General features: G+C 70.8%; 60 protein-coding genes (2 of these 60 cut by a window edge). 35 read left to right on the top strand and 25 right to left on the bottom strand.

What is annotated here, in order from left to right:
• The 5 genes from ACFY3N_RS27395 to ccsB form a co-directional block, all read left to right on the top strand.
• Positions 1-908 carry the 3' portion of a hypothetical protein gene (locus ACFY3N_RS27395; RefSeq protein WP_390819473.1) on the top strand. The gene continues 418 nt to the left of window position 1, outside the view, so the window shows 908 of its 1,326 coding nt (coding positions 419-1,326); its start codon lies beyond the left edge, outside the window; its stop codon occupies positions 906-908.
• 66 nt (positions 909-974) lie between these two features.
• Positions 975-1,604, top strand: coding sequence for a TlpA family protein disulfide reductase (locus ACFY3N_RS27390; RefSeq protein ID WP_390819406.1), 630 nt, complete (start codon positions 975-977; stop codon positions 1,602-1,604).
• Between the two features lies 1 nt (position 1,605).
• Entirely contained in the window at positions 1,606-2,379 is a 774-nt protein-coding gene (locus tag ACFY3N_RS27385) for a cytochrome c biogenesis CcdA family protein (protein ID WP_390819405.1), read from the top strand.
• A 4-nt stretch (positions 2,380-2,383) separates the two neighbouring features.
• Positions 2,384-4,117, top strand: a complete 1,734-nt coding sequence (locus ACFY3N_RS27380) for a cytochrome c biogenesis protein ResB (RefSeq protein WP_390819404.1) — start codon at positions 2,384-2,386, stop codon at positions 4,115-4,117.
• On the top strand, positions 4,114-5,241 hold the full coding sequence (gene ccsB, locus ACFY3N_RS27375; protein WP_390819403.1) for a c-type cytochrome biogenesis protein CcsB: 1,128 nt from the start codon (positions 4,114-4,116) through the stop codon (positions 5,239-5,241). Before ACFY3N_RS27380 ends, ccsB begins: the two co-directional genes overlap by 4 nt.
• A 60-nt stretch (positions 5,242-5,301) precedes the next feature.
• Here ccsB and ACFY3N_RS27370 read toward each other — a convergent pair whose 3' ends face one another.
• Positions 5,302-5,760, bottom strand: coding sequence for a nucleoside deaminase (locus ACFY3N_RS27370; RefSeq protein ID WP_390819402.1), 459 nt, complete (start codon positions 5,758-5,760; stop codon positions 5,302-5,304).
• A gap of 108 nt (positions 5,761-5,868) precedes the next feature.
• Here ACFY3N_RS27370 and ACFY3N_RS27365 point away from each other — a divergent pair, with 108 nt between their 5' ends.
• Both ACFY3N_RS27365 and ACFY3N_RS27360 read left to right on the top strand, forming a co-directional pair.
• Positions 5,869-6,633: a CDP-alcohol phosphatidyltransferase family protein gene (locus ACFY3N_RS27365; RefSeq protein ID WP_390819401.1), complete on the top strand. Its 765-nt coding sequence runs from the start codon at positions 5,869-5,871 to the stop codon at positions 6,631-6,633.
• A gap of 378 nt (positions 6,634-7,011) precedes the next feature.
• A complete protein-coding gene (locus ACFY3N_RS27360; protein ID WP_390819400.1) occupies positions 7,012-8,856 on the top strand; it encodes a LamG-like jellyroll fold domain-containing protein in 1,845 nt (614 codons plus the stop codon).
• A gap of 112 nt (positions 8,857-8,968) precedes the next feature.
• Here the strand turns inward: ACFY3N_RS27360 and ACFY3N_RS27355 are convergent, their stop codons facing one another.
• Both ACFY3N_RS27355 and ACFY3N_RS27350 read right to left on the bottom strand, forming a co-directional pair.
• Positions 8,969-9,112, bottom strand: a complete 144-nt coding sequence (locus ACFY3N_RS27355) for a hypothetical protein (protein ID WP_390819399.1) — start codon at positions 9,110-9,112, stop codon at positions 8,969-8,971.
• Between the two features lie 130 nt (positions 9,113-9,242).
• Entirely contained in the window at positions 9,243-9,581 is a 339-nt protein-coding gene (locus tag ACFY3N_RS27350) for a PLD nuclease N-terminal domain-containing protein (RefSeq protein WP_390819398.1), read from the bottom strand.
• A gap of 67 nt (positions 9,582-9,648) precedes the next feature.
• On the opposite strand from ACFY3N_RS27350, the gene ACFY3N_RS27345 reads away from it, so the two are divergent.
• Both ACFY3N_RS27345 and mqnP read left to right on the top strand, forming a co-directional pair.
• On the top strand, positions 9,649-11,106 hold the full coding sequence (locus ACFY3N_RS27345) for a menaquinone biosynthesis decarboxylase (RefSeq protein WP_390819397.1): 1,458 nt from the start codon (positions 9,649-9,651) through the stop codon (positions 11,104-11,106).
• Positions 11,103-12,008, top strand: a complete 906-nt coding sequence (gene mqnP / locus ACFY3N_RS27340) for a menaquinone biosynthesis prenyltransferase MqnP (RefSeq protein WP_390819396.1) — start codon at positions 11,103-11,105, stop codon at positions 12,006-12,008. The genes ACFY3N_RS27345 and mqnP overlap by 4 nt, the downstream gene beginning before the upstream one ends.
• A gap of 23 nt (positions 12,009-12,031) precedes the next feature.
• Here mqnP and ACFY3N_RS27335 read toward each other — a convergent pair whose 3' ends face one another.
• Complete coding sequence (locus ACFY3N_RS27335) at positions 12,032-12,232, bottom strand: type II toxin-antitoxin system VapB family antitoxin (RefSeq protein WP_390819395.1); 201 nt, start codon at positions 12,230-12,232, stop codon at positions 12,032-12,034.
• 171 nt (positions 12,233-12,403) lie between these two features.
• Here ACFY3N_RS27335 and ACFY3N_RS27330 point away from each other — a divergent pair, with 171 nt between their 5' ends.
• From ACFY3N_RS27330 to ACFY3N_RS27285, 10 genes are all read left to right on the top strand, one after another.
• Positions 12,404-13,078, top strand: coding sequence for a UbiX family flavin prenyltransferase (locus ACFY3N_RS27330; protein ID WP_390819394.1), 675 nt, complete (start codon positions 12,404-12,406; stop codon positions 13,076-13,078).
• Between the two features lie 64 nt (positions 13,079-13,142).
• Positions 13,143-13,601 carry an Lrp/AsnC family transcriptional regulator gene (locus ACFY3N_RS27325; RefSeq protein ID WP_390819472.1) on the top strand — a complete coding sequence of 153 codons (459 nt, stop codon included), beginning with the start codon at positions 13,143-13,145 and terminating at the stop codon, positions 13,599-13,601.
• 57 nt (positions 13,602-13,658) lie between these two features.
• Positions 13,659-14,822, top strand: coding sequence for an aminofutalosine synthase MqnE (mqnE, locus tag ACFY3N_RS27320; protein ID WP_390819393.1), 1,164 nt, complete (start codon positions 13,659-13,661; stop codon positions 14,820-14,822).
• 291 nt (positions 14,823-15,113) lie between these two features.
• On the top strand, positions 15,114-15,752 hold the full coding sequence (locus ACFY3N_RS27315) for a UdgX family uracil-DNA binding protein (protein ID WP_390819392.1): 639 nt from the start codon (positions 15,114-15,116) through the stop codon (positions 15,750-15,752).
• A gap of 16 nt (positions 15,753-15,768) precedes the next feature.
• Positions 15,769-16,293 (top strand): GNAT family N-acetyltransferase, encoded by a 525-nt coding sequence (locus ACFY3N_RS27310; protein WP_390819391.1) that lies wholly within the window; start codon positions 15,769-15,771, stop codon positions 16,291-16,293.
• A 96-nt stretch (positions 16,294-16,389) separates the two neighbouring features.
• Positions 16,390-16,701: a DUF4229 domain-containing protein gene (locus ACFY3N_RS27305; RefSeq protein WP_390819390.1), complete on the top strand. Its 312-nt coding sequence runs from the start codon at positions 16,390-16,392 to the stop codon at positions 16,699-16,701.
• 88 nt (positions 16,702-16,789) lie between these two features.
• Positions 16,790-16,954 (top strand): putative leader peptide, encoded by a 165-nt coding sequence (locus ACFY3N_RS27300; RefSeq protein ID WP_390819389.1) that lies wholly within the window; start codon positions 16,790-16,792, stop codon positions 16,952-16,954.
• A 95-nt stretch (positions 16,955-17,049) separates the two neighbouring features.
• On the top strand, positions 17,050-18,366 hold the full coding sequence (locus ACFY3N_RS27295) for a dicarboxylate/amino acid:cation symporter (protein WP_390819388.1): 1,317 nt from the start codon (positions 17,050-17,052) through the stop codon (positions 18,364-18,366).
• Positions 18,367-18,639: 273 nt separating this feature from the next.
• On the top strand, positions 18,640-20,718 hold the full coding sequence (locus ACFY3N_RS27290; RefSeq protein WP_390819387.1) for a LamG domain-containing protein: 2,079 nt from the start codon (positions 18,640-18,642) through the stop codon (positions 20,716-20,718).
• A gap of 529 nt (positions 20,719-21,247) precedes the next feature.
• Complete coding sequence (locus tag ACFY3N_RS27285) at positions 21,248-21,904, top strand: TetR/AcrR family transcriptional regulator (RefSeq protein ID WP_390819471.1); 657 nt, start codon at positions 21,248-21,250, stop codon at positions 21,902-21,904.
• 6 nt (positions 21,905-21,910) lie between these two features.
• Here ACFY3N_RS27285 and ACFY3N_RS27280 read toward each other — a convergent pair whose 3' ends face one another.
• Positions 21,911-22,807: a MaoC family dehydratase gene (locus ACFY3N_RS27280; RefSeq protein WP_390819386.1), complete on the bottom strand. Its 897-nt coding sequence runs from the start codon at positions 22,805-22,807 to the stop codon at positions 21,911-21,913.
• Between the two features lie 7 nt (positions 22,808-22,814).
• Positions 22,815-24,119 carry a 3-oxoacyl-ACP reductase gene (locus tag ACFY3N_RS27275; RefSeq protein ID WP_390819385.1) on the bottom strand — a complete coding sequence of 435 codons (1,305 nt, stop codon included), beginning with the start codon at positions 24,117-24,119 and terminating at the stop codon, positions 22,815-22,817.
• Positions 24,120-24,209: 90 nt separating this feature from the next.
• Between ACFY3N_RS27275 and ACFY3N_RS27270 the strand changes: the two genes are divergently transcribed.
• Both ACFY3N_RS27270 and ACFY3N_RS27265 read left to right on the top strand, forming a co-directional pair.
• Entirely contained in the window at positions 24,210-25,496 is a 1,287-nt protein-coding gene (locus ACFY3N_RS27270; RefSeq protein ID WP_390819384.1) for an acetyl-CoA C-acetyltransferase, read from the top strand.
• A gap of 207 nt (positions 25,497-25,703) precedes the next feature.
• Positions 25,704-27,623 (top strand): AMP-dependent synthetase/ligase, encoded by a 1,920-nt coding sequence (locus ACFY3N_RS27265; RefSeq protein ID WP_390819383.1) that lies wholly within the window; start codon positions 25,704-25,706, stop codon positions 27,621-27,623.
• Position 27,624: 1 nt separating this feature from the next.
• Here the strand turns inward: ACFY3N_RS27265 and ACFY3N_RS27260 are convergent, their stop codons facing one another.
• The 3 genes from ACFY3N_RS27260 to ACFY3N_RS27250 all read right to left on the bottom strand — a co-directional run bounded on the left by ACFY3N_RS27260 (position 27,625) and on the right by ACFY3N_RS27250 (position 29,527).
• Positions 27,625-28,278 (bottom strand): class I SAM-dependent DNA methyltransferase, encoded by a 654-nt coding sequence (locus tag ACFY3N_RS27260; protein ID WP_390819382.1) that lies wholly within the window; start codon positions 28,276-28,278, stop codon positions 27,625-27,627.
• 236 nt (positions 28,279-28,514) lie between these two features.
• Positions 28,515-28,829 carry an AzlD domain-containing protein gene (locus ACFY3N_RS27255; RefSeq protein WP_390819381.1) on the bottom strand — a complete coding sequence of 105 codons (315 nt, stop codon included), beginning with the start codon at positions 28,827-28,829 and terminating at the stop codon, positions 28,515-28,517.
• Positions 28,826-29,527, bottom strand: coding sequence for an AzlC family ABC transporter permease (locus tag ACFY3N_RS27250; RefSeq protein WP_390819380.1), 702 nt, complete (start codon positions 29,525-29,527; stop codon positions 28,826-28,828). The genes ACFY3N_RS27255 and ACFY3N_RS27250 overlap by 4 nt, the downstream gene beginning before the upstream one ends.
• Before the next feature lie 68 nt (positions 29,528-29,595).
• Here ACFY3N_RS27250 and ACFY3N_RS27245 point away from each other — a divergent pair, with 68 nt between their 5' ends.
• Complete coding sequence (locus ACFY3N_RS27245) at positions 29,596-30,162, top strand: helix-turn-helix domain-containing protein (protein ID WP_390819379.1); 567 nt, start codon at positions 29,596-29,598, stop codon at positions 30,160-30,162.
• A gap of 144 nt (positions 30,163-30,306) precedes the next feature.
• On the opposite strand, the gene ACFY3N_RS27240 is transcribed toward ACFY3N_RS27245, so the two are convergent.
• A complete protein-coding gene (locus tag ACFY3N_RS27240) occupies positions 30,307-30,510 on the bottom strand; it encodes a cold-shock protein (protein ID WP_003992177.1) in 204 nt (67 codons plus the stop codon).
• Between the two features lie 308 nt (positions 30,511-30,818).
• Here ACFY3N_RS27240 and ACFY3N_RS27235 point away from each other — a divergent pair, with 308 nt between their 5' ends.
• Positions 30,819-31,667 (top strand): menaquinone biosynthetic enzyme MqnA/MqnD family protein, encoded by an 849-nt coding sequence (locus tag ACFY3N_RS27235; protein ID WP_390819378.1) that lies wholly within the window; start codon positions 30,819-30,821, stop codon positions 31,665-31,667.
• 467 nt (positions 31,668-32,134) lie between these two features.
• Here the strand turns inward: ACFY3N_RS27235 and ACFY3N_RS27230 are convergent, their stop codons facing one another.
• Positions 32,135-36,772, bottom strand: coding sequence for an FtsK/SpoIIIE domain-containing protein (locus tag ACFY3N_RS27230; RefSeq protein ID WP_390819377.1), 4,638 nt, complete (start codon positions 36,770-36,772; stop codon positions 32,135-32,137).
• Positions 36,773-37,075: 303 nt separating this feature from the next.
• Between ACFY3N_RS27230 and ACFY3N_RS27225 the strand changes: the two genes are divergently transcribed.
• On the top strand, positions 37,076-37,375 hold the full coding sequence (locus ACFY3N_RS27225; protein WP_006133193.1) for a WXG100 family type VII secretion target: 300 nt from the start codon (positions 37,076-37,078) through the stop codon (positions 37,373-37,375).
• 50 nt (positions 37,376-37,425) lie between these two features.
• On the opposite strand, the gene ACFY3N_RS27220 is transcribed toward ACFY3N_RS27225, so the two are convergent.
• The 9 genes from ACFY3N_RS27220 to ACFY3N_RS27180 form a co-directional block, all read right to left on the bottom strand.
• Positions 37,426-37,608 carry a hypothetical protein gene (locus ACFY3N_RS27220; protein ID WP_390819376.1) on the bottom strand — a complete coding sequence of 61 codons (183 nt, stop codon included), beginning with the start codon at positions 37,606-37,608 and terminating at the stop codon, positions 37,426-37,428.
• Positions 37,609-37,695: 87 nt separating this feature from the next.
• Positions 37,696-38,313, bottom strand: coding sequence for a hypothetical protein (locus ACFY3N_RS27215; protein ID WP_390819375.1), 618 nt, complete (start codon positions 38,311-38,313; stop codon positions 37,696-37,698).
• Positions 38,310-38,930: a hypothetical protein gene (locus tag ACFY3N_RS27210; protein ID WP_390819374.1), complete on the bottom strand. Its 621-nt coding sequence runs from the start codon at positions 38,928-38,930 to the stop codon at positions 38,310-38,312. Before ACFY3N_RS27210 ends, ACFY3N_RS27215 begins: the two co-directional genes overlap by 4 nt.
• Positions 38,931-38,955: 25 nt before the next feature.
• Entirely contained in the window at positions 38,956-39,375 is a 420-nt protein-coding gene (locus tag ACFY3N_RS27205; RefSeq protein ID WP_390819373.1) for a hypothetical protein, read from the bottom strand.
• A gap of 12 nt (positions 39,376-39,387) precedes the next feature.
• On the bottom strand, positions 39,388-40,647 hold the full coding sequence (locus tag ACFY3N_RS27200) for a hypothetical protein (RefSeq protein WP_390819372.1): 1,260 nt from the start codon (positions 40,645-40,647) through the stop codon (positions 39,388-39,390).
• A 128-nt stretch (positions 40,648-40,775) separates the two neighbouring features.
• A complete protein-coding gene (locus tag ACFY3N_RS27195; RefSeq protein ID WP_390819371.1) occupies positions 40,776-41,063 on the bottom strand; it encodes a hypothetical protein in 288 nt (95 codons plus the stop codon).
• Positions 41,064-41,096: 33 nt separating this feature from the next.
• Entirely contained in the window at positions 41,097-42,131 is a 1,035-nt protein-coding gene (locus tag ACFY3N_RS27190; protein ID WP_390819370.1) for a hypothetical protein, read from the bottom strand.
• A complete protein-coding gene (locus ACFY3N_RS27185) occupies positions 42,119-42,769 on the bottom strand; it encodes a hypothetical protein (protein ID WP_390819369.1) in 651 nt (216 codons plus the stop codon). Before ACFY3N_RS27185 ends, ACFY3N_RS27190 begins: the two co-directional genes overlap by 13 nt.
• A gap of 321 nt (positions 42,770-43,090) precedes the next feature.
• Positions 43,091-43,762, bottom strand: a complete 672-nt coding sequence (locus ACFY3N_RS27180) for a hypothetical protein (RefSeq protein WP_390819368.1) — start codon at positions 43,760-43,762, stop codon at positions 43,091-43,093.
• A gap of 162 nt (positions 43,763-43,924) precedes the next feature.
• On the opposite strand from ACFY3N_RS27180, the gene ACFY3N_RS27175 reads away from it, so the two are divergent.
• Positions 43,925-44,440: a hypothetical protein gene (locus tag ACFY3N_RS27175; protein WP_390819367.1), complete on the top strand. Its 516-nt coding sequence runs from the start codon at positions 43,925-43,927 to the stop codon at positions 44,438-44,440.
• A gap of 38 nt (positions 44,441-44,478) precedes the next feature.
• Here the strand turns inward: ACFY3N_RS27175 and ACFY3N_RS27170 are convergent, their stop codons facing one another.
• The 3 genes from ACFY3N_RS27170 to ACFY3N_RS27160 all read right to left on the bottom strand — a co-directional run bounded on the left by ACFY3N_RS27170 (position 44,479) and on the right by ACFY3N_RS27160 (position 46,039).
• Positions 44,479-44,787, bottom strand: coding sequence for a helix-turn-helix domain-containing protein (locus ACFY3N_RS27170; protein ID WP_390819366.1), 309 nt, complete (start codon positions 44,785-44,787; stop codon positions 44,479-44,481).
• Positions 44,784-45,164: a type II toxin-antitoxin system RelE/ParE family toxin gene (locus tag ACFY3N_RS27165; protein WP_390819365.1), complete on the bottom strand. Its 381-nt coding sequence runs from the start codon at positions 45,162-45,164 to the stop codon at positions 44,784-44,786. The genes ACFY3N_RS27170 and ACFY3N_RS27165 overlap by 4 nt, the downstream gene beginning before the upstream one ends.
• 146 nt (positions 45,165-45,310) lie before the next feature.
• Positions 45,311-46,039, bottom strand: coding sequence for a hypothetical protein (locus ACFY3N_RS27160; RefSeq protein ID WP_390819364.1), 729 nt, complete (start codon positions 46,037-46,039; stop codon positions 45,311-45,313).
• A gap of 561 nt (positions 46,040-46,600) precedes the next feature.
• On the opposite strand from ACFY3N_RS27160, the gene ACFY3N_RS27155 reads away from it, so the two are divergent.
• From ACFY3N_RS27155 to ACFY3N_RS27110, 10 genes are all read left to right on the top strand, one after another.
• Complete coding sequence (locus tag ACFY3N_RS27155) at positions 46,601-47,329, top strand: hypothetical protein (protein ID WP_390819363.1); 729 nt, start codon at positions 46,601-46,603, stop codon at positions 47,327-47,329.
• 17 nt (positions 47,330-47,346) lie between these two features.
• Positions 47,347-48,201: a hypothetical protein gene (locus ACFY3N_RS27150; protein ID WP_390819362.1), complete on the top strand. Its 855-nt coding sequence runs from the start codon at positions 47,347-47,349 to the stop codon at positions 48,199-48,201.
• Positions 48,198-49,505 (top strand): CpaF family protein, encoded by a 1,308-nt coding sequence (locus ACFY3N_RS27145; RefSeq protein WP_390819361.1) that lies wholly within the window; start codon positions 48,198-48,200, stop codon positions 49,503-49,505. The genes ACFY3N_RS27150 and ACFY3N_RS27145 overlap by 4 nt, the downstream gene beginning before the upstream one ends.
• A 62-nt stretch (positions 49,506-49,567) precedes the next feature.
• Positions 49,568-50,530, top strand: coding sequence for a type II secretion system F family protein (locus tag ACFY3N_RS27140; protein ID WP_390819470.1), 963 nt, complete (start codon positions 49,568-49,570; stop codon positions 50,528-50,530).
• A 14-nt stretch (positions 50,531-50,544) separates the two neighbouring features.
• The gene (locus tag ACFY3N_RS27135) at positions 50,545-51,456 is read left to right on the top strand and encodes a type II secretion system F family protein (RefSeq protein WP_390819469.1); all 912 of its coding nucleotides are present in this window, start codon (positions 50,545-50,547) and stop codon (positions 51,454-51,456) included.
• A 64-nt stretch (positions 51,457-51,520) separates the two neighbouring features.
• Positions 51,521-51,772, top strand: a complete 252-nt coding sequence (locus ACFY3N_RS27130; protein WP_390819360.1) for a hypothetical protein — start codon at positions 51,521-51,523, stop codon at positions 51,770-51,772.
• Between the two features lie 23 nt (positions 51,773-51,795).
• Positions 51,796-52,245 carry a TadE family protein gene (locus ACFY3N_RS27125; protein WP_390819359.1) on the top strand — a complete coding sequence of 150 codons (450 nt, stop codon included), beginning with the start codon at positions 51,796-51,798 and terminating at the stop codon, positions 52,243-52,245.
• On the top strand, positions 52,246-52,725 hold the full coding sequence (locus ACFY3N_RS27120) for a TadE/TadG family type IV pilus assembly protein (protein ID WP_390819358.1): 480 nt from the start codon (positions 52,246-52,248) through the stop codon (positions 52,723-52,725).
• A gap of 50 nt (positions 52,726-52,775) precedes the next feature.
• Positions 52,776-53,213, top strand: coding sequence for a pilus assembly protein TadG-related protein (locus ACFY3N_RS27115; protein WP_390819357.1), 438 nt, complete (start codon positions 52,776-52,778; stop codon positions 53,211-53,213).
• Positions 53,214-53,599: 386 nt separating this feature from the next.
• Entirely contained in the window at positions 53,600-53,827 is a 228-nt protein-coding gene (locus tag ACFY3N_RS27110; protein WP_390819356.1) for a hypothetical protein, read from the top strand.
• A 43-nt stretch (positions 53,828-53,870) separates the two neighbouring features.
• Here the strand turns inward: ACFY3N_RS27110 and ACFY3N_RS27105 are convergent, their stop codons facing one another.
• Positions 53,871-54,197, bottom strand: coding sequence for a hypothetical protein (locus ACFY3N_RS27105; RefSeq protein ID WP_390819355.1), 327 nt, complete (start codon positions 54,195-54,197; stop codon positions 53,871-53,873).
• Positions 54,198-54,223: 26 nt separating this feature from the next.
• A protein-coding gene (locus tag ACFY3N_RS27100) for a hypothetical protein (protein ID WP_390819354.1) crosses the window boundary here: on the bottom strand, positions 54,224-54,382 show its final stretch. 447 nt of this gene lie beyond the right edge of the window; 159 of the gene's 606 nt are visible here — the last part of the coding sequence; the start codon falls outside the window, past its right edge; it ends in the stop codon at positions 54,224-54,226.

Genomic DNA, 54,382 nt, shown 5'->3' with positions numbered 1-54,382 from the left:
CGCGCGGCGCCTCCGACATCGGCTACCTCACCGACGGGCACATCAAGGACACGCTGAAGTGCCTCCGCCGTGCCTGGCTCGAGGGGCACGAGATCGGCACCCACTTCAACGGCCACTTCTGCGGCGGCTCCGGCAGCGTCGGCGGCTGGACGGCGCGGCAGTGGCGCAGCGAGATCGAGCAGGCCACGTCCTTCGTCAAGGAGTGGCGGACCAACTCCGGCTGGACCGACCTGGAGCCGCTCCCCTTCGACTATGACAAGGAACTCGTCGGCGGCCGTACGCCGTGTCTGCTCGGCCAGGAGAACCTGCTGCCCACCGCCCGCGAGCTCGGCTGGCGCTACGACGCCTCCTCGCCCGGCGGCCGCCAGGTCTGGCCGGCGAAGAAGCGGGGCATATGGGACCTCCCGCTCCAGCAGATACCGTTTCCCGGCCGTTCCTTCGAGGTCCTGTCGATGGACTACAACATGCTCGTCAACCAGTCGGTCAACTCGACCAACGCGCCCGCCCACCACCACCCGGGCTGGCGGCGGCAGGCGGCCCGGGCCTACATATCCGGCTTCGAGCGGGCGTACGAGACGAACCGGGCGCCCTTCTTCGTCGGCAACCACTTCGAGCAGTGGAACGGCGGCATCTACATGGACGCCGTGGAGGAGGCGCTCCGGCACATCGCGCGGGAGAAGGAGAAGGGCGGCGACGTGAGGCTCGTCTCCTTCCGGCAGCTCACCGACTGGCTGGACGTGCAGAAGCCGGAGGTGCTGGAGCGGCTCCGCACCCTGGACGTCGGCCAGGAGCCGGCCGGCGGCTGGAAGGCGTTCACCGAGGACGCTGGCACCGCCGGAGCGGGCACCACCGGAACAGGCACCACCGGAGCGGGGACCGCCGGAACAGGCACCGCCAACGCCGCCTGATATGCGGGTTTCCGCCCGCACGGGGGGTGCGCAAGATCCCCAGAACGGGCATGCGAAACTTTTCACATGAGTGCCGCCAGCCGCGCCCCCCAGCGCTCGAACCGCGCCCTCCGCGCCCGCCGCCGCGCCACCCTGGCCGCCGGCGTGGCCGCGGCCGCACTGCTCGTCTCCGCGTGCGGATCGGGCGGGACGTCCGGCGGGGGCGGCAACACCAACTTCGTCACCGGAACCGACGGCATCTCCACGGTCGCCGCCGGCAAGCGCGTCGCCGCGCCCGAACTGTCCGGGAAGACGCTGGAGGGCGAGCAGCTCGACGTCGCCGACTACCGGGGCAAGGTCGTCGTCCTCAACATCTGGGGCTCCTGGTGCAACCCGTGCCGCGCGGAGGCCAAGTACTTCGCCAAGGTGGCCGAGGACTACGCCGACCAGGACGTGCAGTTCGTCGGCATCAACACGCGGGACGGCAGCATCACCTCCGCGCTCGCCTTCGAGAAGGACTTCGGCATCCCCTACCCGAGCCTGTACGACCCCACGGGCAAGCTGATGCTCCGCTTCGAGAAGGGCACCCTCAACCCGCAGGCGGTCCCCTCGACCCTGGTCCTGGACCGGGAGGGGAAGCTCGCGGCCCGCTCGCTGACGGCGCTCGACGAGACACGCCTGCTGAAGATGCTCAAGCCGGTCGTCGCGGAGAAGTGACGTGACGGCCCTGCACACGCTCGCCGCGGAGACGGGCTACAACGGCACGGTGCTCAACGGCGCCCTGCTGGTCGCCCTGCCCATCGCCGTGCTCGGCGGGCTGGTCTCCTTCTTCTCGCCCTGCGTACTGCCGCTGGTCCCCGGCTACCTCTCCTACGTCACCGGCGTCTCCGGAACCGACCTGGCCGAGGCCCGGCGCGGACGCATGGTCGCCGGCGCCTCCCTGTTCGTCCTCGGCTTCACCGTGGTGTTCGTCTCCGGCGGCGCCTTCTTCGGCTACTTCGGGCAGACCCTCCAGGAACAGTCGGGCGTCCTGTCCAAGGTGCTCGGCGTCCTCATGATCCTCATGGGCGTCTTCTTCATGGGCCTGATGCCCTGGCTCACCCAGCGCGAGTTCCGCTTCCACAGGCGGCCGGCCACCGGGCTGGTCGGCGCCCCCGTCCTCGGCGCCCTGTTCGGCATCGGCTGGACCCCCTGCATCGGCCCCACCCTCGCCTCCGTGCTCACCCTCTCCGCGCAGCAGGAGAGCGCCGGACGCGGCGCCGTACTGACCGTCGCGTACTGTCTGGGACTGGGCGTGCCCTTCGTGCTCGCCGCCGTGGCCTTCCGCAAGGCGCTGGGCGCCTTCGGCTGGGTCAAGCGGCACTACGTCTGGGTCCTGCGCATCGGCGGCACGATGATGATCGCGACCGGTGTGCTGCTGCTGACCGGCGCGTGGGACAGCCTGGTGGCGGAGATGCAGACCTGGTCCAACGGCTTCACTGTGGGGATCTGACCCGATGAGCAAGACGACAACCGACGACACCCCCACGGCCGCCGACGACCGGGACCTCGGCGCCGCCGGCTCCCAGCTGTCCACCGCCCCCGCCGAGGAGCCGCCCCACCTGCCCTCCCTGGGCGTCATCGGCTGGGCCCGCTGGTTCTGGCGGCAGCTCACCTCCATGCGGGTCGCGCTGCTGCTGCTCCTGCTGCTGTCGCTCGGCGCGATCCCCGGCTCGCTCATCCCGCAGACCGGGATCGACGAGACGGCGGTCGCCGACTTCCGCGAGCGCCACGACGTCCTCGCGCCGGTCTACGACAAGCTGGGGCTCTTCGACGTCTACAGCTCGGTGTGGTTCTCGGCGATCTACATCCTGCTGTTCGTCTCCCTCATCGGCTGCATCGTCCCCCGCACCTGGCAGTTCGTGGGCCAGCTGCGCGGCCGCCCGCCGGGCGCCCCGCGCCGGCTGACCCGGCTGCCCGCCCACACCACGTGGCGCACCGGGGCCGAGCCCGAGCAGGTCCGCGAGGCCGCGCTCGCCCTGCTGAAGAAGCGCCGCTTCCGCGCCCACCTCGTCGGTGACGCCGTCGCCGCCGAGAAGGGCTACCTGCGCGAGGTCGGCAACCTGCTCTTCCACATCGCGCTGATCGTGATGCTGATCGCCTTCGCCTGGGGCCAGCTGTTCAAGTCCGAGGGCAACAAGCTGATCGTCGAGGGCGACGGCTTCTCCAACACGCTCACCCAGTACGACGACTTCAAGTCCGGCAGCCTCTTCACCAACGACGACCTGGTGCCGTTCAGCTTCGACGTCAAGGAGTTCACCGGCACCTACGAGCGCACCGGCCCCAACAAGGGAACCCCGCGCACGTACCAGTCCGAGGTCACCTACGCCGAGGGAGCCGACGGGGCGGAGAAGACGGCCGTCATCAAGGTGAACGAGCCGCTGGAGATCGGCGACGCCAAGGTCTACCTCGTCAGCCACGGCTACGCCCCCGTCGTCACCGTCCGCGACGGCAAGGGGAAGATCGTCTTCCAGGACGCCGTGCCGCTGCTGCCGCTCGACGCCAACGTCACCTCCTCCGGCGTGGTCAAGGTCCTCGACGGCTACCGGAACACCGACGGCGAGAAGGAGCAGCTCGGCTTCAACGCCTTCTTCGTGCCCACCTTCGGCGGCTCCGCCGCCGGCACGATGCTCTCCCAGTTCCCCGCGCTGGACTATCCGGTGCTCGCGCTCTCCGCCTACCACGGCGACCTGAAGGCCGACTCCGGCATCCCGCAGAGCGTGTACCAGATGGACAAGACCAAGATGAAGGAGTTCAAGGACTCCGACGGCGAGCTGTTCAAGAAGCTGCTCACGCCCGGCGAGACCATGACGCTCCCGGACGGCGCCGGCTCGGTCACCTTCGAGAAGGACGTCAGGGAGTGGGCCGGCTTCCAGGTCGTCCAGGAGCCGGGCGGCGGCTGGGCGCTCGGCGGTGCCCTCGTCGCGATCGCCGGTCTCGCCGGCTCCCTGTTCATCCAGCGCCGCCGCGTGTGGGTGCGCGCGGTGCGCGGCGACGACGGCGTGACCGTCGTCGAGATGGCCGGCCTCGGCCGCAGCGAGTCCGCGAAGGTGCCCGAGGAGCTCGGCGACCTCGCCGGGATCCTCTACGACCGGGCGCCGGGCGCGCCCGCCCCCTCCCCGGACCCGTCCGGTCCCCCCGACACCGACACCGATCCCGAAGCCGCACCTGCCGAAGGGGCTGAGAAATGACTCTCGCCGCCGCAACAGATCTGGCCGCCGCGACCAACGAGAACCTCGCGGAGATCAGCAACGTGCTGGTCTACTCCGCGATGGCGGTCTACACCCTCGCCTTCTTCGCGTACATCGCGGAGTGGACCTTCGGCAGCCGCAGCAAGGTCGCCCGGACCGCCGCCGCCCTCACCCCGAAGGCGGAGGCGAAGAAGGCGCCGGCCGTCACCGTCCACCAGGCCGGCGGCACCGCCGTACTGGAGCGGCCGAAGGTCGTCGTACGCGCCGCCACCGGCTCCCGCGACGTGCCCGACGGGCCCGGAGCACACGGCGGGGACGAGAAGGGCGACCTCTACGGGCGGATCGCCATCTCCCTCACCGTGCTCGCGTTCTGCCTCTCCTTCGGCGGTGTGCTCACCCGCGCGCTGTCCGTGGAGCGGGCGCCGTGGGGCAACATGTACGAGTTCAACATCACCTTCTCCACCACCGCGGTCGGCGTGTACCTCCTGCTGCTGGCGCTGAGGAAGAACGTGCGCTGGCTCGGCCTGTTCCTGACCACCACGGTCCTCTTCGACCTCGGCGTGGCCGTCACCTGGCTCTACACCGAGAGCGACCAGCTGGTACCCGCCCTCCACTCGTACTGGCTGTACATCCACGTCTCCACGGCGATCCTGTGCGGCGCGGTCTTCTACGTCGGCGCGGTCGGCGTGCTCCTCTACCTGTTCAAGGACGCGTACGAGAACAAGCTCGCGAGCGGCGGCAGGCCCGGCAGCTTCGCCACCTCCGTCCTGGAGCGGCTGCCCGCCGCCGCGACCCTCGACAAGTTCTCCTACCGGGTCAACGCGGCCGTCTTCCCGCTGTGGACGTTCACGATCATCGCGGGCGCCATCTGGGCCGGCGACGCCTGGGGCCGCTACTGGGGCTGGGACGCCAAGGAGGTCTGGTCCTTCATCACCTGGGTCGCCTACGCCGGCTACCTGCACGCCCGCGCCACCGCCGGCTGGAAGGGCCGCAAGGCCGCCTACCTGGCCCTGTTCGCCTTCGGCTGCTGGCTGTTCAACTACTACGGCGTCAACATCTTCATCTCCAGCAAGCACTCCTACGCCGACGTCGGCCAGGGCGCGCTGCGCTCCATGGGCTTCTGAACCCGTCCGCCACGAAGGCCGGCTCCCGCGACGCGCGTCACGGGGACCGGCCTTCGCCGTTCACCCGCCGATGTCCTCGTTCCACAGCCGCGGACGGCGGGCGACGAACTCCCGCATCATCGCGGCGCACTCCGGATCGTCCAGCAGCACGATCTCCACGCCGTGCGCGGCCAGCCAGTCGTGCCCGCCGTGGAAGGTGACCGCCTCGCCGATCACCACCCGGGAGATGCCGAACTGCCGGACGAGACCCGAGCAGTACCAGCACGGGGACAGGGTCGTCACCATCGTCGTACCGCGGTACGACCGCTGCCGTCCCGCCGCGCGGAAGGCGGCGGTCTCCGCGTGCGCCGACGGGTCGTCGTCCTGGACGCGGCGGTTGCGGCCGCGGCCGAGCAGGGTCCCGTCGGCGCCGTACAGCGCGGCGCCGACGGGGATGCCGCCCTCCTCCAGCCCCGCGCGGGCCTCCGCGAGGGCGGTGGCGAGCCAGGCGCGGGCGGTCGCCGGATCGATCGGTTCCATGCGGTCAGTGTGCCCCGGCGGCGGCCCGCGCCGGGCGCGCCGCACCGTCTCTGTACGCTGACCCGATCACCGCCGCGTGGACGGCTGTTGGGGCCTGGGAGGAACGACATGGGTGCTCCGGTACTGGAGGAGCTGCGGGAGGTCTGCCAGCCGCGGGCCAAGATGGAGAGCCGCAACGGCGAGCACTGGGCCGGCCGGCTCTACATGCGGAGGATCTCCCTGCGCACCACCCGCCACCTGGTGCGCACCCCGGTCACCCCGGACCAGCTCACCTGGACCATGGTGGTGTGCGGAGTGGCCTCCGGCGCCGCGCTGATGATCCCGGGCCCGACCGGCGCGGTCCTCGCGGTGATCCTCATGCAGCTGTTCCTGCTCTTCGACTGCGTGGACGGCGAGGTCGCCCGCTGGAAGGGCCAGAACAGCGCGGCCGGCATCTACGTCGACCGTCTCGGCGCGTACCTCGCCGACGCGGCGCTGATGGCGGGCGCCGGCTACCGCGCCGCCGGGTCGGGCGTCGGCGGCTGGCTGTCGGTCGGCATCGCCACCGCCCTCGGCGTCGTCCTGCTCAAGGCCTCCACCGACCTGGTGGACGTGGCCCGCGCCCGCCGCGGCCTGACCGTCGCCGACGACGAGTCGACCCGTCCCCGCTCCCAGGGCGTCGCCACGGTCCGCCGCGTCGCCGCCGCGTTCAAAATCCACCGGGTCACCAACGGCATCGAGGCCTCCCTGGTCCTGCTCGTCGCGGCGGTCGCCGACACGGTCACCGGAGGCGTCGAACCGACCCGCTGGGCCCTGGGCGCGCTCGCCGTCATCACCTGGGTGATGGTCCCGGCCCACCTGCTGTCGATCCTGTCCTCGTCCCGCCTGCGCTGACCGGGCGGCCCGCCGGCGCGCCGCCCGGTCGTCCGGACATCCCCTCCCGCACCTCCCGTACCTCCCGCACCTCCCGCGGCTCCGGAGGAATCCGCGACGAGGCCGTGCCGAGGGCGTCCGCAGCCGCGCCACGGGCCGCAGCGACCCCGCCCCCTCCGCCGCCGGCTCACCCGTGCCGTCACCGCCCCGAAGGCCGGGGGTCTTCGCACGGCGTGACTCCCCGTCCGCCCGACTCCGCGCAGCGGCACAGCACGGCGTGCGGGAGGGGAGTGACGGTCGAAGTACCGTACGCCGTACGGTACTTCGGCGAACACGGGTGCGAATGGCTCTATGCTTGGCCTGCCCGCACGGGCCGAGATCGCACGCCGGGAGGCATTTGTGTCAGCGCTGGAGCCGGACGACCCGCACTCCGTCGGGGTGTACCGGTTGCTGAGCCGGCTGGGCGCGGGCGGGATGGGCCAGGTCTTCCTCGGCCGCTCCCCGGGCGGGCGGCTCGTCGCGGTCAAGGTGGTGCACGCCGAGCTGGTGCGCCGGCCCGAGTTCCGCGACCGCTTCCGGCGCGAGGTCGAGGCGGCCCGGGCGGTCAGCGGCGCCTTCACCGCCCCGGTCGTCGACGCCGACCCGGACGCGCCCCTGCCGTGGCTGGTCACCAGCTACATCGCCGGGCCGTCGCTGGAGCAGGCGGTCGCCGAGCGGGGGCCGTTCGAGGCGGGGGCGGTCCTCGCGCTGGCGGCCGGGCTGGCCGAGGCACTGGTGTCGATCCACGCCGCGAACCTCGTCCACCGCGACCTCAAGCCCTCCAACGTGCTGCTCGCCGAGGACGGGCCCCGCGTGATCGACTTCGGGATCGTCCGCAGCGTCGAGGCCGACTCGATCACCGGCACCGGCCTCGTGGCCGGCTCGCCCGGATTCATGTCCCCCGAGCAGGTCAACGGCGGCACGATCACCCCGGCCAGCGACGTCTTCTGCCTGGGCACGGTACTGGCCTTCGCGGCGACCGGCGCCAACCCCTTCGGCGACGGACCGACCCCCGCGCTGCTCTACCGGGTGGTGCACAACACCCCCGACACCAGTGCCGTCACCGACCCGGCCCTGCACGCCCTCATCGACGACTGCCTCGCCAAGGACCCGGCCCGCCGCCCCACCCCGCGCGAGATCCTCACCCGGGTCGGCGCACTGACCGGCGAGGGCACGACGGACCCGCGGCATGCCGGCCCCCGGCCGGCGGGCGACGGCCCCGAGTCCCCGACCCGGGGCGGGACGCCCCTCCCCGCCGCCCGTCCCACGGACCCGCGGGCCCTCACGGACGTCCTTCCGCGGGAGGGCGGGCCCGGCCCCCTCCCGCAGCAGGCGACCGTGGTGGCGCCGGGCTTCAACGACCAGCCCACCCGGGTGGGCGCCGCCCCGCAGCCCGCACCCGGCACGCCGGAACCCGCCGGACCGGGTGGCCGGGGGCGTGGCGGCAGCCGGCGGGCCTTCCTGTTCCTCGGCCTCGGGGCGGGCGCGGTCGCCGCGGCCGGCGTCGGGACGGGGTTCTGGTTCAACCGGTCGGCCGCCGCGGACCGGGACCCGGCCACGCCTCCCTCCTCGGCCTCCCCCTCGCCCTCACCCTCCGCCGCCCCCCGGCCCGTCGGGCACTGGCCCCTCGACGAGACCTCGGGCACCGTCGCGCGGGACACCGCGGGCGGCCACGACGGCACCGCGACCGGCGTCACCTGGGGGCCCGGCGGAGGCGGGGCCGTCTTCGACGGGCGGAGCGGCCAGATCATGACCGGGGGTCCGGTGCTGGAGACCGGGGAGGGCCGGAGCTTCACGGTCGCCGCCTGGGTCCGGCTCTCCGCCGCACCCGAGAACTGGGCCACCGCCGTCAGCCAGGACGCCCAGGACGCCAGCGCCTTCTACCTCCAGTACGCCGTCGGGGACAACCGCTGGGCCCTCTCCCGCCCCGGCCTGCGCGCCGTCGGCCGCAGCGAGCCCGCCGTGAACGTCTGGACCCACCTGGCGGGCGTCTGCGACGGCCGGGCGCGCACCCTGCGGCTGTACGTCAACGGCGTACAGGAGGCGGAGGCCGAGGACACCAACCCGATGTCCGGCACCGGCCCCTTCATCATCGGCCGGGCGTCGTACGGTGGTCGGGCCGTCGACTTCTTCCCCGGTGCCATCCGGGACGTACGGGTCTGGGACCGGGCCCTCACCCCCGCCCGGATCAAGGAGCTCGGCTGACCCGACCCGGCGCCCCGCCCGGGATCACCTGGCGCCCCGCCCGGGATCACCCGGCGCCCGGCCTGCGATCACCCGACGCCCGGCCTGCGATCCCCAGGCGCCCCGCCCGGGATCACCCGGGGTGCGCGCCGATCGACCGCCGGATCCGGTCGGGCAGGACACGGGCCGCCTCGTCGAGGCCGACGTCGCCGAGGGTCGGCCGGCGGCGGCTGACGCCGACGACCGGGCCGAGGACGAGGGACTCGAGCACGGACACCGGCAGGGGCGCGACCCCGCCCGGCTCGACGTGCCGGCCCAGCCACGCGGACAGGGGAGACAGCCGGACCTCCCGGGCGTCACGGAGCTGATCCGCCCGGCGCAGGGGGGAACGGGCGGGCTGCCGTCGGTCAGGCGGGCCCGCCGTCCCCCGGCTTGTCGTCCTTGTCCCTGTTCTTGTCCTTGTCCTCGTCCAGCGACTTCAGGAACTCGGGGTTGTCGTCCGGCGCGACCCACTGCCCGCGGCCGCCGCCCCGGCTCCGGGCGGAACCGACGGCGCCGCCCGCGGGGTGCCGCTTCTTGCCGGCGATGAGCCACGAGATCGAGCCGACCAGCGGGAACAGCAGGACGAGGATCGCCCACAGCGGCTTGGGCATGTGGCGGATGTCGTCGTCCTTCGTGCTGATGCAGTCGATGAACGCGTACACGCTCAGGGCCAGTGGCACGAGGAACATCAGCACCCGCAGCATGGGGCCTCTCCAGCGAAAGCGGTGGGCGGTACAGGGCCAGGGTAACCGCTCGGGGATACTTGACCCCATGGCTTACGACGATCTTCGCTCCCTGCTCAGGGCGCTGGAGCGCGAGGGCGACCTCAAGCGCATCAAGGCCGAGGTCGACCCGTATCTGGAGGTCGGTGAGATCGTCGACCGGGTGCAGAAGGCCGGCGGTCCCGCCCTGCTCTTCGAGAACGTGCGCGGCTCGAGCATGCCCCTCGCGATGAACGTGTACGGCACCGACCGCCGCCTGCTGAAGGCGCTCGGCCTGAAGTCGTACGCGGAGATCTCCGAGAAGATCGGCGGGCTGCTGAAGCCCGAGCTGCCGCACGGGTTCGTCGGGGTGCGCGAGGCGTTCGGGAAGCTCGGCGCGATGACGCACGTACCGCCGAAGAAGGTGAAGTCGGGGTACGCGCCCGTGCACGAGGTCGTGCTCACCGGCGACGACGTGGACCTCGAACAGCTCCCCGCGCTGTTCACCTGGCCCAAGGACGGCGGCTCCTTCTTCAACCTGGGCCTGACCCACACCAAGGACCCCGAGTCGGGCGTCCGCAACCTCGGCCTGTACCGGCTCCAGCGCCACGACAAGCGCACCATCGGCATGCACTGGCAGATCCACAAGGACAGCCGCAACCACTACCAGGTGGCCGCCCGCCGCGGTGAGCGGCTGCCGGTCGCCATCGCCTTCGGCTGCCCGCCCGCCGTGACGTACGCGTCCACCGCGCCGCTGCCCGGCGACATCGACGAGTACCTGTTCGCCGGGTTCGTGCAGGGCAAGCGGATCGAGATGGTCGACTGCAAGACCGTTCCGCTCCAGGTCCCGGCGCAGGCCGAGGTCGTCGTCGAGGGCTGGCTGGAGCCCGGCGAGATGCTGCCCGAGGGGCCGTTCGGCGACCACACCGGGTTCTACACCCCGCAGGAGCCCTTCCCCGCACTGAGGATCGACTGCGTGACCATGCGCAGGCGCCCGCTGCTCCAGTCGATCGTCGTCGGCCGGCCCCCGACCGAGGACGGACCGCTGGGCCGCGCGACGGAACGCTTCTTCCTCCCGCTCCTCAAGATCATCGTCCCGGACATCGTGGACTACCACCTCCCCGAGTCCGGCGGCTTCCACAACTGCGCGATCGTCTCGATCGACAAGAAGTACCCCAAGCACGCGCAGAAGGTCATGCACGCCATCTGGGGCGCCCACATGATGTCGCTGACCAAGCTGATCGTGGTCGTCGACTCCGACTGCGACGTCCACGACCTGCACGAGGTCTCCTGGCGGGCCCTCGGCAACACCGACTACGCCCGTGACCTCACCGTCGTCGAGGGCCCCGTCGACCACCTCGACCACGCCTCGTACCAGCAGTTCTGGGGCGGCAAGGCGGGCATCGACGCGACGAGGAAGTGGCCCGAGGAGGGGTACACGCGCGACGGCGGCTGGCCCGACATGGTCGAGTCCGACCCGGACACGGCCGCGCTCGTCGACCGCCGCTGGAAGGAGTACGGACTGTGACCTCGGCCTCCGCCGCGCTTCCGCAGCAGCCGGGACGCACGAAAGCCTTCCTCCGCCTGGTGATGATCGAGCACTCGGTCTTCGCCCTCCCCTTCGCCTACATCGCCGCCCTCACCGCGATGTACGAGCGGGACGGGAACATCCACTGGGTCCGGCTGCTCCTGGTCACCCTCGCCATGGTGGGCCTGCGCACCTTCGCCATGGCCGCCAACCGGATCATCGACCGCGAGATCGACGCCCGCAATCCGCGCACCGCGCACCGCGAGCTGGTCACCGGCGCGATGTCGGTCAGGCACGCCTGGACGGGCGCGCTCGTCGCCCTCGTCGTCTTCCTGGGCGCGGCGGCCCTGCTCAACCCGCTCTGCCTCGCCCTCGCGCCGGTCGCCGTGATCCCGATGGTGGTGTATCCGTACGGCAAGCGGTTCACCGACTTCCCGCAGGCCATCCTCGGGCTCGCGCAGGCCATGGGCCCGGTCGGCGGCTGGCTGGCGATCACCGGGTCGTGGTCCTGGGACGCGGTCGTCCTCGGCCTCGCGGTCGGCGTCTGGATCGGCGGCTTCGACCTGATCTACGCCTGCCAGGACGTCGACACCGACCGCGAGATCGGCGTCAAGTCGGTCCCGGCCCGCTTCGGGATCCCCGCCGCGATCCGGGGCGCCCGCGGCTGCCACGCCGTCACGACGGCCCTCTTCGTCTGGTACGCGCTGCTCACCGACGCCGGCGCCTTCTTCTGGCTCGGCCTGCTGATCGTGGCCGGGGCCTTCGTCTACGAGCACACCATCGTCCGCCCCCACGACCTGACCCGTCTGAACCGGGCGTTCTTCTCCGTCAACGGGTTCATCGGCATCGCCCTGTTCGTGTGCGCGCTGCTCGACCTGCTGGTGCGGGGCCTGACCGTGTAGGGCGTCGGCGCCCGGCCGTGGGCTCAGCCCTGGGGCTCCTGCGGCCTGGCGTCGACCTCGCGCAGGCCCTGGTCCCTGAGCTCGGTGCGCGCCTCGGTGCGGTGGCCACGGGCGATGTAGTCCCGTACGACCGCCTCGATCGCGTCCTGGGGCGAGCCGACCCCCGCCAGGACCATCACTTCCACCACGAGTTCGGCGTCGAGACTGATGTTGACCTTGGCCACGGTGTCCCCCCATCGCGTCGTATCCGCACGATAGCCGCTCGGGGCGCGGCGGTGTCCGCTCGGTGCCCGGACCGCCCGAGGCGGTGACCAATGCCGGCGGCCTTGCGCCCGCCCACGGTCTCCGAGCGGTCCTGAGCGCGGACGCCCGCCGTCCGCCGGTAGGCTCAAGATGTGAACGCAGGAGAAACGCGGCGCAAGCCTTGGATCGTGGGGGTCTCGGGGGCGTCCGGGACGCCCTACGCAGCCGCTGTGCTGCGTGCGCTGCTGGCGGCGGGGGAGAGCGTCGACCTCGTCGTCAGCCGGGCCTCCCGGCTGACCCTGCTGGACGAGACCGGCATCGCCTTCCGGGACGCCCACTGGCGTGACGACCTGCGGGAATGGCTGTCCCGGGGCGCGGACGGCAAGCCGGACACGTTCACCGTCGACCTCGACGGCGTACGGCACTGGGCCGCCGGTGACCTCGCGGCCGGGCCGTCCTCGGGGTCGTACCCGAGCAAGGGCATGCTGATCGTGCCCGCCTCCACGGCCTGTGTGGCCGGGGTGGCGCTCGGACTCTCCAAGGACCTGCTGCAGCGGGCGGCGAGCGTCACCCTGAAGGAGGGGCGCACGCTGGTCGTGTCCGTGCGCGAGACCCCGCTGAACGGCCAGACGCTGCGGCACCTGGTGACGCTGGACGACGCGGGCGCGAGCGTGGTGCCCGCCTCGCCGGCCTTCTACGCGGGCGCGACGCACATCCAGGACCTGGTGGACTTCGTCGCCGGACGCGTGCTCGACGCGGCGGGCGTCGAGCACCGGCTCTACCGCCGCTGGAAGGGCGAACTCGGCGGCGGATCCCGCACGGACTGAGCACTCCCGCGACACCCGGCACGTGCAGAACTCCCAGACCTCTTCAGTGGAAGGCTTCGATTCGATGGACGCGGTGGACAGGCAGCTCATCCAGGCCCTGAGGGAGAACGGCCGGGCCTCCTACGCGGAGCTGGGACGCCTCGTCGGCCTGTCGGGACCCAGCGTCACCGACCGCATCAACCGGCTGGAGGCGGCCGGCGTCATCACCGGCTACCGCGCCACCGTGGACGCCGCCTCGCTGGGCCTCGGCGTCACCGCCCTGATCGGCATCTCGCTCTCCGACGCCGCCGACCACGAGGACGTGGCACAGCGGCTGCGGGACCTGAGGGAGATCGAGGACTGCTGGTTCATCGCCGGCGACGACTCCTTCATGCTCAAGGTCCGGGCGACCGACGTGGACGGTCTGGAGAAGACCATCCGCCGGCTGTCCGGCACCAAGGGCGTCTCCCGGACCCGTACGACCATCGTGCTCTCCACCAAGTGGGAGAACCGCGTCGGTGAGCTGCCCGAAGAAGCGGAGTGATCGGGGCGTACGGTTGTCGGGGTCTGCCTGGAGAGGTCGAGGGAAAGAGGGAGCGGCATGGACGTCGGGCTCAAGCGCGAGCTGGAGGAGAAGGTCAGGGCGGGTGTGCGCCTGACCCGTGAGGACGGCATCGCGCTGTACGAGTCGGACGACCTGGCCTGGCTGGGCGGGCTGGCGCACGAGGTGCGGACGCGGCTGAACGGCGACGTCGTGCACTTCAACGTCAACCGCCACCTCAACATGACCAACGTGTGCACCGCCTCCTGCGCCTACTGCTCCTTCCAGCGCAAGCCGGGGGAGAAGGACGCGTACACGATGCGCATCGAGGAGGCGGTGAAGCTCGCCAGGGCGATGGAGTCGGAGAACCTGACCGAGCTGCACATCGTCAACGGGCTGCACCCCAATCTGCCGTGGCGCTACTACCCGCGCTCGCTCAGGGAGCTGAAGGCCGCGCTGCCGGACGTCTCGCTGAAGGCCTTCACGGCCACCGAGATCCACCACTTCGAGACCATCTCCGGGATGTCCGCCTCCGAGATCCTCGACGAGCTGATCGACGCCGGTCTGGAGTCGCTGACCGGCGGTGGCGCCGAGATCTTCGACTGGGAGGTGCGGCAGCACATCGTCGACCACCGGACCCACTGGGAGGACTGGTCGAGGATCCACCGGCTGGCGCACGAGAAGGGGCTCAGGACCCCGTGCACCATGCTGTACGGCCACATCGAGGAGCCCCGCCACCGCGTGGACCACGTGCTGCGGCTGCGCGAGCTGCAGGACGAGACCGGCGGCTTCCAGGTCTTCATCCCCCTGCGCTACCAGCACGACTTCGTGGACATGAAGGACGGCAAGGTGCGCAACCGGCTCCAGGCGCGGACGCGGATGGCGACCGGTGCGGAGGCGCTGAAGACGTTCGCGGTGTCCCGGCTGCTGTTCGACAACGTGCCGCACGTCAAGGTGTTCTGGGTGATGCACGGCGTGCAGACGGCGCAGCTGGCGCTGCAGCACGGGGCGGACGACATGGACGGGTCGGTGGTCGAGTACAAGATCACGCACGACGCGGACAACTACGGCACGCCGAACAAACTGACCCGGGAGGACCTGCTGGACCTCATCCGCGACGCCGGGTTCCGGCCGGTCGAGCGGAACACCCGGTACGAGGTCATCCGGGAGTACGACGGCCCCGACCCGGCGCGCCGGGAGTCCCCCCAGCCGATGCGCGTGTGAGGCGCGAAGGGGCTGCGCCCCTTCGACCCCGCCAGGGGGCTCCCGCCCCCTGGCCCCCGGCCTCCGCCCATCCACCACCCGCCTCGGCACCTCGAAAAGTCCCCCCGGGGGCGCGGGGCCGTATCGATCCGCGGCTCCGCCGCGTGGGCGCGACCAGCCCCGCCGTTCGGTGCGGGGGAGGCGCCGGGTGCCTGGTCCCACCCATGAGGGGCGCGGGGAACTGCGCGACCAGCCCCCACTCAGCCGCACCGGACAACGAGTCCGAACCCCCACGCCGGGTACCCGGCCCCCATGGCCTCCGAAGACGCCTACACGGCGGAGCCCTTCGTACCCGCGCGGGGCGGTCTCCCCGCCCTGCGGAAGGCGGCCGCGGACTGCCGGGGCTGCCCCCTGCACAGGGACGCCACGCAAACAGTGTTCGGCACCGGAAACCCCCACGCCCGCCTCATGCTCGTCGGCGAGCAGCCCGGTGACCAGGAGGACCGCCAGGGCAGGCCCTTCGTCGGCCCCGCGGGCGGACTGCTCGACCGGGCGCTCGAAGACGCCGGCATCGACCCGGCGGACGCGTACGTCACCAACGCCGTCAAACACTTCAAGTTCACCCGGACCGGATCCGGTGGGCGCCGCGTCCACAAGTCCCCCACCCGGCGCGAGACGACCGCCTGCGGGCCCTGGCTCGCCGCCGAACTCGCCGTGGTCGAGCCGGAACTGATCGTCCTGCTCGGCGCGACCGCCGGGAAGGCGCTGCTCGGCTCGTCGTTCCGGGTCACCCAGGTGCGCGGCACGGTGCTGGAGGAGGAGATCCACGGACGCCCCGAGCGGCTGGTGCCCACGGTCCACCCCTCGGCGGTGCTGCGGGCGGACGACAGGGAGACGGCGTACCGCGGGCTGGTGTCCGACCTGGAAGTGGCTGCACAAGCCCTGGGGTAAGGGCTAGCATCACCACATGCCCCTTACTTTCACGTTCGATCCCGTGGTCACCCCCGAACTCCGCGACGGCGTCCTCGACCTGTGGACCGACGTCACCAACGCCGGCGGGGCGGTCGGGTTCGTACCGCCCGTGACGCGGGAGGACATCCGTCCCCACCTGGTGCGGCAGCTCGTCTCGATGACGGAGGAGCGCTCCCGCCTGCTCGTCGGGCACGACGAGGAGGGCCGGGTGGCCGCCACGGCGTTCCTCACCTTCAACACCCACCGGCTGATGACCCACTGGATCTGGCTCTACACGGTGATGGTCCACCCCCGCCACCAGGGCAAGGGCTACGGCCGGGACCTGCTCGCCGCCGCCGAGCGGGCCGCCCGCACCCTCGACGGCATCGAGGCGATACGGCTCACCTGCCGCGGCGGCCTCGGCCTGGAACGCTTCTACGCCTCCTGCGGCTACAAGGAGGTCGGCCGGGTCCCGGACGCCATCCGCGTGGCCCCCGGCGACGACCGCGACGACGTCGTCATGCTGCTGCCGCTGATCTGAGGACCGCACCCCGCTGAAAGATCCACGTCCGGTCGTGCTTCACTGGACATCGTCCCTTTGGGGCGTTCTGACCGTACACAGGGAAGAGTGGATGAGATGCTCCGCTACACACTGATGCGCCTCGGGATCTTCGCGGGCTGCCTCGTGGTCGTCTGGGGCCTCGTCCACTCCGGCCTCGCCCCGCGCGGCCTCGGTGACTCCAACGGTCTGTGGATCATCCTGCTCGCCCTGCTGATCTCGGCCCCGATCAGCCTCGTCGTGCTCCGCAAGGAGCGGGACCGGGCCTCCGAGCGGATCGTGCAGCGGGTGCACCGGGTCAAGGCCGACCTGGAGGCCAACCGCAACCAGGAGGACGCGGCCGACGAGACCACCCGCACGCAGGGGCAGGCGCAGGGCCAGACCTCGTAACGTCCGTCACACCCGCGCACCGCACTCGGGCGCCCCGGTTTCCGAACTGACCCGGAAACCGGGGCGCTTTGCGTTGTGCGGACGCCTCATGTCTCCCGCCTCTCAAAGCAAGGCTTTGGGGGTCTCAAAGTTCAGGTGTTACGGTTTCCGGGTGAAGTCAGCAGCCGTGTTCCCCACGCCCCGGAGTGTTCCGCTCGTGGCGCGCCTGCACGTGGACCTCTGCCGGGTCACCTCCGCGAACTGTCCCCACTGACGTTCCGCGCCACCCGAGTCCCACGTCGTCCCACGTCACCTTCCTCACGCGTGCCCACTTCCTCACGCGTCCCCACAGACGGATCACAACGGAGCATGTCCGTGTCCACGAACACGCAGTCAAAGCTGCCCGTACGCGCGCCCTTCTGGGCCCAGATACTCGCCGGCCTCGTCCTGGGCGTCCTGCTCGGCTGGCTCGCCCGCAGCCAGGACCTCTCCTGGCTCGTCACCACCCTGGAGAAGGTCGGCGGCACCTTCATCGGCCTGCTGAAGCTGGCCGTCGCCCCGCTCGTCTTCTTCGCGATCCTGGTCTCCATCACCAACCTGCGGAAGGTCAACAACGCGGCCCGGCTGGCCTCGCGCACCCTCCTCTGGTTCATGGTCACCTCGCTGATCGCGGTGGCGATCGGCCTGGTCATCGGCCTGGTCACCAACCCGGGCGCGGGCACCGGCCTCACCCCGGCGGACGGCGGTGAGCCGGAGAAGACCGGGTCCTGGATCGACTTCCTGACCGGCATCGTGCCGACCGACGTCATCACGCCGTTCACCGAACTGAACGTGCTCCAGATCGTCTTCATGGCCGCCGTCGCCGGTATCGCCGCCCTCCAGCTCGGCGAGAGGGCCCAGCCGATCCTCACCCTGAGCGAGTCCGTCCTCGAACTCCTCCAGAAGGCCCTGTGGTGGGTCATCCGCCTCGCCCCGCTCGGCACCGTCGGCCTCATCGGCAACGCCATCGCCACCTACGGCTGGGACCTGATCGGCAAGTACGCCACCTTCACCGCCGACATCTACGTCGGCTGCGCGATCGTCCTCTTCGGCGTCTACCCGGCGCTGCTCGCGACCGTCGCCAAGGTCAACCCGCTGCAGTTCTTCAAGGGCGCCTGGCCCGCGATCCAGCTGGCGTTCGTCTCCCGCTCCTCGGTCGGCACCATGCCGCTGACCCAGAAGGTCACCGAGCGCCTCGGCGTGCCGAAGGAGTACGCCTCGTTCGCCGTCCCGTTCGGCGCGACGACGAAGATGGACGGCTGCGCCGCGATCTACCCGGCCATCGCCGCGATCTTCGTCGCCCAGATCTTCGACGTCCCGCTCGGCGTCGGCGACTACCTGCTGATCGCGTTCGTCTCGGTGGTGGGCTCCGCCGCCACGGCCGGCCTCACCGGCGCGACGGTCATGCTCACCCTCACCCTCTCCACCCTGGGCCTGCCCATGGAGGGCGTGGGTCTGCTGCTCGCCATCGACCCGATCCTGGACATGATCCGCACGGCGACGAACGTCGCAGGTCAGGCCCTGGTCCCGGTCATCGTCTCCGCCCGTGAGGGACTGCTGGACCGGAAGGCGTACGACTCGGTCCACGCCTCGCCGGTCGACGAGACCCCGGCCGACGAGCCCCGGCGGGTCCCCGCGGCGGCCTGACCGTCCCCGTCCCCGGGATCGCGAACAGGCCGGACCCGGGGACCTCACCCACCCGTCTCTTCTCGTGCCTCGGCGGTCTCTTCTCCGTACGGCACCGTTCCCGGCGACCCGTCAGAAAACTTGATCGCCGATGTCGGTGGCCGCTGTTAGCCTCCTGTCGCTCGACTGTTCGAAGATCGGGCGTGATCCGGGGAGGGGCATTCGTTCATGTCGGAGAGATGGGGCAAGAGAGGTTTACTGCTGGGCAGTTGCCTTGCGGCAGTAGTGGCGGGGGTGGTCACGCCCGGCACCGCGTACGCGGCGGAGCAGGCGAATCTGCCGCCCGCCGTCCAGGACTTGCAGACCGAGTTCAAGGACTGCGCGTCGGGCGACGAGCCGGCCTATGTGGGGCGCCCTCCGGTTCTCACGGCCCGGCTGACCGATCCGGCCGAGGACGACCGCATCGGATACTCGGATCAGATCACCGCCGAGTTCGAGATCTGGTGGTCGGACCCGGACGGCACGGAACAGCGCCGCTCCTTCACCACCCAGCCGACCTACGTGGACCGGGTCCACCGCATCACCGTGCCGTCCGACATCCCGTCCGACACGGTCATCTCCTGGCACGTCCGGGCCAACGACGGTACGGCGAACTCCCCCTGGAGTTCGGAGGCGCCCGGTGCCGCGTGCCGGTTCGTCCACGACGACGAGAGCCCGGCCGCTCCCGTCGTGAGCTCACCGGAGTACCCGGAGGAGACGTGGTGGGCCGGCGGGGTCGGCGTCTACGGCAGCTTCACCATGGACTCGCCCTCGGCGGACGTCGTCGAGTACCGGTACACCTTCCTCGGCGGTCCGCAGCGCACCGTCCGCCCCGCCGAGCTCGGCGGCCCGGCCACCGTCCGCTTCGTCCCGCTGAGCAACGCCCCGCAGCGTCTCAGCGTACAGGCCCTCGACCGCTCCGGCCGGATGAGCGGGCGCACCGACTACACGTTCCACCCGAAGGCGGCGAGCGCGCCCGTCTCCCGCTGGAAGCTCGCTGACGAGGCCGGCTCCGCCACGGCGGCCGCAGAGGCGGGCGAGGCGGCCCGGGCGGGACGCGGTGTGACCTTCGGCGGTCCCGTGCCCCCGGGCACCCCGCTCACCTCCACGGCCACCCTCGACGGCAGCCGTCACGGCTTCCTCACCACGGACGCCCCGGCCGTCGACAGCGGCAGGACCTTCGCCGTCGGCGCCTGGGTGCGCCCGGCGGAGGACGACCGCCGCATGACCGTGCTGAGCCAGGACACCGCGTCCGGCACGGCCTACGCCCTGGCCCTGGAGGCCCCGCGGGACGCGACCGCCTCCTGGTCCTTCACCCTCGGCGACGCGAAGGTCACCGGCGGCGCCCCGGAGGCCGGCGAATGGGCCTACCTCCTCGGCGTCCACGACACCGAGACCGGTTACGCCCAGCTCTTCGTCAACGGCCACGAGGTCGGCACCAAGGCCGAGGCCGCTCCGGTCAGGGCGGACGGCGCGTTCCAGATCGGCCGGATCCGTGGCGAGAACGGCTACCGGCAGCGCTGGCACGGTGACATCGGCGACGTCCGGGCGTACGACCGTCTCGTCGTCCCGGAGGAGGTGACCGAGCTGGCCCACCGCAAGCCGGACCTGCTCGGCCACTGGTCGTTCAGCACGGCCAGCGACGGCGCCACGCCCGAGAACAAGGGGGGTTCGCCTCTGCGGCTCGCGGCGGGCGCGTCGATCTACCGCGGTCCGGACGACTCCTGCATCCCCGACCTCGACCCCGACTGCCCGTGGAAGCCGTACCCGCTGGTCGGTGAGGGGCACTTGGCGCTGGACGGCGAAGGCGGTCACGCGGTCCTCGACACCTCCGTGGTGGACACCGGTGACAGCTTCACCCTCGGAGTCGTCGCCAGGATCGAGGAGGCCGAAGCCACCCGGCCGATGACGGTCCTCTCACAGGCAGGTGAGCACACCGACGCGTTCAAGCTGCGCTACGACCCGTCGGCGTTCGCCTGGCAGCTGGTCATGCCGGAACGCGATGAGGCGGGCGCGCCGGAGACGGTCGTCGCGCAGGTCACGCAGCCGGACGGCCGCAGCGGCCACGGCACGCAGCTGACCATCGTCTACGACGACGCGACCGACACGGTCAAGCTGTACGCCGACGGCTACACGAACACCGGCGCCACCGCCCACCTCCGCGACGGCTGGACGAGCACCGGCCCGCTCCAGGTGGGCCGCGCCCGCACGGCCGACGGCTGGGGCGAGTACCTGAAGGGCGACGTCGACGAGCTCCAGGCGTACGCGGGCGCCCTGCGCGACCGCGACGTCATCGGCCTGGGCCACGAGACCGAACCCTGCCTGTGCGGCTGACATCCGCCGGCCGGCCCCGGCCTCTCCGGGGCCGGCCGGCGGGACGAGGGGCGCTTCGCGGCAACCACCGACAGGTGACCGTTGCTGGGAGCGCCCCTTATCCCTGTCCGCCCGGTGGTGTGGAATCACCTGGACCACGTGCCTCACACGACGCACGTGGTCCACAGCGATGATCCGGCAGGGATCAGCACCACACGCGAAGGGGGAGACCGCGGCACGCACGCGGGCGCAGAGTCCGCGCGACGTCGCCGAGGCGGTCGCGTCCGGCACCGATCCGCGCGCGGCGGCCCAGGACGAGCTGGCCCGCAGGCGCCTGGAGGTGGGTGCCGGGCCGGCCGGGAAGGCCCCGCAGCCGGTGGTGGTCCGCACCGACGGCGGCACCGACGCCTCGGCGCTGTCCACGCTGTTCACCGCGCAGCTGCTGCCGCGGCTCACGGCGGGCGAACGGCCCGTCCTCGGCGACCTGGCGGGGCCGGGGAGCGACGGCGGCCGGGACCCGCGCCAGGAGACGGACCGTACGCTGTGTTCCATGGGTGCCGTGAAGACGAAGCGGATGCCGCGTGCGGTCCGTGAACAGCAGATGCTGGACGCCGCCGTACGGACCTTCGGTCAACGGGGATACACGGCAGCGTCGATGGACGAGATCGCCGAACTGGCGGGTGTGTCCAAGCCGTTGGTGTACCTGTACCTGAACTCCAAGGAAGACCTGTTCCTCGCGTGCATCCGGCGGGAGGCGACGGCCCTCACCGAGGCCGTGCGCGCCGGCGCCCGCCCCGGGCTGCCGGCCGACCGCCAGCTCTGGTCGGGGCTGACGGCGTTCTTCACGCACACCGCCCGGCATCCGGACGGCTGGGTGGTACTGCACCTCCAGGCCCGCACCCACGGCGAGGTCTTCGCCGCCGAGGTCGCCGCGATGCGCGCGGAGATCGTGGCGTTCGTGACGCAGCTGATCCTCGTCGCCGCCCGCGACGCCCACCGCGACCCCGACCTCCCCGAACGCGAGGTCTCCGGGCTCGCGGAGGCCCTGGTCGGCGCCGCCGAGTCCCTGGCGGACCGGGCCAACGCCACCCCCGGTGTCACGGCCCGGCAGTCGGCGGCGACCCTGATGAACTTCGCCTGGGCGGGCCTCGGCGACCTGATGGCCGGCCGCCGCTGGACCCCGCCGGACGACGACAGCGGTGCCTGACGGGGCTCAGACGGGGCGGACCTCCCCGGTCACGTGGACCCGGTCGCCGTCGCCGCGCAGTGCGAAGCGTCCGCCCTCCGCCGCGTACGTCACCGTCCCCGGCAGCAGCACCGGCGCCCGGAAGTCCGCGCGGACCTCCGCCGTGTCCGGGACGCCGTGGGCGGCGAGGCAGCGGGCCACGGTCCACATGCCGTGCGCGATGGCGCGGGGGAAGCCGAAGAGCCGGGCGGTGAGCGGGTGCAGGTGGATCGGGTTGCGGTCGCCGGACGCGGCACCGTAGCGCCGTCCGACGTCCCCGGCCAGCCGCCACTCGGCGACGGCGGGCAGGGGCTCGCGTTCTTCCTCCTGGTCCTTCCGTCGTCCGGAGGCGGTCCGGTGGCGGGCCAGATACGTGCTCCGCGACTCCCACACGACGTCCTCGCCGTCCCGCATCTCGGTGACCACGGCGGCCTGGGTGCCGCGCCGGTGCGGGGCCAGTCCGTCGACGTACACCGTCAGCCCGTACGCGCCCGTGGCCGGTGTCGCCCGGTGCCGGGTGATCCGTATCGACGTGTGGACCAGGCCGAGGAGCGGGAGCGGGAAGTCCGGTCCGCTCATCAGCCGCATGGCGAGCGGGAAGCCCAGCACGTGCGGATACGTCACCGGCAGCGCGGCCTCGCCGGCCGGGAAGCCGGCCGGGAAGCCGGTCGGGGAGCCGGTCGGGGAGCCGGTCGGGAAGCCGCACACCCGCTCGTACGCGGCGAGCCGGGCGGTGTCGACGCGCAGGGCGGGCAGCACCAGCCGGGTGCGGGGGTGGGCGGCGTCGGGGCGGGGACGCTTGAAGGGCGAGAGCAGGGCACCGCGGGCGAGGAGCGGAGGGAGGGCCGGGGAGTGCGGGAGGACGACGGTCGGTGCGGACGTCATGGAACGCTCACGCCCCCAGCAGGCTCTGGCCGCAGACCCGTACGACCTGCCCGTTCACCGCGCCGGAGGCCGGGTGGGCGAGCCAGGCGGTGGTCTCGGCGACGTCGACGGGCAGGCCGCCCTGGGCGAGGGAGTTCATCCGGCGGCCCGCCTCGCGGATGAACAGCGGGACGGCGGCCGTCATCCTCGTCTCGATGAAGCCGGGAGCCACGGCGTTCACCGTCACCCCGTGCTCGGCGAGGGCGCGCGGCGCGAGGGCGCGGACCAGGCCGGTGATGCCGGCCTTGCTCGCCCCGTAGTTGGTCTGGCCGGCGTTCCCGGCGATCCCCGCGATGGACGCCGTGGCGACGATCCGTCCGCCCCGCTTCAGGGTCCCGGCGGCGAGCAGCGCGTCGGTGGTGCGCAGCACGCTCGCCAGGTTCACCTCCAGCACCTGACTCCAGCGCTCGGCCGGCATGTTGACCAGTCGCCGGTCACGGGTGATGCCCGCGTTGTGGACGAGCACGTCGAGGCCGTCGGGGAGCGCCTCGGCGATGCGGGCGCCCGCGTCGGCGGCGGTGATGTCGAGGGGGAGGGCCGTCCCGCCGAGCCGTTCGGCGACGCGCCGTGCGTCCGCCTCGGCCTGCGGCACGTCGAGGACGACCACCTTCGCGCCGTCCCGGGCCAGCGTCTCGGCGACCGCCTCGCCGATGCCGCGTGCGGCGCCGGTCACCAGGGCGGTGCGGCCGGACAGGGGCCGGTCCACGTCGTGGGGGGCGGGCGGCTCGTGCGCGCCGACCGCGATCACCTGGCCGCTGACGTAGGCCGACCTGGGGGAGAGCAGGAAGCGGAGGGTGGACTCGGCGGCGGGGGCGTCGGTGAGGCGGACCAGGTTCACGGTCCTGCCCCGGCCGATCTCCTTGCCGAGGGAGCGGGTGAAGCCCTCCAGCGCCTGCTGGGCGGCGGCCTGATGGTGGTCGGCGGGGTCGAGCGGGGCGCCGAGCACCACGATCCGGCCGCTCGCGGCGACCGACCGCACGACGGGGTGCAGGGCCGCGTGCACCTCGGCGAGCCCTTCGACGTCCCGTGTCCCGCTCGCGTCCAGGACGACGGCGGCGGGCCGGCCGGTGTCGTCCGCGCCGAGCCCCGTGCGGGCGAGGACGGGGGCGAGGTCGAGGCCGGACTTCCCGGCCGTGAGGTGGAGCAGGCCGCCGTCCAGGTCCGGCCGCTCCGGTGACCAGCGCCGCAGCGGCGCCGGCTGGGGGAGCCCCAGCCGGCGCGTGAGGAAGCGGCCGGGCGCGGTGCCGGTGAAGCCGAGATAGCGGTCGGCCATGGGGGATTCCTCCGTGACTGCTCCGGGTGTGCTTACTCTGGAGTAAGGTTACCGGAGGTAAGCCTATGTCACGGTGAGGAGCAGGTCGAGATGAGCACCCTCAAGCCGGCCGTCGTCCGGCGCGTCGCGGTCATCGGCGGCAGCCGCGTCCCCTTCGCCCGCTCCGACGGCCCCTACGCCACCGCCTCCAACCAGGAGATGCTCACCGCCGCGCTGGACGGCCTCGTCGAGCGGTACGGACTGCGGGCGCCGGGCGCGGTGGGGGAACTCGTCGCCGGGGCGGTCCTCAAGCACAGCCGCGACTTCAACCTCGCCCGCGAGACCGTCCTCGGCTCGGCGCTCGACCCCCGCACCCCCGCGTACGACGTCCAGCAGGCCTGCGGCACCGGACTCCAGGCGGTCGTCGCCGCCGCCAACAAGATCGCCCTCGGCCAGACGGAGGCCGCGATCGCAGGCGGCGCCGACACCGCGAGCGACGCGCCCCTCGGCGTCAACGACGACCTGCGCAAGGTGCTGCTGGAGGCGCGGCGCGCCAAGACGCCCGTCGGTCGGCTGAAGGCCCTGGCGAGGGTGCGCCCCGGCCACCTCGTCCCCGACATCCCGCGCAACGCCGAACCGCGCACGGGTCTGTCCATGGGCGAGCACGCCGCGGTCACCGCACGCGCCTGGGGCATCACCCGCGAGGCCCAGGACGAACTGGCGGCGGCCAGCCACCAGCGGCTGGCGGCGGCGTACGAACGCGGTCTGCTGACGGACCTGGTGGTGCCCTTCCGCGGCCTGGCCCGCGACCAGAACCTGCGGCCGGGCTCCACGGTGGAGAAACTCGCCGCGCTGAAGCCGGTGTTCGGCCTCGACGGCCCCGAACCCACCATGACGGCGGGCAATTCGACCCCGCTCACGGACGGTGCCGCGCTGGTGCTGCTGGCGAGCGAGGAGTGGGCGGCGGAGCGGGGCCTGGAGCCGCTGGCCTACCTGACCGCGTACGAGACGGCCGCCGTGGACTTCGTGCACGGGGACGTCGCCGACGGCGAGGACGGCCTGCTGATGGCACCCGCGTACGCGGTCCCGCGCATGCTGGAGCGGGCCGGCCTCGGCATGGCGGACTTCGACCTGATCGAGGTCCACGAGGCGTTCGCCTCCCAGGTGCTGGCCACGCTGGCCGCCTGGGAGAAGCGCGGCCTCGCGCCCGTCGACCGCGCACGGCTGAACGTGGCGGGCTCGTCCCTGGCCACCGGCCACCCCTTCGCCGCCACCGGCGCCCGCATCGTGGCGACCCTGGCGAAGCTCCTCGCCGAACGGGACGCCCCCGCACGCGGGCTGATCTCGATCTGCGCGGCGGGCGGACAGGGCGTGACGGCGATCCTGGAGCGTACGTGAGCGACGCTCACGTAACCCGCAACATTGCACACGCCCGGCCCGGGACCACCCCCGTACCCGCACAGACCTTCCACGCCGGCGCCGTACGATCCCGGCACCGGCCGGTGGTGACCCCTTCCCCCGCCGACCACCGGTGAGCGCCTCGGCGTGCGGGGCACGTACGTCGTGGCATCACGCAGTTCACCTGCACGCCCCAGGAGCCGCCCCGTGTCCACCGCGCATTCCTCCGCTCTCGACGACGACGTCCGCGGAGCACCCGTCCTGGTCGAACCGGAGATCCGGCGGCTGGACGGCGTCGTGCGGGAGGTGTCCGTACCGCCGTTCGCCCGGCCGGTGCGGCACGGATCACTCGCCGACCTGCCGTTCGAGAACGCGTCCGCGGCGCCGGACGCGGTGGTGCTCAGCCGGAAGACGGCGGACGGCAGGTGGCGGGACGTCACGGCGGAACGATTCGCCGCCGAGGTCCTGGCCGTCGCGAAGGGACTGATCGCCGAGGGCCTGGTGCCGGGCGACCGGATCGCCGTCATGGCCCGCACCCGCTACGAGTGGACCGTCCTCGACTTCGCCGCGTGGGCCGCCGGACTGGTCACCGTCCCCGTCTACCCCACCTCCTCCGTCTTCCAGACCCGCTGGATCCTGCACGACTCCGGCGCGGTCGCCCTGGTCACGGAGACCGCGGGCCAGGCCGCCGCCCTCGGCCCTGAACTTCCGCACCTCCCCGACCTGCGGCGGGTGTGGGTCGTGGAGAAGGGCCACGTCGACGCCCTGGCGGAAGCCGGAGCGCACCTGCCGGACGCCGAGGTGGAGGTACGCCGGGGCATGCTGGGCCCCGACACCCTCGCCACCCTCGTCCACACCTCGGGCACCACCGGCCGCCCCAGGGGCTGCGCCCTCACCCACGGCAACTTCTTCGCCGAGGTGGACAACGCCATCGAGCTGCTCTACCCCGTCTTCAAGGCCCGCACCGGCGAAGAGGCCTCCGTCCTCCTCTTCCTGCCGATGTCCCACGTCTTCGGCCGGATGGTCGCCGTCGCCTGCGTACGCGCCCGGGTGCGCCTCGGCCACGCGCCGAGCCTGGCCGCCGAGGACCTGCTGCCCGACCTGGCGGGCTTCCGGCCCACCTGCCTGCTGGCCATCCCGTACATGCTGGAGAAGGTCTTCAACACCGCCCGCGCCCAGGCCGAGTCCGGCGGACGGCTCGCGGCCTTCGACCGCGCGGTGTCGGTGGCCCGCCGCTACGGCGAGGCGGTCGAGGCCCGCCAGACGGGGACGGGGGCCGGCCCGTCCCGCGCCCTGAGGACGGCCCGCGCCTTCTACGACCCGCTGGTCTACCGCAGGATCCGCAACGCCATGGGCGGCAGGGTGCGGTACGCCATCTGCGGCGGCTCCCCGCTCGGCCGCCCCCTCGCCGCGTTCTACGCCGGTGCCGGCATCGAGATCTTCGAGGGCTACGGCCTGACGGAGACCACCGGCGCCGCGACGGTGACACCCCCGCTGAAGCCCCGGCTGGGGACGGTGGGCTGGCCGCTGCCGGGGACCCGGATCCGCATAGCGGCGGACGGCGAGATCCTGGTCGGCGGCGGCCACGTGCTGCGCGGCTACTGGGACCCCGGGGCGGGCGGAGTCGCGCCCGCCGCCCGCGACGGCTGGCTGCCCACCGGCGACCTCGGCGAACTGGACGACGAGGGCTATCTGACCATCACGGGCCGCAAGAAGGAGATGATCATCACCTCCGGGGGCAAGAGCGTCGCCCCGGCCCCGCTGGAGAACTGGCTCCGCTCGCACCCGCTGATCTCCCAGGTCATGGTGGTCGGCGACAACCGCCCCTACGTCTGCGCCCTGATCACCCTCGACCCCGCCGGCCTCACCCACTGGCGCCGCATGAACGGCAGGCACCCGGTGCCCCCGGAACTCGCCGCCGACGACGAGGAGTTGCACGCGATCCTCCAGCGCGCGATCGACGAGGCCAACAAGATGCTCTCCCGCCCGGAGTCGATCCGCCGTTTCGCCGTCCTCCCGGTCGACTTCACGGAGGAGGCGGGACACCTGACCCCGTCGATGAAGCTGCGGCGCGAGGAGATCCTGCGGGACTTCGCGGAGCAGGTGGAGGGGCTGTACGGGAGGTAGGTCACTGTGTCGCGCGGGCGACCAGGAACGCCTGGGGGGTCGACTCGCCCCGGTCCGTGTCGGCCGCGCGCACCGTGCGCTGGACGAGGGTGAAACCGGCCGCCTCCAGGAGCGGGGCGACGCGTCCGGGCCGCATGCGCCGGAAGTCGAGGGTGACCGGGTGGCCCCAGGGGTGTTCGTGGCGGCGGGGCTCGTCGCCGCACTGGAACGCGAGCAGCAGATGGCCCCCGGGTGCCAGGACCCGTCGGAACTCGGCGTAGAGGGCGGGCAGTTCGTCCTGCGGGGTGTGGATGGTGGAGTACCAGGAGACCACGCCGGCGAGGGCGCCGTCGGGCAGGCCCAGGTTCCGCATCGAGCCCTGCGCGAAACGCAGGCCGGGGTGCTCGCGGCGGGCGATCGCGAGCATCCCCTCCGACAGGTCCAGGCCGAGGACGGAGAGGCCGAGGGAGGCGAGGTGCGCGGTCACCACACCGGGGCCGCACCCCAGGTCGGCCACCCGGCCGCCCTCCCCGGCCAGCTCGGCGAAGCCGGCCAGCAGCGCCCGGTCCAGCGGCCTCACCGCGAGCTGGTCGCGGAACAGGGCGGCGTAGTCCTCGGCGACGGCGTCGTAGAAGGCGCGGGTGGCGGCTACGTGATCGGCTTCGGTGGCGGTCATGGCCGGTGACCCTACTCGTCCCCACCGACAGCCCCGGGGCACGGGGCGGAGCCGGCCTCGGGGCCCGGTGACCGAGCGGACACACACCGGACGCACCGCCGTGCCCGCCCGGCCCGTGCGACGGCTCCGCGGTCCCTGTGCCTGCCCGGTCCTGGTGACGGCTACGCGACTCACGCGTCCGCCCCGGCCCGTGCGACGGCTTGGCGGCCCACGTGCCCGCCCGGCCCGTGCGACGGCTAGGCGACCCCCATGCCCCGCAGCACCGCCGTCGTGGCCGCCGCCCCGAGGACGACCACCGCGAACGGGGCGCGTCGCCACGCCAGCGCGCCGCCCACCAGCACCCCGGCCGGACGCGCCCACCCCGCGAACCCCCCGCCCTCGGTGAGCGCCCCCGTCGCCAGCAGCGCCACCAGCAGGACCACCGCACCGGCGGACAGCAGCTCCCGCACCCGGGCCGGCAGTTCCACCCGCCCGTGCAGTGCCGGCCCGACCAGCCGGAAGGCGTACGTCCCGGCCGCCAGTACCAGGATCACCGCGGCCGTCGCGCTCACACCGACCGCCCCTGCCCGCGCGCGGTCCCGTGCAGCACCAGCCCCGCCAGCGCCACCAGCACCGGTACGCCCGCCGGCACCACCGGTGTGACCGCCAGGGCCAGCGCCGCCCCGGGCAGCGCGGCCCGGCGGACGCCGGCGTCCTCGCGCAGGGCGGGAAGGACGAGGGCGGCCAGGACCGCGGGGAAGGCCGCGTCCAGCCCGTAGCGCGCCGTGTCCCCCAGCGCGTTGCCGGCCAGCGCGCCCGCCAGCACCCCGGCGTTCCACACGGCGAACAGCCCCAGCCCCGAGACCCAGAACGCCGCCCGCCGCCGTACCGGGTCCTGCTGGGCCAGGGTGAAGGCCACCGTCTCGTCGGTCACCAGGTGCGCCCCGACCAGGCGGGCGAGCCTCCCCGGGCCGATGTGCTCGGCGACGGCGAGGCTGAAGGCGGCCGTACGGGTGTTGAGCAGCAGTCCCGTGGCCGCCGCCGCGACCGGACCGCCCCCGGCCAGCAGCACGCCCACCGCGCTGAACTGGGCTGAGCCCGCGTACACCACCAGCGACATCACCACCGGCACCCACACCGGCAGCCCGCCGGCGACGGCGATCGCCCCGAACGACACGCCGACGACGCCCCCGGCCAGACAGACCAGGGACACGTCCCGGAGCAGACCGGGGTCGAGGAGGGCGGGAGGTGTTCGCTGTACCGAACGCATGTTTCCTACCATGGACAGAAGAGACAGCGTTCGTCAAGGCGAACGATCGGACTGCTGGAGCGAACGACATGACCGACGGACCCCCGCCCCGCCTCCCCCTCGACTGGATCGCCGCCGCCCTGCGCCGCGAACGCGGCCGCGTCGGCCTCTCCCTCTCCGAACTGGCCAAACGCGCCGGGATCGCCAAGTCCACGCTGTCCCAGCTGGAGGCGGCGAGCGGGAATCCGAGCATGGAGACGATCTGGGCGCTGGCGGTGGCGCTCGGCGTGCCGTTCAGCGCGCTGGTGGAGCCCCCGGTGCCGTCGGTGCGGGTGATCAGGGCGGGACAGGGACCGGCCGTCCACTCCGAGCAGTCCAGTTACGTCGCCACCCTGCTGTCGGCGAGCCCGCCGGGCGCGCGGCGCGACATCTACGCCGTGGGGCTGGAGCCGGGGACCGTGCGCGCCTCCGAGCCGCACATTCCGGGGACCGTGGAGCACATCGTGGTCGGCGCGGGACGGGTGAAGGCGGGACCCGACGGAGAGAGCGCGGAACTCGGCCCGGGGGACTACATGACGTATCGCGGGGATGTGCCGCACGCGTACGAGGCACTGGAGGCCGGCACCCAATTCGTGCTGATCATGCAGCACGTATGAGAGGAATTCCCCGGATATTCACCGAGGCATTCCGGTGGCGCGCGGGGGAGGGGCGGGGAGGCGCGAGGGGAAAAGGCAGGAGCCCCGTCGCCTGACGGCGTGGGGCTCCTTGGGTACTGCTAGTCGTTCCCGGATCGGCGAGGATCAGACCGGGGTGACGTTCTCCGCCTGCGGGCCCTTCGGACCCTGCGTGACGTCGAAGGACACCTGCTGGTTCTCCTCAAGGGAGCGGAAGCCGCTCGCGTTGATCGCGGAGTAGTGGACGAAGACGTCGGGGCCGCCGCCTTCCTGGGCGATGAAACCAAAGCCCTTTTCGGCGTTGAACCACTTCACGGTTCCGGTAGCCATAAGCCCTCCTTGGGCCCAAAGGGTTGCCCTGCTCCAGAACCAGCAAGTGTGAAGACCAATTCCGCACAAGTGCATCCGTCTGAGAACGACGAGAGCCCGCGGTCACATGCTCCGCAGGCTCTGTACTGCAAGGGAAACCAAACTGCAACTTGCGACGAGCCTAGCACGCAGGCTCCCGAATGCAATAGAGGTCAAGATCACGTCACCCGAATGTTTGAACACCCCGCCCGTCACGGACGCTCGTTCGAACACGTGGGCGACCAGGGGGCGAAGGTCCGACCGCCGCGGACGAGGGCTAGCCTCACGATGTGGACAATCCTCGCACCCGGCCGCGCGTCGGCCACATCCAGTTCCTGAACTGCCTGCCCCTGTACTGGGGGCTCGCGAGAACGGGCACGCTCCTCGACTTCGAGCTGACGAAGGACACCCCGGAAAAGCTCAGTGAGAAGCTGGTGCAGGGCGACCTCGACATCGGGCCCGTCACCCTCGTCGAGTTCCTCAGGCACGCGGACCGGCTCGTCGCCTTCCCGGACATCGCCGTCGGCTGCGACGGCCCGGTGATGTCCTGCGTGATCGCCTCCCAGGTCCCGCTGGACCGGCTGGACGGAGCGCGGGTCGCCCTCGGGTCGACCTCCCGCACCTCCGTACGCCTCGCCCAGCTCCTCCTCGCCGAGCGGTACGGCGTACGGCCCGACTACTACACCTGCCCGCCCGACCTGAGCCTGATGATGCAGGAGGCCGAGGCGGCCGTCCTCATCGGGGACGCGGCCCTGCGCGCGAACATGCTCGACGGCCCCCGCTACGGGCTCGACGTGCACGACCTGGGCGCGCTGTGGAAGCAGTGGACGGGCCTGCCGTTCGTCTTCGCGGTGTGGGCGGTGCGCCGCGACTACCTGGAACGCGAGCCGGTCATCACCCGCAAGGTGCACGAGGCATTCCTCGCCTCCCGCAACCTCTCCCTGGAGGAGGTCGGCAAGGTCGCCGAGCAGGCGGCCCGCTGGGAGGCCTTCGACGAGGAGACCCTCGCCCAGTACTTCACCACCCTGGACTTCAGCTTCGGCGCCCCGCAGCTGGAGGCGGTCGCCGAGTTCGCCCGCAGGGTGGGGCCGACGACGGGCTTCGCGGCGGACGTGAAGGTCGACCTGCTGCGGCCATGAGGCCGTGGGCGCCCGCCCCCTACCCTGCTGGAAGGTCCCGGCGTACGGGCGTGACGGGGGAGGGGCGGACGCCATGCGGCCGCCCGAAGCGGACGAGCCCACGGTCATGGGGCCCTACCGGCTGCTCGGCCGGCCCGGCTCCGGCGGCATGGGCCGGGTCCATCCGGGCCGCAACGCCGGGGGCCGCACGGTCACCCTCCGGCACACGGACATCCTCGGCGGCGTCTGCGACGACGTCCTCACCCTGAGGCGGGTCACGGAGAAACGGCTCGTCACGACCTCCGCCGGCGCGGATTCCCGCCGCGAGGTCTGCAACCAGGCCGAGCACACGGTCCGCCTCACCCCGGCCGGCGACGACCCGGTCCACGAGTCGGACGGCAAGGACCCGGGGTCGCCGAAGGCCCGGCTGTCGAAGATCGAGCAGCCGCGGGGGCGGACTCCGGCGCGCCGGGCGGGCCGCCCACCGCTCACCCCGGCACCACGACCGTCCGCAGCTCCCCGTCCCCGAGGTGGAGCATGCCCTTGCCCGGGGCCACCTGGCCGCCGACCATCCCGCGGGACAGGCGTACGCCGATGAGGTCGCCGCTGGACGACTCCTGCGGCGAGAGCAGGATCCCGCGACGGGCCTTCTTGGCGTCGACCTGCCAGCCGGAGAAGCCGCTGCACACGTCCTCCTCGTCACCGGCGATGACCAGGGCGAGCCCGCGCTCGGCACCCCGGGAGACGAGCTTCTTCAGCTGGCTCTCGGCGTCGCAGTCCTCCAGGATCTCCCCGTCGTCGACGAGCACGGCGATCGGCTCGTCCGTCGACGCCCCGTCGATCAGCTCCTCGAACTCGTCCTCGTCGATGTCGTCACCGGTGAAGACCTTCAGCACGCCCTCCGTCCCGTCCAGCCCGCGCAGCGGCGACTGGCGCGGGGCGGCGACGACCAGGCGGGTGCCGTGCGCGAGGAACGACCGCGCGAAGTTCATCAGCACCGTCGAACGGCCCGACTTGGCCGGCCCCGCGATGACGAACGCCGGTACGCCGTCGGCCAGATCAGGGCCGAAACCGACGATCTCGTCGCCGCCGATACCGGCCAGCCCCCACAGCCTGGACCGTGACCCCTCCGGGTCGCGCAGCTCCCACGCCTCCGGGAAGGAGATCCGGCTCGGCAGGCTGTCCACCCGGAACGGCCGCCGCGCACGCGGCACTTCGGCGTCACGGACGGCCGCCGCCTCACCGATGGCCGTGAGCGCCGCCGCCTGGCCCTGACCGGTGGTGTCCTCGGCGAGCAGCGCGAACTGCGTCTCCGTACCGGCCTCGTTGCGGAAGGCGCGGCCCGGCGGGATCTCCTCCGGCACCTTCCGGACCGGGATGCCGAGCGAGGAGAAGTCGCTGCGGTCGGCCAGCCGCAGCCCGTACTTGTCCTCGGTGAGGGAGGCGATCCGGCCGACGAGCAGCGTCCGGTCACCGGTCAGGACGAGGTGGATGCCGACGCTCGCGCCCTCCCGCATCATCGTCTGCAACTCGTCGGTCAGCGAACCGTGGTCGATCTCGCCGAGCGTGGGCACCCAGCCCTCCCAGCGGTCCAGCAGCACCACGATGTGCGGCAGCCGCTCGTCCTCGGCGACCGCGGCCCGCTGCTCGCCGATGTCCGCGAACCCCTTGTCCGCCAGCAGGTCCTGGCGCCGGGAGAGCTCGCCCTTGAGCCGGTTGACGAGCCGGATCACCCGCTCGGTCTGGTTGCGGCCGACGACCGCGCCGCAGTGCGGCAGCCGGGTCAGCGCGTTCAGCGCGCCGTTGCCGCAGTCGATGCCGTACAGGTGGACGTCGGCGACGGAGTGGGTGCGGGCCAGGGAACCCGCGATGGTGCGCAGCACCTGGGACCGGCCGCTGCGCGGGGCACCGCCGATCATCAGATGGCCGAAGGTGGAGAAGTCGACGACGACCGGGCGGCGCGCCTGGTCGGCCGGCAGGTCCTCGACGCCGAACGGCGCCGGCGGCAGCCTGCCCGGTGCCAGGGCGACGGCCGGGACCTCGACCTCGTCGAGCAGCAGCGTCTCGTCCAGCGCGGGCAGCCAGGGGCTGTGCTGCGCCGGGATGCCCAGCGCGCTGTTGGCCTCGCGCACGGCGTCGACGAGCACCTTCAGGTCGGTGATCTCGTCGTCCTCGCGGACCTCCGACTTCGGCTTGCTCAGCGCGGCCCGCCCCAGGTCCTCCCAGGTCAGCGGCCCCACCCAGGGTGCGAGGGCGGCCGGGTCCGCCGCCCCGGGCCGCCGGCCACCGACCCGCCCCGACTGGAACGGCACCAGCGAGGCGTGCCCGAGCCGCGCGTACGCCCGGCCCGGGGTGCTCTTCGCGATGTGCCCGGCCTCCGGCGAGTCGATGACGTCCGTCGACTCCCCGGCGTCCGTCACCCGCAGGGCGATCCGGAGGTTGGTGTTGGCGCGGATCTCGGGGGAGACGACACCACTCGGCCGCTGCGTGGCGAGCAGCAGGTGGATGCCGAGGGAACGCCCCCGCTGCGCGATGTTCACGAGGCCCGTCACGAAGTCGGGCAGGTCGCGCACCATGGACGCGAACTCGTCGATCACGATGAGCAGCCGCGGCACGGGCGGGTGGGACGGATCCCGCCGCACCAGGTCCTGGTAGTCCTCGATGTCCTTGGCGTCCGCGGCGGCCAGGATGTGCTCGCGCCGCTTCAGTTCGGCACCCAGCGACTCCAGCGCCCGCTCCACGAGGTGGGCGTCGAGGTCGGTCACCATGCCGACGGTGTGCGGCAGCTTCACACAGTCCTTGAAGGCGGAACCGCCCTTGTAGTCGACGAGGACGAACGTCATGTTCTCCGGCGTGTTGGCGACGGCCAGCGCGGCGACGATCGTCTGCAGCAGCTCGGACTTACCGGATCCGGTCGTACCGGCGATGAGCCCGTGCGGCCCGTCCTTGCGCATGTCGATGCCGAACGGCCCGTCGTACGACTCGCCGATGACGGCGAGCGTCGACTGCCCGCCCATCCGCCACCGGGCGCCGATCGCGTCGGCCGTCGGCGGCTCGAGCTGGAGCACGTCGAGGAGCCGGCTGGAGCCGGGCAGCGCCGAGTCCTCCGTCTCCCCGCTGATGTCGCGCAGCGGCGACAGCGAACGGGCGAGCCGCAGGCACCAGGCCGGCGGGACGAAGTCCGGCCGCACGTCCTTGATCCGCTCCGCGCCCGCCTCCTCGACGCGCAGCCGCAGCCTGTCCGCCCGCTGGGCCCGACTGGGCTCGGGCGAGCCGGTGTGCCAGGCCTGGAAGGAGGGGAACCCGCCGCTCACCTGCTGCGGCCGGGCCTGCTGCTCCCGGTCGTCCTCCTCGGCCTTCGGCTCGGCGACGACGAACGCCTGGCACTCACCCGGCAGGAACCGCTCCTCGGCGTCGAGGCAGAGGGCGTACACGGACACGGACGGCCCCTCGCGCAGCAGCCGCACCACACCGGGAAGCGACCGCAACCGCCGCGAGCCGTCCCACACGACGACGATGTCCGGGTCACTGAACGTCGTGCCCTGGGACCGGTTCTGCTCGGCGGCCTTCTTGCGCGCGTCGAGGATCTGCGTCAGCTCACCGATACGGGCGCCCACGGTCTCGGCGTCGGTGCCGATGAGGACATTGACGTCCTGCCCGCCGGACGGCCGGGCGTGCGGCAGCCACCGCACCCAGTCCCAGGACGGCCGGGCGGCGTTCTCGCTCAGCACGTAGAACTGCACGTCCATCGGGCTGTGCAGCGCGGCGGTCTGCGCCACCGCCCACCGCCCGAGGGCCCGGGCGGAGTCACCGGGCCCCGCCACACCGATCACCCCGAGGGAGCGCAGGTTCAGCGCGACGGGCGCGTCCTCGATCTTCCAGGTCACCTGGCGCCGGTGGTCGTCCTGCTCGGGGTCGTCGAGCACGACCTCGGACGGCAGCCGCCCCGTCCCGAACCGCAGCAGCAGGTGGTCCCGGTCGGTCCGCCGCCGCTCCCACAGCCGGGTCCGCGGCCCGGTCCCCATCGACAGCACGGTCGCCGGATCGGGAACGGCGTGCCGCCGGTCGTTCCGCTCCTGGACCAGCGCCTCCTGCGCGTCCTTCTCGATCCGCTCCTTCTGCTCCTCGTACTCCTTGACCTGCTTGGCGTGGGACTTGCGCCCGTGCTTCTTGTCGTTGAAGTAGTTCGCGAAGAGCAGGATGGGGCTGAGCCCCGCCATGATCAGGTAGTACCAGCGCTGGAAGATCGCCACCATGACGACCGCACCGACGAGCGGCGTCAACGCCATCAGCCACGGCAGCGGCCGGGCCTCGTACTCGCGGGGGGCCGACGGAAGCCGGAAGCTGGTCTGCCGCTCGGCCGGACGCAGCCGGGGCGGCCGGTTGTAGTCGAGCCCGATGCCGTCGTCGGACCACTTGAGGGCGGCGTCGGGTGGGGTGTAACGGGTCAGCTGGAGGAGGGTGTTGCCGATCCCGATCTGCGCACCGAGGGGCCAGTCGAACCCGTCGGCCTTCTTGCCGGCGGTCTCCTCCCCACCCTTCCGGCGCTCCTTGCGCTTCTTGCCCTCCTTGTCGCCCTTCTTCTCCTCTTCGGGGCCGGCGATCGGCTTCCCGTCGAGGGTGACGCCCTCCTCGTCGCAGTGGAGGACGACTTGACACGTCCCGTCGGTGGCGACGGAGAGGGTGAGGGCCCGGCCGTCGACCTCGGGGTCCTCGACCCGGACGTACGAGGCCGCCCCGCTGCCGATGTCGTACCGCCCCACCCCGAGCCGGTGCACGAACCCGGCGGCCGGCCCGCCGACGACCCGCAGCTCGACCAGCCCCGACGGCTCACCGGGCAGACACCCGGAAGGGTCCTGGAGCGACACGACTGCCCCGTCACGCAGCGGCGACCCGACGACGGTGGCGCCGGGATCGACGGCGTACCCGTCCACGTACACGGCGGGCGCACCGCCCGCGGGAACCTGCCCCTGATGCCCGAGGGGAATGACCTGCGCCCCGCCGCGCCCGACCTGCGCGGCCAGCTCCCGCGCGATGTCCCCGACAGTGGACTCGGGATCGGCATCGAGTACGACGTCGGCGGCGTCCCCGCCGAACGGATCGACGACGGTCAGAGTCAGGCGCACGCTTGTCCTCCCCAGGCCCCGTGACCGCTTCCACCCCGCGCGTCACAGTCCCGCCGACGATATCGGCTCACACCCGGGCCGGGGCAGTCGGGGAGTCCGCCCGTATTCCCGACAGCAACGGCATGCACGACTTCACACCGGCGCCTTCACAAAGGCGGTATGTGCCACCACAGTTCACCCCCGTAAGCTGCTGCCGCAAGAGCGGACGATCGCACCGGCGGCCCCAGCGGCCCCGTGCCGACAGTTCCGCAAACAGGGAGCCACGGGGGTTGGCCCTGCGGCGTTGCGAGAGGGAGCGGCTTCATGGCCAAGGACCTTGACATCACATATCAGGACATGCGGGAAGCGGCCAAGCATGTCGTGAAGGAGAAGGAGAAGCTCCAGGAGAAGCTGGACGGCCTCCGCAAGTACATCAACAACCTGGTCAACTCCGGCTACGTCACGAAGAGCTCCTCCAAGGCCTTCGACGAGAACTTCGACGAGTTCACCAACGGCGCGAAGACCACGCTGGACGGCCTGGACGGCATGGGCGACTACCTGACCATGGCCGCCGACAAGTTCGAGCAGATCGACGACGAACTGGCGAAGGCCGCTCGCAAGTAAAGGCAGGGTGCCGACCCGGTGCGTTCGGACGTCGAACGCACCGGGGGCCGTCAGCTGTCGGGGTACGGGTGTCGAAGTGCGTACATGCGGAGCTCGCTGCGGAGTTCCTCCGTGTCGACGCGCAGCCAGGAACCGTCACGGAAACGGATCAGCAGCATTCGCGTCTCGAACTCGCCGGAGAAGGTATCGACGAGTGCGGCTTCGTCTGCGGACAGGCGGGCGACGACCTGCATGTGCTTCTCCCGTCCCACGCTGACGCGTTGGGGTGGAGCCGCGAGAGGGTTGGCCGCGGCTTGGAGCACGTCCGCCGTTGTGGAATGTCAAGGGACAAAAATGCCCAAGGTGTGGGCCAGTTGCTCCAAGTCCTTGCTGGCGTACATGATGCGCGCGACATCCTCCGTGGCAGTCCAGAGCACGATGTCGGCTCCGTGCTCCGAGATCTGCCAGGCGTAACGGATGCAGGCCAGCAGGTGGGGTGAGTCCGTTTGCGGGACGTAGCGGAAGGTGGTGAGGCCGTCCCCCAGATTCCGGGCCTGGAAGGTCTTGACGACGGGGGGTTCCGCGGCGGTCGAATCGTCGGCCAGTGTCAGGGCGCGAAGGGTCTCCATCCGAGGACCGCTGGATGGTCCGATCGCTGCGAAGACGGGCAGCGGAAGGTCGGTCGGGTGGTCGAGGTGGAGGAAGAGCCAGTGGTCGGACCCGGGTGGGGAAAGGGCCTCGGCGCAGCGTTCCAAAGTGCCGGCTACAAAGTCGACGCCATGTGGCCCCGGATCAAGCTCACGGTCCAGCCAGAGATCCTCGGCCTCCTCGCGAGCCCAAGCCTTGATGTCCTCCCATTCCTCGAATGGTTCTATGTCCCCGGAGCGCGGCGGCACAATTGACCACGGGTATGCATCGATGTACTCGATATCGATGACCGGGAAGAAGGGCTCGCTCATCCGCGCCTCCATCGGAATGTTGTCATCACTGCGTCAAACCATTCGACTAGGGCTTCTGCCAGGTCATCCCTGGGGTCTCCGTCACCGACGGTCGAGAACGCGGCAATGAACCAGCGATTGGGGTCTTCGGGCACTGACATGATGTACTCAACCCGTCGGGAGGCGAGTTCCACGCCCTTGCCGGGATCTGCCTGCACGATGTGCTCGCGGCGCACGGCAAGGGCCCCATCGATTTCCCCTGAACTCCAGTCGCCACCGTCGACTCCGTCTCGCGACAGGAGTTGAACTGCTACTTGGGCAGGGTAATCTAGCCCCGTATCCCGACCGCGTCTCGGAAGTAGATCCTCCGAGACAATGATCGATGCGCCAAGGTTGACCTCTGCTGTGGGTTTGACTGGCAAATAAAGATCCAGGGCGTTGCCACGCTGAGCCTGGGAAACAGCAGCTCGAAAACGTCGTTCAAGTTCGCGCTTATACGGGCCGATCTTATCCTGCGGAGCGTTGTCAGGGATGGCAGCGAAGGCGGTGTCAAGTATTCTCCGGACTGCTTCTTCGGTGCCTTGGCGCAATGGGATCTGTTCCCATTGACTGGGCAGTAGGACACGGTATCCCGTCACGGGAGGAAGGTCGACTTTTCGATCTTCAGGTGGCACTCGTGAACTCCCTGCGATTGAGACGCCAGATACCGGCCAGTCCTGCGGTGCCGGCCAGAACGGAAATCCACAGAACCCCCACCCCTTGGAGAACGGCGAAGGCCAGGCCGTAAAGCAGGTAGAAGCGCAGAGACCAGTTGACGATAGTGAGATCATTACTCAACTGTTGCCAGTCCCGGGGCCTGCGGAGAAGGTAGATCAGAATTCCGGGTGTGATCGAGAAGAGGGACCACTCCCAGGTGGGCATGGGTAGCAATTCGTCGCCCAGAAGTTCATCGCTCATAGGGGTAATGAGCAGTCGGAGCAGAGCCAGTAGGAAAATCCATTTGACGGCGCCCACGCCGTAGGCAATACGACGTTCTCGGTCACCCTGGTTGTCAGGCTGTGCAGCTGGTGCTTGCTCGGTCATGCGGCCCCTTCCTCACCATTGCGACGTGCCTGGCACTGGCGCCGTCATGCGGTCCTTCATCCTGCTGTATGCGTCATCAGTAGCGTAATCAGCGCTCTTGTCCGCTGTATCAAGCCCGGTGCTGACTGCCCATGACCCTTGCAGCGCGTCCTTATGGCGCTCTGCTTGGCGTGCGTTGTCCGCCAGCCCGGTGTTGTCAGGGTAGGCGTCACGCCACTTCTTGATGTCCTTCACCTGCTTAGCCACCTGCGCATCACCGAGCACACCGGCCTTTTCCTGCGCGGTGATCTGCGGCATCTCTGAGTCGCGGACCTCGTTGGAAGCCTTCTTTCCTGCAGCGCGGTTCTCGCCTTCCAACCGGAGGCGACGGGCGCGTGCACGCTCACGATTCCTGCTGGAGGTGCCTCCGCGCTTCCTGGCATTCCGGGCGGCAGTCTTCCGTGCACCGGAATTGGCCTGCGCGGCCCGAGCAGTAGCGCTGTCCTTCGCCAGGCCAGCCGCAGTCTTCCTAGAGCTCTGCTGTAAAGCCTTGATAGCCTTTGCGGCCTTAATGCCATTTCGCGCCATTTTTAGCGCGCCGAGGTCCATTACGACGTCGAACCATGAACCGTTGCCAGTTGCTGCTTGGGCAATATGGATAACGGCCACAACGGCGGTCAGAGCGAGAGCGATGACGCCTACAGCGGGGAAAAACATGGCGACGACGCCCACAATGGTGGCTGCCCAGCTGGCCCAGTCTGCGATTTTTCCGAGCCATTCCGCGTCGGCGACCCATCCTTTAATGTCATTCCAGAAGCTGTCCTTCATGTCGTCGTCGATGGATGAGCGGATCTTACTCGCAAAGTGACCGGCGCGCTCTCCGTAGTCTCCCTCTGCAGTGTTCAGACGTTTACGGGCGTCCTCAAGGTCTTCCTTCGCTTGCTTGAGGACCGGGTTCTCTTTCGCGGGCTCGGACGATTTATCCTCGTCCTTCTTGTCGGGCGTTTGCTTGTCATCCTGATTGTCGGTGTGACTATCGATGACCTGTTGGGCCTCCTTTGCGTCACGGAGAGCCTTGTCCGCCTTCTTCTGGAACTCCTCCAGTTCATCGGACCAGTTGGAAAGATGGCCCTGCACCTCGCGGTACCGGTCCTCTGCCAGGTCAAGCTTGCGTCCTAGACCTCGAGCATTTTCGGCCAGTTCGTCGGCATAGTCTCCCTTTAGGTTATCGGCATCCGCCATGGCAGTGAGCGCGGCTGCCTGGGTGCGCAGGTATTCGGCGATCGTCTTCATGTGCTTGACCTGGCCGCGGATTCCCACAGGGTCACCGGGCACAGGATCGCCCTCCCGTAGAGGGCTCCAGTCCTTGGGTCTTGCCATTCCTGTCCCCCACGTGCAGTGATTTAGTAGCCAGTTGGCTGCTATTTATCCTTCTTGCCGGCCTTTGCTAGTTCATCGTCTAGGCCCTTGAAAGCGTCCCGGGTTCCATCCACCATTTTTCCGACGTTTTCCAAGTCTTCCAATAGGCTTTTCCGGTTGTCATCCCAGTTGTCAATGAAATCTGTCATCGCCTCTTTGAGTTCACTGGCGCCGACTACCGACTTTATGTCGTCTTTCCATTCGTTCAGCTCTTTGAATTCTTTTTGGATTGCCTTAAGTTGTTTCGCGGAGGTGCTGAGGAGTGTGAAATCGACAGTTAGGTCCGACATTTAAGTTCCTGCATTTCGATCACGTTGCTCATGTCAGCGATTAATGGCTTGGATTTCTTGAACGGCTACGTCCTGAGTCGTCCCGAACGTGCCGTCGGGAAGGGTGCCGCTCTCACCGGTTGTGCTCTCCCAAGAGATCTCCCAGGTCACAGTGGCCTGCAACTCATAGGTCTCCCCTCCGGACGCACGCAGATACGTGATCCCGCACGGGGGCTCCTCGTCGGCCTTGCCCTTGGCGTACGGCGCGCCGATGGAACCGTCGTCGTTGATGGCGCACTCGCCGGAGGCGGGGAACAACGTGGCGTCCTCGGTGCCTGGCTCCAGCTTCAAGGAGACAGGCTTGGCAGTGGTGGTCGAGGAGAGGTTCCAGCCACCGACGTCCAGGGTCGCAGTGACGGACACCTCGTGGAAGTCGGCCTTGTCCAACCAGGCCCACGTCGGGAGGTTCACTTTGGTGACATTCTCCGGCCTGAGTGTGACCTCGGTATCGGGAACCTTGATCTCGTTGTAGGCGAGCTGGGCCAGGGTCTCGGCGTCGATGGCGTTCTCCACGGGCGGTTCGTCACCGTTGTCGACCCAGAAGTCAGCCTCGCCGCAAGCCAGGTAGTCGTCACCCTCTAGGCGGTCCCAGTCGTACACGGCGCCCCAGAACATGCCCTCCCCCGACTTGTCTTTGTTGAAGTCCTTGTAGGGCTTTCCGTCGACATAGCGAGCTGTTTCACCGGCATAAGCCTCGCCAGCACCACTGAAGTGCCCCACGTTCCAGCGCTTTTTGAACTCCTTCTCATACTCCTCAGGAGTCCACAGCGGTTCATACCAGCAACCGGGTGGATCGTAGGTACCCACAGGGGCTGGGGTACCCGTCGACTCGCCCGAGCCGTTCCTGGACGTGTTGAAGGTGACTTGCGAAGTGATCGTTCGGTCCTTGGCATCGCCGCTTGCGTTGGTCTCACCACCGCGGGAGCCTCCGAAGCCGGTGCCTGCGTGCGCCGTGCCGGTTGCCACCAGGGCACCGACGGACAGCGCCAGAACCAGAACCGCTGTCCTGCCTGCCCTCACGGTGTGCACTTCGCGCTCCCACGCTGCGAGTGGACCTCTGTGGTCACCCAGACACCCGTGTCGTTGAGTTTCAGTCGGCTCAGGTAGTACACGTACGAATCGTCCGAGGGCGCGCTGCGATCGACCTTGCCCGTCTTGCGGAACTTGTTAAATGCCTTGCTCTCGTCCGCGCAGAGGGTGACTGCTGCCGTCTTTTTGCCGGACATGTTGACAGTCGGGGAGTAGTAGCGCGTGGTGCCAGTGATGGTGGCGTCATGGTCCACGAAGGTCTGCACCCACTTCGCGGCACCGACGAGTGCCTCCCCTTCGTAGTAGAACTTCAGGGCTGCGGAATCGGGTTGACTGTCCGTGATGGCCCTGTTGACGGCCGTCATGGACCGACCGGCATCCGCGAGAGCGGCGTCCTTGTCCTCGTCACCCATACTCCAACCCTCGAAGACTTCTTTGACATCACTGGGAAGTGACAGGTCGGGACGGCTGATGGAAGCCGAGGCGTTGGGCGATGCGGATGTCTTCGTGTCGTTGGTTTCCGCCCCGGCAATCTGGTCATCGTCACTGGGCTTGTCGCTCCCGCCGCCACAGGCCGTCAACAGGAGGGCTGCGGTCGCGGCGAGCGCGGTTGCAAGGGGCAAAGCACGGTGCTTCAAGAAGGGCTCCCCGTGAGACAAAGGATCAGTTAACGCACAGACGCTATCGAGGGCACCACGAGACACACCAGGCCGCCCCGGTCTCAGAGTGCACGCACTTGTGAATGTAGGTGCACAGACCGGAGAGGATCTGTGTGCGGGTTGCTTCCGGAGTGTCAGAGCGCCGAGGGGGACTTTCATGGGTCTCCGCTGCTGCTGTAGCCCGCCAGTAACAGTGCTGCGGTATCGGCCTGCGCCATTCATCCCGATGGTGGTGAGCTTGACCAGCGCGGTGGCGTCTGTACTCATTTCGCTTCCGCCCTTCAAAGCGAAGTGCTCCCTTCACTGGCACTTCGCTGCCTTCGTCTCGACGAACACCTTCGACGCCTGCCACAGGCTTTCTCCGGTGGGGTACTTGACCATGATGATCTTGTAGTGGTCAAAGTCCTTGATGCTGGGCTCGGTCTTGAGGACCTTGCCGGTTTTAATCTCCTTGCCGTAGAACTTTCCGGCGTCCGCACAGAACGCCACCTCCACCGACTTGCCGTTCGCAGTGGACCGAGTGGCGGCGTCGTAGTGGCGCAATGTGCCGGTGGCGGTCCAGCCGCCTTCGATCCAAGCGTTGATCTGCGTCTCCGCGTACTTCAGCCCGTCACCGGTGGCATACGCGGCGACGGACGCGTCCTCGGTCGTGCGCTTGTCGACGCCCCGGTAGATGGCCCGGAAGAAGTTGGCAGCGTCGTCCATCGCGGCCGCCTCGTTCTCGTTCTTCGGTTTTTCCCAGTCGAAGACCAGGTTGATGTCCGCGGGCAGGGACACGTCCACGCCGTCCGGCTTGTCCTGTGCCGGTGCTCCCGAGGGCTCGGCCGACTTGCTCGGCTTCTCCGTCCCCTGGTCGGCGCCGGCGATCTTGTCGCTGTCGCCGGACTCGTCGTTCCCGCCTCCGCAGGCCGTCAGCATCAAGGTTGCGGCGGCGGTGAACGCGACAGCAACGGGCAAAGTGCGGCGCTTCACAGTGAGCTCCCCGTGAGACGAAACGTTTCCAGTGCACTGACGATATCGGTGGGGTTATCGGTTTCACCACCGCGAACTATCCGACGAATGAGCCGAGATGACGGCTTCCGGCGGCATCGATGGGGGCGTACGACGGAGAGTTGCTCCGCCTACGCTGCGGTCATGGTCTTCATCTCGCACCGTGCTCTCCAGGGCAGCCGTGGGTACCGGCTGGCCGTCGGTGTCGTGCTCTTCCTCATCTGGGTCCTCCTGGCCGTCGGGCTCACCGCCGCGGCGGTCACGGGCCGGGTCGGGTGGCCGGCCCGGCTCGGATTCGGCGCCGGGGCCGTCTCCGTGTATCTGCTCGTGTGGTGGAGCGCCCGGTTCTGGTGGTCGGCCTTCTGCCAGGGGCGGCGTGAGGAGGCGGTGGCCGAGCCGGACGCCTGGCCCTGGCTGTTTCCCCCGGTGATCGGCGGTGTCGCCCTCGCTGTCTCCGGAGTGGGGATGCTGAGCCGCGGGGACGGTGGTGGGTGGTTCGGGTTGGTGCTCGGCCTGGTGCTCGCCGGTCCTTCCCTCACGATGATGGTCCTGCTGGTGGGGGAGTGGTTCTCCGGGCGATCCCGCCGCGACCCTGTGGTGCCCGCCCAGCCCGTCGAGCCGCCACGACCCCGGCGGGACTGGGGGCCGATCGGGAGGTGAGCGGGGGCGCAGGGGCGGCCTCCGCGGCCTCTCCGTGGTCAGGCCGCGTGGTCCTCGAAGCGGAATTCAGGGCTGGTGCGCGGGTCGATGCGGGCTCCGGCCTCGAGCGCTGTGGCCAGGCGCTCGATCAGCTCGAGCGTGGGGTCGACGCCGCTCTCCTCGATGGCTTCGATGTCCTCTTCGGAGAGCGCCGCGCGTCGGGCCAGCTCCGCTGTGGTCCAGCCGAGGGCCGAGCGCCGGTCGTGGACCGCTTGGGCGAAGTCCATGCGGCGGCCCGCGGCACGGTACGCGGGGTCCTCGCGGTGTTCCGGCGGGACCTTCCAGCTGGTGTGGTATCCGCTGCTCATAGGGCCTCCTCGTCCCTACTGTAAACGTCGTGCTCACCGGCCGGCGCGTGTTCCGCCTCGCATTCCTTCCTCGCTCGCTGCGCACGCGCGACTTCGTCCCGCTCCCGCATCCTGGTTTTGCGGAAGACGGTGAGAAGGACCGCGCGGCGCCCCGGAGCGAACCAGTAGGTGACGCGCACCGGCCCGATGCGTAGCTCCCGTAGGCCGTCGCCGAGGTGGCTGGCGAGGAGGAACGGCAGCGCGGGGCCGTCGTCGGCGAGCCTGTCTGCGAAGCGTTCGACGGCTCGGTAGTCCGCGTGCGGAAGGGTTTCCAGCCAGGCGCGCACCTCCGGCTCGACTTCGATGGTGTAGAGGTCCGGGGCCGGTGGTTCCGACATGACCGTTCCGTTCATAGGCGTGGACGCGTGGATACGTACGGTGTCCACACAAACGGGTGGCCGCCGGCCCGCGGGCCGAGTGCCCCGACCATCACCCGATCAGGGCACAGCCGACCGTCCCTGCCTCCTGCGCGGTCATCGGTGTGTCAGCCCAGCTTCGTGTTCTGTGCCTTCACCACCGCCGGAGCCAGTTCCGCGTCGCTGGGCCTGGCGTTGGCGATGGCCGAGCCGTTGACCGAGAAGTAGACGCCGACGACCTCGCCCTTGCGGACGACCTGGGTGTGCATGGTGTGCGAGGCGCCGCGGAAGGCCATCGTGGACGCGAAGCCGAGGGTCTCGTCGCCCGCCGGGGTGACGTCCTCCGGGGTGACGGAGTCGTACGCGCCGGTGCCGCCGCTTCCCTTGGCCGTGAAGCCGTCGCCGCAGGCCGCCACGGCCTTCTTCACGCCGGCCATGGCGGACTGCGCCGCGCCGGACGCGTAGGCGGTGAGCGTGATGTAGGTGTGTGCGCTGTTCAGGCCCTTCGCCTCGTCCGCCAGTACGCGCGTGAGGTCGGCCTGCGGTTCGCCGAGGGGGAGTTGGTTGATCGCGTACGCCAGGGGCGCGCAGGCCGGCTTGTCGAGGGTGACCTCCTTGGGCGACTTGGCGAGGGCGAACTCGTCGCTGTGCTCCTGCACCGAGAAGCCCTTCACGTCGGCGGGCGCGACCATGAGCCCGGCCAGCTTCTCGGCGGGGGTGGGCTGCTTCGACTGGGAGGCGGAGGGGCGGGGTTCGCCCGTCGTCTTGTCCGACTCGCCCTCCCCGCCGCACGCGGTGAGCGTGGTCAGGGTCATCAGCGTCAGGGCGGTCGCGGCGGCCGCCGTGGCTCGGTTCATGTGGGGGTTCCCTCGGGAGTTCGTGGGGTCGTGGTTGTGTGGGGGCGGATGGCGCCGGGGACGTCACCGGTCGAGCGGCTCGCGCAGCGCGGTGGACGGTTCGGGTACCTGCGTGCCCGTCGTCTGTGCCGCTGCCGTACGCCCGTCGCCGGGACGGGCGAAGATCATGGCATGGCCGCCCGGCGTCCTCGTGAGTGAATCGTGCAGGGCTCATGTGCGGTGCGTGAGGGGCCGTACGTCCTCCGTGGCCGGTGGGGCGTCTCGGCGGTTCGCTCGCGCACAGGTGGTCCGCCGGGCCCAACTGGGTTGTTCAACAGTGAAATTGCAGATGAGTAACGGTGTGCGGGGCGAGGTCCGTGAGCCGGGATCGGCCTTGAGGGGCTTATGTGTGGCTGATACGGTGCGATGGCTTGACACTCGCCCCAGCGCTGGCCGTTCGCCCAGGTCGGGTGGGCAGGTCCGACCCGTCGCGCATGTCTGCGCGCGAGCGGACGGGGGTGAAGTGTCCGGAGTTTCAGGGAACTTGGCAGACATCGTCTTGGGTGTACGGGGAGCGGTTGCGTGAAGATCCAAGAGCGTACGGGGGCGGGCGCCGGTCGTTCCGCGGCACCGGCCGGGCCGGCGGTCGGTGAGCGGCTTCCCACTCCGCCTCGCGAGCGCAAACCCGCGCTGGCCGCGCTGGCGGTCCTGTTGATCCTGGTCGGCGCGCTCGGCGCCACGATGCTCGTGCTGCAGGCCGGGGACCGGATCGAGGTCGTGAAGATCACCGCGGAGATCCCCGCCGGACAGGCGGTCACCGACGCCAACACCACGTCGGTCATGGTCGCCGAGGACCCGGGGATCGACTATGTGAAGTGGTCGCAGCTCGCCACCCTCAAGAAGCTCAAGGCCGTCAGCACGATCCCGGCCGGAGTCGTCGCCGTCGGCCAGATGTTCGGCGAGGAGGCCAAGGTGCCCGCGGGCAAGGCCCTCGTCGGGCTCTCCCTCAAGGAGGGGCAGTACCCGACCGGACTGAAGTCGGGGGACACCGTCGCCGCCTACCGCGTCGGCGGCACCGCCCGGTCCGGCTCCGATGACGCCGACGGCGGTTCCTCCGGCGCCACCGGGGGAAGCGACTCCGTGATCGTGGAGCAGGCGCGCGTGGACTTCGTCCAGGCCGTGAAGAGCGACGACATCGTCAGCAGCACCAACCTGCCCGTCACGCTGGTCGTCGACAGCGCCCGGGCCGCCGAACTCACCCAGGCCTCCTCCAACGGCGAGGTGGCCCTCGTCCTCGTTCCTGGCAACTAGAAGGCGGCACCCGACCCATGGCCCTCATCGCCCTCGCCGCCGACAAGGGTTCCCCCGGCGTCACCACCGCGGCCGTCGCCCTCGCGGCGGTCTGGCCGCGGCGGGTGCTGCTCGCCGAGACCGACCCGGCGGGCGGTGACCTCGTCTACCGCAGTGCCGCCGCGCACGGCGGGCCGCTGAACCCGAACACCGGGATGCTGTCCATCGCCGCGACCGCGCGCCGCGGCCTCGTGCCCGACCAGCTCTGGGACCACGTGCAGCCGTTGAGCGGCGGGCTCGAAGTGCTCGTCGGGCTCGGGATCGCCGAGCAGGCCGCCGGGCTCGCCGGGCTCTGGCCGACGCTCGGGCACGCCTTCGCCTCGCTCGCCGACTCCCCGCACGCGCCCGCCGACGTCATCGCCGACTGCGGACGGATCAGCGGGGACACCCCGGCCGTGGAGCTGTTCCCGCACGCCTCCCTCGTCCTGCTGATCTCGCGCACCGAGCCCGAGGCGCTCGCGCGCGTACGGGACCGGGCCGCCGCGCTCGCCGGCAAGCTGCACGGCGGGCCGCGCGGTGCCGCGAGCCTCGGCAACCCGGTGATCGGCGTCGTCCTGGTCGCCGACACGGGCGACGCCGCCAAGCTCGCGTCCCAGGTCAACGACATGCTCGTGCACGCGCAGACCGGCGCCCGGGTGGTCGGCACCCTCGCCGACGACCCGGCCGGCGCCGAGCAGCTGGCCGGGCGCAGGCGCGGCCGGCTCGACAAGTCGCTGCTGATCCGTTCCGCGCGCAAGGTGACGGCGGACCTCTACCAGCAGTACGGCGCCGTCTGGGCGGCCACGTCCGCCCAGGCCCAGCAGCCGCCGCAGGCGCACGGGGCCGGGCGATGACCGCTGTCGACCACCAGCTGGTCAAGCGGTTCCGTCAGGACGCCGGTGACCGGATCGCCGAACAGCGCCGCCTGGACCAGGTCAACGGCGTCACGCCGATGTCCACCGAGGACGAGCGGCAGTACGCCCGCGCCGTCATCGCGCAGATCCTGGAGGAGTACGCCCGCGCGGAGATCAACGCGGGCCGTACGCCGCTGGACGCGGAGACCGAGGAGCAGTACGCGGCCGCCGTGCACGCCGCGCTGTTCGGGGTCGGGCGGCTCCAGCCGCTGCTCGACGACCCCGAGGTCGAGAACATCGACATCAACGGCTGCGACCAGGTGTTCGTCGGCTACTCGGACGGCCGTGAGGTGCGGGGCGAGCCCGTCGCCGAGACCGACGAGGAGCTCATCGAGCTGATCCAGGTGCTGGGCGCGTACTCCGGTCTGTCGTCCCGGCCCTTCGACTCCGCCAACCCCCAGCTCGACCTGCGGCTGCCGGACGGTTCGCGTCTGTCGGCGGTCATGGACGTGACGCGGCGGCCCGCGCTGTCCATCCGGCGGGCGCGCATGGGCAAGGTGTTCATCTCCGACCTCGTCGGCAACGGGACGCTGACCCCCGAGCTCGGCCACTTCCTCGCCTGCGCCGTCCGCGCCCGCAAGAACATCATGATCGCGGGCGCGACCAACGCCGGCAAGACGACCCTGCTGCGCGCCCTCGCCAACGAGATCCCGCCGCAGGAGCGGCTCATCACCGTCGAGCGGGCGCTGGAGCTGGGGCTCGACACCTTCCCCGACCTCCACCCCAACGTCGTGGCGTTCGAGGAGCGGCTGCCCAACTCCGAGGGCCAGGGCACCATTTCCATGGCGGAGCTGGTGCGCCGGTCGCTGCGCATGAACCCCTCCCGTGTCATCGTCGGCGAGGTGCTCGGTGACGAGATCGTGACCATGCTGAACGCGATGTCCCAGGGCAACGACGGTTCGCTCTCCACGATCCACGCCAACAGCTCCAGCGAGGTCTTCAACCGCATCTCCACCTACGCCCTGCAGGCGACGGAGCGGCTGCCGATCGAGGCCAGCCAGATGCTGATCGCGGGCGCGGTGAACTTCGTCGTCTTCATCCAGCGGCGCAACGACTACCAGAGCGGCGGCCGCCTCCAGCGCATGGTCACCTCCGTGCGCGAGGTCAACGGCGTCGACGGGCGCGTGCTGTCCAGCGAGGTGTTCGCGGAGGCCCCCGACGGGCGGGTCACCGCGCACGCCCCCATAGCCTGCCTGGAGGAACTGATGGCCTACGGCTACCGGCCCAGCGGAACGTGGGGGTGAGCCCGGTGACCCGGACGACCACCGACCTCGCCGCGCCCGGATCGCTCGACTCGCTCGGCGCCATGGGCGGCCTGTTCTCCACCACCGTCCTGTACGCGCTCGCGTCCGGCGTCGCGGTCGGCGGCGGACTCGCCCTGCTCGCCGTCGCCGTACGCGGACTGCCCGCCAGGCCCGAGCACGAGAAGCAGAAGGCGGGCGAGCGCGCGGGCGAGCTGATCCGGTTCGCCGGCCGGCGCGGCTCCCTCGCCGTGCTCGTCGGCCTCGCCGTGCTGCTGCTGACCCGCTGGGCGGTCGCCGGTGCCGCCGCCGCCGTCCTCGTCTTCTTCTGGGACCGGCTCTTCGGCGGCGCGGGGGAGGAACGGGCCGCGATGCGGCGCGTGGAGGCGCTGGCCTCCTGGACCGAGTCGCTGCGCGACACCATCGCCGGCGCGGTGGGCCTGGAGCAGGCCATCCCGGCGTCCGCGCGGGCCGCCGCGCCCGTGCTGCGCCCGCACCTCGACGCGCTCGTGGACCGGCTGCGCGCCCGCACCCCGCTGCCCGACGCGCTCCAGCAGCTCGCCGACGAGATCGACGACGCCTCCGCCGACATCATCGTCGCCGCGCTCATCCTCAACGCCCGGCTGCGCGGCCCCGGTCTGCGGCAGGTGCTCGGCGCGCTCGCCAAGTCGGCCCGCGAGGAGGTCGACATGCGGCAGCGCGTGATGGCGCAGCGCGCCTCCACCCGGCGTTCGGTGCAGATCGTCGTCGCCGTGTCGATCGCGTTCGTGCTCGGACTGTCCATCTTCAACCGGGAGTTCGTCGAGCCGTACGGCACGGCGGTCGGTCAGCTCGTACTGGCCTGTGTCTGCGGCCTGTTCGCGCTCGGCTTCTGGTGGCTGCGCAAGCTGTCCACCATCGAGACGCCCGAACGGTTCCTGGTGCGCGACGAGTCGGGGGTGCGGTTCGTGCGTCCGCGTACGCCCGGTGCCGTACCGGCCGCCCAGCAGCGGTCGCCGCTCCAGCCGGAAGAGGGGGTACGCCGGTGAGTGACGAACTGACGATGCCGGTCGTCGTCGGCGCGGTCATCGGACTGGGCCTCTACGTCCTGGTCCGCGCGTTGATGCCGACCAAGCGCAGCGCGCTCTCCCAGGTCGCCCGGATCGACGCGATGCGGGCGCGCGGCACGGCGTACGAGTCGGCCCGGACGGCGGCGCGGGACACCGGCCGTTTCGGCTCGCTGCGAGCCGAAGTGGGCTCGCGGGTGGCCGAGTTCTACCTGCAGCAGGGGTGGGAGCAGCGTTCGCTGCGCGCGGACCTCGCCGTCCTGGAGCGCAGCTGGGAGAAGTTCCTGGCGACGAAGGTGCTGCTGGCGGTGGCCGGCCTGTTCTTCGGCCCGTTCCTCTTCGCCATCGTCTGGACGCTCGCCCTCGCCGACAGCCCGATCGTCCCGGTGTGGATGGCCCTGCTCTGCGCGGCGCTGTTCTTCTTCCTGCCCGACCTGGAGGTACGCCGGGACGCCGCCGAGAAGCGGCGCGACCTGCGCCGGGTGATCGGCGCGTACCTGGACCTGGTGTCGATGAGCCTGGCCGGCGGGCGGGGCCTGCCGGAGGCGCTGATGGCGGCGGCCGAGGTGTCCGACGGGTGGGCGACGCAGCGCATCCGCAGCGCCCTCGCCGACGCCCGGATCACCGGCATCAGCCAGTGGCAGGCGCTGGGGCAGCTGGGGGAGGAGCTGGGCGTGGAGGAGCTCAAGGACCTCTCCGCGTCGCTGGCGCTGGTCGCGGACGACGGTGCCAAGGTGCGCGAGTCCCTCGCCTCCCGTGCCGAGACCATGCGGCACCGCGAACTCGCCGAGATCGAGGGCAGCGCGGGTGAGAAGTCCCAGTCGATGCTCGTGGCGCAGCTGCTGCTGTGCGCGGGGTTCCTCGTGTTCCTGATCTTCCCGGCGGCGATGCGGGTGTTCCAGGTGTGAGAACCGCGAACCCCGAGCCGTACGTCAGAACTCCCGTGAACCGAATTCGAGAGGACAACGCGTCATGAACGGACGTACCTTCCACACCGGCGTCCCCGCCGTGGACTTCCTGGTCACCTTCATGCGGGCCCGCGTGGAGCGCGCCCGCTCCGGCGAACTGGACCGCGGCGCCTCCGCGGTGGAGTGGGTCATCATCTCGGCGGTCGTCGTGGCGATCGTCGGCGTGGTGGCCGCGATCATCAACGCCGCGCTGAGCGAGGGCGCCAACAAGGTCGGCGACTGCATCAAGGGCGCCCAGGCGAGCGGCACCTGCTGACGGCCGTCACTTCTCTCACGGGGATGTCGGTGCGCGTACGCCGCTGGGTACGCCGACGGGTGGAGGCCGCCTCCGCCCGCGGCGATTCCGGCATGAGCGCGATCGAGTTCGTGTTCCTCACTCCCGTCCTGTTCTTCATGATCTTCGCGACGGTGCAGTTCGCGCTGTACTTCTTCGCCGATCACGTCGCCCAGGCGGCGGCGCAGGCGGGTGCGCGCAAGGCGCGTGCGACGGCGGACGCCCGGCCGGGTGGCTGGCGGGGCGAGGCGCGGGGTGTGGTGGACAGCTACATCCGGCAGCTCGGCCCGCAGCTGGTGCTGGGCCCCGACGTGAGGATGCTCCAGCCGGAGCAGAACACGGTGGGCGTGGAGATCACGGCACGCGTCCCGACGGTGTTCCCGGGGCTCGACCTGACGGTGCACGCGCAGTCGGTGGGGCCGGTGGAGCGGTTCGTGCAGGAGGGGGAGAACTAGATGGGCGTCCCCCTGTGGGACGGACGCGTCCTGCGGCCGGACGACGACCGGGACCGGGACCTGGACCTGGCCCGGAATCGGGACCGGAATCGGGACCGGGGTCTGTCCACCGTCGAGGTGGTCATCCTCGCGCCGGTGATGATCCTGTTCATTCTGGTGCTGGTGGGGTTCGGGCAACTGGTCGACGGGCGCGGCGCGTTGGACGGCGCGGCGCGTGACGCGGCCCGGGCCGGCTCGATCCAGAAGGACCACGGCACGGCGATGGCGGAGGCGCGGGCGGCGGCGGAGGCGAACCTCGCGGACGTCTGCTCCGGGCCGGTGACCGTCCTGCAGACCAGCCGGGGCTTCGAGCCGGACACCCTCTTCACGGTCGAGGTGAGCTGCGAGGTGCGGGGCCTCGCCATGCTGGGCCTGGACATCCCGACGACCCTGACCGCGAGCTTCAGCTCGCCGCTGGACCCGTACCGGAGGACGGCGTGAGAGCGGCACGTGTACGGACCCGGCTGACCTGTCGGACCTGTCGGACCTGGGTGTCGGACCGCCGTGCGCGGCTGGACGACCGGGGCTCGGGCGCCGGCGCGGTCATCATCTTCGCCCTCGTCTTCCTGTCCCTGGCGGCCTTCGTCATCGACGGCGGCATGTCCATCTCCAAGCGGGAGCGAGCGGCGGACATCGCGGAGCAGGCGGCCCGTTACGCCGCCCAGGACATCGACCGCGAGGCCCTCTACGACGACGTGGGCGGCCCGGCGCCGATCAACTACGAGAACTGCGACGCCCGGGTGAAGGCGTTCGCCCGCGAGATGGACATGTCCGGCCCGGACATCGCGGCGACGCACTGCGTGGCGGCGACCGCGCAGGCGGTGCAGGTCGAGGTGCAGCTCACGTACGCGCCGGTCTTCACCGGCGTGTTCTACGGCGGGGACGTGGTGGTGCGCGGGCAGGCGGTGGCGGAGAACGAGGTGGGCTGAGGCCCGCCCCCGCACCCGCGGTTGCGCCCGCCCCGAAACATCCCTCGGACCTGCACACCGTTCACCGGGCGGTCGCACGGAAAGGGAGAGGAATCGGACGGAAGCCGTGACGCGGTGCGGGAAACCGCCCGGAAAAGCGTCCGCGGGTGGCCAAAGGCTCCGGGAACCGGTGGGTAGCGTGAAGGCGCCGGGCCATTCCATGACCGGATTACCACACTGATGAATTCGGTGACGCTGAGGAAGCGTCCGTCAACTGCACGCCACTGGCCGGCCTTTGGCGGGCGTGCTTTGATCAGTGCGCACGGCTCGTCGGAGTGGGTCCCGGTTCCGGGCTTCCGGCGAACTCCCCGCCGCTGCGTTCCTCGCTACGAATGGAAAGGCCAGCCATGAACTTCGTCCCCCAGGTGGAAACGGCCGAGATCTCCGACGCGGACCTGGACAACATCTCCGGTGGGCAGTCCGTCTCCGCCGGCATCGACGCCGGTGTGGCCGTCGTCGCGGACCACGGTTCCGTCGGTGTGGGCGTGTACGCCGAGGCGGGCCCCCTCTGCGTCTCCGCCGGTCTCGGCGCCTCGGTGAGCCACGCGGCCACCGCGCACACCACGATGGTCTGAGCGCTGTACCGGGTCCCGGCCTGTTCGCAGGCCGGGGCCCGGCTCATTTCTTTTCGCGCTTGTCCTCGACCTTCATCTTCTCGTTGACCTGCTTGGTGAGTTCGTCCTCGAGTTTCTTGAACTCACGGACCACGGCGTCGGACATGTCGGCGAGCGCGTCGAGCTGCTGGGTGATGTCCTCACGGCCGTCCTCCCAGTTGGACTCGAATGCGGAGAGCGCGTCGTTGACGCTGCCGTCGCCGATGTCGTCCTTGTAGGAATCGAAGAGCTTCTTGGTGTGGTTCATCCGCGTCTTGAGCGACCGCAGGCGACGCCCGTAGTCCTCCATCTCGGTCAGCGGAAGCGCGAGATCGCTCTTTCCCTTGCCCATGTGGAACTCCCCTCGGCAGGCCGGGCCTAGACGAACCGGAATGTACTCGTCACCGCGTCGAAGACGTCGTGGAACGCCTCGGCGAGGTCGAGTACCGGGCTGGCTCCCGAGACGAGCACGACCTGGTCGCCGGTTCCCGGCACGGGGACGTACGTCTGGGTCAGCACCATACGCAGGGTACGGCT

The sequence above is a fragment of the Streptomyces sp. NPDC000348 genome (assembly GCF_042898795.1).
In the GTDB taxonomy this organism is placed as follows: Bacteria; Actinomycetota; Actinomycetes; order Streptomycetales; family Streptomycetaceae; genus Streptomyces.
The sequence above is the reverse complement of the archived record's forward strand: the minus strand, read 5'-3'. Positions and strand labels throughout refer to the sequence as shown.

Excerpts from the sequence above, each read along its gene's own strand:
- ACFY3N_RS27220 (WP_390819376.1), bottom strand. The coding sequence starts at position 37,608 with ATGCAGGTCGTCGCCCGCCTGTCCGCAGACGAAGCCGCACTCGTCGAT.
- ACFY3N_RS27370 (WP_390819402.1), bottom strand. The coding sequence starts at position 5,760 with ATGGAACCGATCGATCCGGCGACCGCCCGCGCCTGGCTCGCCACCGCC.
- ACFY3N_RS27345 (WP_390819397.1), top strand. The coding sequence starts at position 9,649 with ATGGCTTACGACGATCTTCGCTCCCTGCTCAGGGCGCTGGAGCGCGAG.
- ACFY3N_RS27325 (WP_390819472.1), top strand. The coding sequence starts at position 13,143 with ATGGACGCGGTGGACAGGCAGCTCATCCAGGCCCTGAGGGAGAACGGC.
- ACFY3N_RS27365 (WP_390819401.1), top strand. The coding sequence starts at position 5,869 with ATGGGTGCTCCGGTACTGGAGGAGCTGCGGGAGGTCTGCCAGCCGCGG.
- ACFY3N_RS27295 (WP_390819388.1), top strand. The coding sequence starts at position 17,050 with ATGTCCGTGTCCACGAACACGCAGTCAAAGCTGCCCGTACGCGCGCCC.
- ACFY3N_RS27195 (WP_390819371.1), bottom strand. The coding sequence starts at position 41,063 with ATGTCGGACCTAACTGTCGATTTCACACTCCTCAGCACCTCCGCGAAA.
- ACFY3N_RS27110 (WP_390819356.1), top strand. The coding sequence starts at position 53,600 with ATGAACTTCGTCCCCCAGGTGGAAACGGCCGAGATCTCCGACGCGGAC.
- ACFY3N_RS27170 (WP_390819366.1), bottom strand. The coding sequence starts at position 44,787 with ATGAGCAGCGGATACCACACCAGCTGGAAGGTCCCGCCGGAACACCGC.
- ACFY3N_RS27250 (WP_390819380.1), bottom strand. The coding sequence starts at position 29,527 with ATGCGTTCGGTACAGCGAACACCTCCCGCCCTCCTCGACCCCGGTCTG.
- ACFY3N_RS27150 (WP_390819362.1), top strand. The coding sequence starts at position 47,347 with ATGGCCCTCATCGCCCTCGCCGCCGACAAGGGTTCCCCCGGCGTCACC.
- ACFY3N_RS27135 (WP_390819469.1), top strand. The coding sequence starts at position 50,545 with ATGCCGGTCGTCGTCGGCGCGGTCATCGGACTGGGCCTCTACGTCCTG.
- ACFY3N_RS27160 (WP_390819364.1), bottom strand. The coding sequence starts at position 46,039 with ATGAACCGAGCCACGGCGGCCGCCGCGACCGCCCTGACGCTGATGACC.
- ACFY3N_RS27200 (WP_390819372.1), bottom strand. The coding sequence starts at position 40,647 with ATGAAGACGATCGCCGAATACCTGCGCACCCAGGCAGCCGCGCTCACT.
- mqnE (WP_390819393.1), top strand. The coding sequence starts at position 13,659 with ATGGACGTCGGGCTCAAGCGCGAGCTGGAGGAGAAGGTCAGGGCGGGT.
- ACFY3N_RS27260 (WP_390819382.1), bottom strand. The coding sequence starts at position 28,278 with ATGACCGCCACCGAAGCCGATCACGTAGCCGCCACCCGCGCCTTCTAC.
- ACFY3N_RS27130 (WP_390819360.1), top strand. The coding sequence starts at position 51,521 with ATGAACGGACGTACCTTCCACACCGGCGTCCCCGCCGTGGACTTCCTG.
- ACFY3N_RS27315 (WP_390819392.1), top strand. The coding sequence starts at position 15,114 with ATGGCCTCCGAAGACGCCTACACGGCGGAGCCCTTCGTACCCGCGCGG.
- ACFY3N_RS27305 (WP_390819390.1), top strand. The coding sequence starts at position 16,390 with ATGCTCCGCTACACACTGATGCGCCTCGGGATCTTCGCGGGCTGCCTC.
- ACFY3N_RS27215 (WP_390819375.1), bottom strand. The coding sequence starts at position 38,313 with ATGAGCGAGCCCTTCTTCCCGGTCATCGATATCGAGTACATCGATGCA.
- ACFY3N_RS27165 (WP_390819365.1), bottom strand. The coding sequence starts at position 45,164 with ATGTCGGAACCACCGGCCCCGGACCTCTACACCATCGAAGTCGAGCCG.
- ACFY3N_RS27175 (WP_390819367.1), top strand. The coding sequence starts at position 43,925 with ATGGTCTTCATCTCGCACCGTGCTCTCCAGGGCAGCCGTGGGTACCGG.
- ACFY3N_RS27145 (WP_390819361.1), top strand. The coding sequence starts at position 48,198 with ATGACCGCTGTCGACCACCAGCTGGTCAAGCGGTTCCGTCAGGACGCC.
- ACFY3N_RS27380 (WP_390819404.1), top strand. The coding sequence starts at position 2,384 with ATGAGCAAGACGACAACCGACGACACCCCCACGGCCGCCGACGACCGG.
- ACFY3N_RS27205 (WP_390819373.1), bottom strand. The coding sequence starts at position 39,375 with ATGACCGAGCAAGCACCAGCTGCACAGCCTGACAACCAGGGTGACCGA.
- ACFY3N_RS27350 (WP_390819398.1), bottom strand. The coding sequence starts at position 9,581 with ATGCTGCGGGTGCTGATGTTCCTCGTGCCACTGGCCCTGAGCGTGTAC.
- ACFY3N_RS27310 (WP_390819391.1), top strand. The coding sequence starts at position 15,769 with ATGCCCCTTACTTTCACGTTCGATCCCGTGGTCACCCCCGAACTCCGC.
- ACFY3N_RS27390 (WP_390819406.1), top strand. The coding sequence starts at position 975 with ATGAGTGCCGCCAGCCGCGCCCCCCAGCGCTCGAACCGCGCCCTCCGC.
- ACFY3N_RS27105 (WP_390819355.1), bottom strand. The coding sequence starts at position 54,197 with ATGGGCAAGGGAAAGAGCGATCTCGCGCTTCCGCTGACCGAGATGGAG.
- ACFY3N_RS27140 (WP_390819470.1), top strand. The coding sequence starts at position 49,568 with ATGGGCGGCCTGTTCTCCACCACCGTCCTGTACGCGCTCGCGTCCGGC.
- ACFY3N_RS27275 (WP_390819385.1), bottom strand. The coding sequence starts at position 24,119 with ATGGCCGACCGCTATCTCGGCTTCACCGGCACCGCGCCCGGCCGCTTC.
- ACFY3N_RS27300 (WP_390819389.1), top strand. The coding sequence starts at position 16,790 with ATGTCTCCCGCCTCTCAAAGCAAGGCTTTGGGGGTCTCAAAGTTCAGG.
- ACFY3N_RS27270 (WP_390819384.1), top strand. The coding sequence starts at position 24,210 with ATGAGCACCCTCAAGCCGGCCGTCGTCCGGCGCGTCGCGGTCATCGGC.
- ACFY3N_RS27120 (WP_390819358.1), top strand. The coding sequence starts at position 52,246 with ATGGGCGTCCCCCTGTGGGACGGACGCGTCCTGCGGCCGGACGACGAC.
- ACFY3N_RS27240 (WP_003992177.1), bottom strand. The coding sequence starts at position 30,510 with ATGGCTACCGGAACCGTGAAGTGGTTCAACGCCGAAAAGGGCTTTGGT.
- ACFY3N_RS27245 (WP_390819379.1), top strand. The coding sequence starts at position 29,596 with ATGACCGACGGACCCCCGCCCCGCCTCCCCCTCGACTGGATCGCCGCC.
- ACFY3N_RS27285 (WP_390819471.1), top strand. The coding sequence starts at position 21,248 with ATGGGTGCCGTGAAGACGAAGCGGATGCCGCGTGCGGTCCGTGAACAG.
- ACFY3N_RS27280 (WP_390819386.1), bottom strand. The coding sequence starts at position 22,807 with ATGACGTCCGCACCGACCGTCGTCCTCCCGCACTCCCCGGCCCTCCCT.
- ccsB (WP_390819403.1), top strand. The coding sequence starts at position 4,114 with ATGACTCTCGCCGCCGCAACAGATCTGGCCGCCGCGACCAACGAGAAC.
- ACFY3N_RS27225 (WP_006133193.1), top strand. The coding sequence starts at position 37,076 with ATGGCCAAGGACCTTGACATCACATATCAGGACATGCGGGAAGCGGCC.
- ACFY3N_RS27125 (WP_390819359.1), top strand. The coding sequence starts at position 51,796 with ATGTCGGTGCGCGTACGCCGCTGGGTACGCCGACGGGTGGAGGCCGCC.